This is a genomic window from Paenibacillus barengoltzii NBRC 101215 (assembly GCF_004000745.1).
Classification (GTDB): domain Bacteria; phylum Bacillota; class Bacilli; order Paenibacillales; family Paenibacillaceae; genus Fontibacillus; species Fontibacillus barengoltzii.
In genome coordinates this window covers 57,672-115,342 of sequence record NZ_BILV01000010.1, presented here as the reverse complement: position 1 = coordinate 115,342, position 57,671 = coordinate 57,672, and the positions used below count along the sequence as shown (strand labels likewise).

The 57,671-nt window shown below is 53.0% G+C and carries 47 protein-coding genes and 1 other annotated feature (2 of these 48 cut by a window edge); of the genes, 4 read left to right on the top strand and 43 right to left on the bottom strand.

Going from position 1 to position 57,671, the window contains the following annotated elements; all coding sequences use genetic code 11:
* The 3 genes in view from PBA01S_RS04365 to PBA01S_RS04355 are tightly spaced (each overlapping or abutting the next) and all read right to left on the bottom strand, a layout consistent with a single transcriptional unit that may run on beyond the window.
* Positions 1 to 1,772: the 5' portion of an ABC transporter permease gene (locus PBA01S_RS04365; RefSeq protein ID WP_127575423.1), read on the bottom strand. Its footprint begins 1,126 nt before the window's first position; only the first 1,772 of its 2,898 coding nucleotides appear in the window; its start codon is at positions 1,770 to 1,772; its stop codon lies off the left edge, out of view.
* The gene (locus PBA01S_RS04360; RefSeq protein WP_028539790.1) at positions 1,772 to 2,872 is read right to left on the bottom strand and encodes an efflux RND transporter periplasmic adaptor subunit; all 1,101 of its coding nucleotides are present in this window, start codon (positions 2,870 to 2,872) and stop codon (positions 1,772 to 1,774) included. Before PBA01S_RS04360 ends, PBA01S_RS04365 begins: the two co-directional genes overlap by 1 nt.
* Positions 2,835 to 3,683, bottom strand: a complete 849-nt coding sequence (locus PBA01S_RS04355; RefSeq protein ID WP_016311541.1) for an ABC transporter ATP-binding protein — start codon at positions 3,681 to 3,683, stop codon at positions 2,835 to 2,837. Before PBA01S_RS04355 ends, PBA01S_RS04360 begins: the two co-directional genes overlap by 38 nt.
* Before the next feature lie 255 nt (positions 3,684 to 3,938).
* Between PBA01S_RS04355 and PBA01S_RS04350 the strand changes: the two genes are divergently transcribed.
* Complete coding sequence (locus PBA01S_RS04350) at positions 3,939 to 5,534, top strand: S-layer homology domain-containing protein (protein WP_127575422.1); 1,596 nt, start codon at positions 3,939 to 3,941, stop codon at positions 5,532 to 5,534.
* A gap of 139 nt (positions 5,535 to 5,673) precedes the next feature.
* On the opposite strand, the gene pyrE is transcribed toward PBA01S_RS04350, so the two are convergent.
* From pyrE to lspA, 10 genes are all read right to left on the bottom strand, one after another.
* Positions 5,674 to 6,318, bottom strand: coding sequence for an orotate phosphoribosyltransferase (gene pyrE / locus PBA01S_RS04345; protein WP_028539787.1), 645 nt, complete (start codon positions 6,316 to 6,318; stop codon positions 5,674 to 5,676).
* A gap of 1 nt (position 6,319) precedes the next feature.
* Complete coding sequence (pyrF, locus tag PBA01S_RS04340; protein ID WP_127575421.1) at positions 6,320 to 7,087, bottom strand: orotidine-5'-phosphate decarboxylase; 768 nt, start codon at positions 7,085 to 7,087, stop codon at positions 6,320 to 6,322.
* Between the two features lie 225 nt (positions 7,088 to 7,312).
* A complete protein-coding gene (carB, locus tag PBA01S_RS04335; protein ID WP_127575420.1) occupies positions 7,313 to 10,525 on the bottom strand; it encodes a carbamoyl-phosphate synthase large subunit in 3,213 nt (1,070 codons plus the stop codon).
* 4 nt (positions 10,526 to 10,529) lie between these two features.
* Positions 10,530 to 11,666 (bottom strand): glutamine-hydrolyzing carbamoyl-phosphate synthase small subunit, encoded by a 1,137-nt coding sequence (carA, locus tag PBA01S_RS04330; RefSeq protein WP_016311536.1) that lies wholly within the window; start codon positions 11,664 to 11,666, stop codon positions 10,530 to 10,532.
* A 52-nt stretch (positions 11,667 to 11,718) separates the two neighbouring features.
* Positions 11,719 to 13,026, bottom strand: a complete 1,308-nt coding sequence (gene pyrC, locus PBA01S_RS04325; protein WP_127575419.1) for a dihydroorotase — start codon at positions 13,024 to 13,026, stop codon at positions 11,719 to 11,721.
* Positions 13,027 to 13,117: 91 nt separating this feature from the next.
* Positions 13,118 to 14,029, bottom strand: coding sequence for an aspartate carbamoyltransferase catalytic subunit (locus tag PBA01S_RS04320; RefSeq protein WP_127575418.1), 912 nt, complete (start codon positions 14,027 to 14,029; stop codon positions 13,118 to 13,120).
* A 1-nt stretch (position 14,030) separates the two neighbouring features.
* Positions 14,031 to 14,576 (bottom strand): bifunctional pyr operon transcriptional regulator/uracil phosphoribosyltransferase PyrR, encoded by a 546-nt coding sequence (pyrR, locus tag PBA01S_RS04315; RefSeq protein WP_016311533.1) that lies wholly within the window; start codon positions 14,574 to 14,576, stop codon positions 14,031 to 14,033.
* Positions 14,577 to 15,771: 1,195 nt separating this feature from the next.
* Entirely contained in the window at positions 15,772 to 17,025 is a 1,254-nt protein-coding gene (locus PBA01S_RS04310; RefSeq protein WP_028537955.1) for an LL-diaminopimelate aminotransferase, read from the bottom strand.
* A 190-nt stretch (positions 17,026 to 17,215) separates the two neighbouring features.
* Positions 17,216 to 18,163 (bottom strand): RluA family pseudouridine synthase, encoded by a 948-nt coding sequence (locus PBA01S_RS04305; RefSeq protein WP_085170563.1) that lies wholly within the window; start codon positions 18,161 to 18,163, stop codon positions 17,216 to 17,218.
* Positions 18,160 to 18,654, bottom strand: a complete 495-nt coding sequence (gene lspA / locus PBA01S_RS04300; protein WP_036624676.1) for a signal peptidase II — start codon at positions 18,652 to 18,654, stop codon at positions 18,160 to 18,162. Before lspA ends, PBA01S_RS04305 begins: the two co-directional genes overlap by 4 nt.
* Positions 18,655 to 18,864: 210 nt before the next feature.
* Between lspA and PBA01S_RS04295 the strand changes: the two genes are divergently transcribed.
* Positions 18,865 to 19,602 carry a TraR/DksA C4-type zinc finger protein gene (locus PBA01S_RS04295; RefSeq protein WP_028537953.1) on the top strand — a complete coding sequence of 246 codons (738 nt, stop codon included), beginning with the start codon at positions 18,865 to 18,867 and terminating at the stop codon, positions 19,600 to 19,602.
* Here PBA01S_RS04295 and PBA01S_RS04290 read toward each other — a convergent pair.
* Both PBA01S_RS04290 and ileS read right to left on the bottom strand, forming a co-directional pair.
* On the bottom strand, positions 19,589 to 19,960 hold the full coding sequence (locus tag PBA01S_RS04290) for a DUF5665 domain-containing protein (RefSeq protein ID WP_127575417.1): 372 nt from the start codon (positions 19,958 to 19,960) through the stop codon (positions 19,589 to 19,591). The two genes, PBA01S_RS04295 and PBA01S_RS04290, sit on opposite strands and share 14 nt — an antisense overlap.
* 133 nt (positions 19,961 to 20,093) lie before the next feature.
* Complete coding sequence (gene ileS, locus PBA01S_RS04285) at positions 20,094 to 23,189, bottom strand: isoleucine--tRNA ligase (RefSeq protein WP_127575416.1); 3,096 nt, start codon at positions 23,187 to 23,189, stop codon at positions 20,094 to 20,096.
* Positions 23,190 to 23,241: 52 nt separating this feature from the next.
* Positions 23,242 to 23,553 (bottom strand) — a binding site (T-box leader).
* Between the two features lie 220 nt (positions 23,554 to 23,773).
* Here ileS and PBA01S_RS04280 point away from each other — a divergent pair.
* Positions 23,774 to 26,794, top strand: coding sequence for a family 78 glycoside hydrolase catalytic domain (locus tag PBA01S_RS04280; protein WP_127575415.1), 3,021 nt, complete (start codon positions 23,774 to 23,776; stop codon positions 26,792 to 26,794).
* Between the two features lie 97 nt (positions 26,795 to 26,891).
* A complete protein-coding gene (locus PBA01S_RS04275; protein ID WP_127575414.1) occupies positions 26,892 to 27,806 on the top strand; it encodes an AraC family transcriptional regulator in 915 nt (304 codons plus the stop codon).
* A 52-nt stretch (positions 27,807 to 27,858) separates the two neighbouring features.
* On the opposite strand, the gene PBA01S_RS04270 is transcribed toward PBA01S_RS04275, so the two are convergent.
* The 28 genes from PBA01S_RS04270 to mraZ all read right to left on the bottom strand — a co-directional run.
* Positions 27,859 to 28,365, bottom strand: a complete 507-nt coding sequence (locus PBA01S_RS04270) for a DivIVA domain-containing protein (protein ID WP_016311524.1) — start codon at positions 28,363 to 28,365, stop codon at positions 27,859 to 27,861.
* Positions 28,366 to 28,546: 181 nt separating this feature from the next.
* Positions 28,547 to 29,329, bottom strand: coding sequence for a YlmH family RNA-binding protein (locus tag PBA01S_RS04265; RefSeq protein ID WP_174844457.1), 783 nt, complete (start codon positions 29,327 to 29,329; stop codon positions 28,547 to 28,549).
* A gap of 2 nt (positions 29,330 to 29,331) precedes the next feature.
* Positions 29,332 to 29,607: a YggT family protein gene (locus tag PBA01S_RS04260; protein ID WP_028537947.1), complete on the bottom strand. Its 276-nt coding sequence runs from the start codon at positions 29,605 to 29,607 to the stop codon at positions 29,332 to 29,334.
* A gap of 7 nt (positions 29,608 to 29,614) precedes the next feature.
* A complete protein-coding gene (locus PBA01S_RS04255; protein WP_028537946.1) occupies positions 29,615 to 30,064 on the bottom strand; it encodes a cell division protein SepF in 450 nt (149 codons plus the stop codon).
* A complete protein-coding gene (locus PBA01S_RS04250) occupies positions 30,064 to 30,756 on the bottom strand; it encodes a YggS family pyridoxal phosphate-dependent enzyme (protein ID WP_028537945.1) in 693 nt (230 codons plus the stop codon). Before PBA01S_RS04250 ends, PBA01S_RS04255 begins: the two co-directional genes overlap by 1 nt.
* An 8-nt stretch (positions 30,757 to 30,764) precedes the next feature.
* Positions 30,765 to 31,601, bottom strand: a complete 837-nt coding sequence (pgeF, locus tag PBA01S_RS04245; protein ID WP_028537944.1) for a peptidoglycan editing factor PgeF — start codon at positions 31,599 to 31,601, stop codon at positions 30,765 to 30,767.
* A 272-nt stretch (positions 31,602 to 31,873) separates the two neighbouring features.
* Entirely contained in the window at positions 31,874 to 32,209 is a 336-nt protein-coding gene (locus tag PBA01S_RS04240) for a YlmC/YmxH family sporulation protein (RefSeq protein WP_085279291.1), read from the bottom strand.
* Between the two features lie 189 nt (positions 32,210 to 32,398).
* Entirely contained in the window at positions 32,399 to 34,342 is a 1,944-nt protein-coding gene (locus PBA01S_RS04235) for an FAD-dependent oxidoreductase (protein ID WP_085169617.1), read from the bottom strand.
* Between the two features lie 108 nt (positions 34,343 to 34,450).
* Positions 34,451 to 35,269, bottom strand: a complete 819-nt coding sequence (locus tag PBA01S_RS04230; RefSeq protein WP_028537943.1) for a MerR family transcriptional regulator — start codon at positions 35,267 to 35,269, stop codon at positions 34,451 to 34,453.
* Between the two features lie 121 nt (positions 35,270 to 35,390).
* Positions 35,391 to 36,173, bottom strand: coding sequence for an RNA polymerase sporulation sigma factor SigG (gene sigG, locus PBA01S_RS04225; protein WP_016311515.1), 783 nt, complete (start codon positions 36,171 to 36,173; stop codon positions 35,391 to 35,393).
* 154 nt (positions 36,174 to 36,327) lie between these two features.
* A complete protein-coding gene (gene sigE / locus PBA01S_RS04220; protein ID WP_016311514.1) occupies positions 36,328 to 37,050 on the bottom strand; it encodes an RNA polymerase sporulation sigma factor SigE in 723 nt (240 codons plus the stop codon).
* Between the two features lie 19 nt (positions 37,051 to 37,069).
* The gene (spoIIGA, locus tag PBA01S_RS04215; protein WP_085169618.1) at positions 37,070 to 38,041 is read right to left on the bottom strand and encodes a sigma-E processing peptidase SpoIIGA; all 972 of its coding nucleotides are present in this window, start codon (positions 38,039 to 38,041) and stop codon (positions 37,070 to 37,072) included.
* 189 nt (positions 38,042 to 38,230) lie between these two features.
* Positions 38,231 to 39,346 carry a cell division protein FtsZ gene (ftsZ, locus tag PBA01S_RS04210; RefSeq protein ID WP_028537941.1) on the bottom strand — a complete coding sequence of 372 codons (1,116 nt, stop codon included), beginning with the start codon at positions 39,344 to 39,346 and terminating at the stop codon, positions 38,231 to 38,233.
* A 56-nt stretch (positions 39,347 to 39,402) separates the two neighbouring features.
* A complete protein-coding gene (gene ftsA, locus PBA01S_RS04205; RefSeq protein WP_028537940.1) occupies positions 39,403 to 40,653 on the bottom strand; it encodes a cell division protein FtsA in 1,251 nt (416 codons plus the stop codon).
* A gap of 242 nt (positions 40,654 to 40,895) precedes the next feature.
* On the bottom strand, positions 40,896 to 41,663 hold the full coding sequence (locus tag PBA01S_RS04200; RefSeq protein WP_127575412.1) for a cell division protein FtsQ/DivIB: 768 nt from the start codon (positions 41,661 to 41,663) through the stop codon (positions 40,896 to 40,898).
* A gap of 116 nt (positions 41,664 to 41,779) precedes the next feature.
* A complete protein-coding gene (gene murA / locus PBA01S_RS04195) occupies positions 41,780 to 43,060 on the bottom strand; it encodes a UDP-N-acetylglucosamine 1-carboxyvinyltransferase (RefSeq protein WP_127575411.1) in 1,281 nt (426 codons plus the stop codon).
* A gap of 16 nt (positions 43,061 to 43,076) precedes the next feature.
* Positions 43,077 to 43,982, bottom strand: a complete 906-nt coding sequence (murB, locus tag PBA01S_RS04190) for a UDP-N-acetylmuramate dehydrogenase (RefSeq protein WP_028537938.1) — start codon at positions 43,980 to 43,982, stop codon at positions 43,077 to 43,079.
* A 230-nt stretch (positions 43,983 to 44,212) separates the two neighbouring features.
* Positions 44,213 to 45,322, bottom strand: coding sequence for an undecaprenyldiphospho-muramoylpentapeptide beta-N-acetylglucosaminyltransferase (gene murG / locus PBA01S_RS04185; RefSeq protein WP_127575410.1), 1,110 nt, complete (start codon positions 45,320 to 45,322; stop codon positions 44,213 to 44,215).
* A 4-nt stretch (positions 45,323 to 45,326) separates the two neighbouring features.
* Positions 45,327 to 46,424, bottom strand: a complete 1,098-nt coding sequence (gene spoVE, locus PBA01S_RS04180; protein ID WP_016311506.1) for a stage V sporulation protein E — start codon at positions 46,422 to 46,424, stop codon at positions 45,327 to 45,329.
* Positions 46,425 to 46,473: 49 nt separating this feature from the next.
* Complete coding sequence (murD, locus tag PBA01S_RS04175; protein ID WP_127575409.1) at positions 46,474 to 47,898, bottom strand: UDP-N-acetylmuramoyl-L-alanine--D-glutamate ligase; 1,425 nt, start codon at positions 47,896 to 47,898, stop codon at positions 46,474 to 46,476.
* A 5-nt stretch (positions 47,899 to 47,903) separates the two neighbouring features.
* Positions 47,904 to 48,869 (bottom strand): phospho-N-acetylmuramoyl-pentapeptide-transferase, encoded by a 966-nt coding sequence (gene mraY / locus PBA01S_RS04170; protein ID WP_016311504.1) that lies wholly within the window; start codon positions 48,867 to 48,869, stop codon positions 47,904 to 47,906.
* Between the two features lie 23 nt (positions 48,870 to 48,892).
* Positions 48,893 to 50,293: a UDP-N-acetylmuramoyl-tripeptide--D-alanyl-D-alanine ligase gene (locus PBA01S_RS04165; RefSeq protein ID WP_255315287.1), complete on the bottom strand. Its 1,401-nt coding sequence runs from the start codon at positions 50,291 to 50,293 to the stop codon at positions 48,893 to 48,895.
* Positions 50,290 to 51,780, bottom strand: a complete 1,491-nt coding sequence (locus PBA01S_RS04160; protein ID WP_127575408.1) for a UDP-N-acetylmuramoyl-L-alanyl-D-glutamate--2,6-diaminopimelate ligase — start codon at positions 51,778 to 51,780, stop codon at positions 50,290 to 50,292. Before PBA01S_RS04160 ends, PBA01S_RS04165 begins: the two co-directional genes overlap by 4 nt.
* Positions 51,781 to 51,910: 130 nt before the next feature.
* Complete coding sequence (locus PBA01S_RS04155; RefSeq protein ID WP_016311501.1) at positions 51,911 to 53,875, bottom strand: stage V sporulation protein D; 1,965 nt, start codon at positions 53,873 to 53,875, stop codon at positions 51,911 to 51,913.
* Between the two features lie 83 nt (positions 53,876 to 53,958).
* Positions 53,959 to 56,205: a penicillin-binding transpeptidase domain-containing protein gene (locus PBA01S_RS04150; protein ID WP_127575407.1), complete on the bottom strand. Its 2,247-nt coding sequence runs from the start codon at positions 56,203 to 56,205 to the stop codon at positions 53,959 to 53,961.
* A gap of 19 nt (positions 56,206 to 56,224) precedes the next feature.
* Complete coding sequence (locus PBA01S_RS04145; RefSeq protein ID WP_016311499.1) at positions 56,225 to 56,623, bottom strand: hypothetical protein; 399 nt, start codon at positions 56,621 to 56,623, stop codon at positions 56,225 to 56,227.
* Positions 56,624 to 57,598 (bottom strand): 16S rRNA (cytosine(1402)-N(4))-methyltransferase RsmH, encoded by a 975-nt coding sequence (gene rsmH, locus PBA01S_RS04140; RefSeq protein WP_028537932.1) that lies wholly within the window; start codon positions 57,596 to 57,598, stop codon positions 56,624 to 56,626. It lies immediately after the preceding gene.
* 54 nt (positions 57,599 to 57,652) lie between these two features.
* A protein-coding gene (mraZ, locus tag PBA01S_RS04135; protein WP_009225592.1) for a division/cell wall cluster transcriptional repressor MraZ crosses the window boundary here: on the bottom strand, positions 57,653 to 57,671 show its 3' end. It continues 419 nt past the right edge of the window; 19 of the gene's 438 nt are visible here — the last part of the coding sequence; the start codon falls outside the window, past its right edge; the stop codon is at positions 57,653 to 57,655.

Genomic DNA, 57,671 nt, shown 5'->3' with positions numbered 1-57,671 from the left:
GTGATTTCCGGCGTGCCTTCCCATACCGTTCGCATGATCACATCTGCTCCATATTTATAGAGCGTCCGCTCCGTCGAATTCAGGTCGATTGTCCGTGCGGCTGAAGCGTTATATACCCCAAGACCCAGCGTCAGAACGAGCAGGATCATCAACGGATAATACGAAGAAGACGACCTGGACAGTTGCGTCAAACTTAGATAGTAAGGAACCGGCAGCCACTTTTTGCCGATCCAGCCGATCAGCTTAAGCAACCACGGGAACACCCGCAGGAAAAACAGTCCGATGGAGAAAATGGCAAGCGCGGGTACGAAGAACAGGAACGGTTGAACCTGCAGCTCATCCGTCGTCATCCCTGTCTGGAACGTCAGCATCTGCCGTTCATTAAACAGGTAATACCCATAACCCGAAATCGCCATCAAGACGATATCGATAAACCAACGTTGCCAAAATGGCGCACGATCGGAGCGCGCTTGCTTCTGCTTGGCCTTGACGATCGAGGAGCGGGCGAAGGAAATTGCCGGCAACAGCGTCGATAAGATCGCGATCACAACCGCTACCGCTCCCAATACCAAGGCATCGGCATTAAAGCCTACCGGAATGGACTTACGGTTCACAAACGTCAGGAAGCCGTCTGCCGAGCCGATGCTCTTCGACATAAACCAGCCGAGCAATGGACCTGCGATGAGTGCAACCGCGCCAAGAATCAGGCTTTCAAATAAATAGATGAAAATAATCTGCTTCGTAGAAGCTCCGCGGCTGCGCAAAACCGCGATATCGCTTTGCTGCTTGTCGAGCGCCTGGCGAGCGTTCATCACAATAAAATAGAACACCATGGCAATCATCGGTGCCGCCAGGGTAAACAACAGCGTCTGCATCTGCAGGCTCTGCTTGCGGAAGTCACTGAGCAGACTGCCAAAAGAGACATCCACCTTCGTATCTTTCAGCTTCTGATATAACTCTACGTTCAACCGCTCCAGTGTATCTGAGAGCGGTGACAGCTGACTCGTCTTGATCTCACCGAGATCAAAAGCGTAATACCAGCTGGAGCTATGCAGCGGAATCGATAATCGATTCAACAGGCCTTCATTAAAGGCTTGATCCGAGATGTAGAAAGTGTTCATCATCCCTTCAAAGCCTTGATACCAGTACGGGTCATTCTCGTTCTCCGGCTGGAAGGTGCCCACGATCTTCACCTTAAGCGTCACGTCCACACCGCTGTACACCGGATACTCCATCACGTCACCGACGTGCAGATCCTGCCGGTACATCGCTTCTTCCAGCATCAAAGCCTCAAGCGTATCGCCATCGCCTTGATCGGAATACATCCGGCCGCCGGAAATTGCCACATGGTCCTGTAAACCGCTCATGGATACGATGGACATCGTCCGCGTTCGGCTCGCGTCAACCTTAGTCGGGTCCTCCGGAAATACCTCCGTACTGCGGATGGATCTGATGTTCACGTAGGTGTCAAACGGGAAGCCAATTTGCCCCGGCACCTCGTCAACAATGTATTGATTGACGGCGGATAGTGTATTCAAATCCGTCTTGGTACCACCCGGCGCCTGATAGCTCATGATCAACGAACCGGCGGGCAGCCCTTCGCTCTCCGCCTGCAGGGTGGTTGCAACGACCCGCTTCAGCGAACCGTCGGAATACATCGGAATGCTGACCGTGAACGAGACCGCGACAATGAGGCCCAATAGCGTACTTAACGTCAGCCATTTCGTGTTCCACATTTTGCGGAACAATAAACGTAATAAAGGAAGTCCCATTAACGACCCACTACTTTCTGCCCCGGCGTGAGTCCTTTAACAATTTCCACGTCGGTCGAGGTCTGCAAACCTACCTCAACATCGGCTTCACGTTTCGAACCGTCTTCCTCTACCACCTGAACATAAGTGCGCGAGCCAATCGTCCGCAGGGCGGAAATCGGAATCAGCACCGCGTTCTCCTTGCGTTCCGTTACAATGGACACGCTGAGCGGCCGTCCACGTTCAAGTCCCTCCGGCCATTTGTCCAGTTCCACGATCAGGTACTTATCGATCGTATCTTTCTCTGGAGGTTTGCCGCCTCCGCCGCCGTTATTGTCGTCGGACGATCCGGAATCCACTGGCATGACCTTCACCTTCCCGTCGAATACGCCCATCGCATTAATATCAACCTTGGCTTTCATACCAACGGCAATCTTCTCTAAGTCCTCCTTGGCAAACTGAGCTGCCACGACCAACGAAGACGTGTCGGACAACACGGCTACCGTATCATATGCTTTGATCGCGGCTCCTTTCTGGACGGAGACGGAAATGATCGTTCCGGAGAACGGCGCACGGAGTGTGCCGTCAGCGATCGTCTTCTCCAAATCCTCCAGCTCTTGACGCTGTTCCTCAAAGACGATCGAGGCCTCCTCAAATTCGATCGGGTCCTTCTCGTCCTTCGTACGCAGCAGCTCCTTCATAGAGATTTCCTGCTTGCGGAACTCCAGCTTCTTCTTCCGTAATTCCTTCTGCAAATCTTCGACATCCAATTGAATGAGAGCATCGCCTTGCTTGACTTTGTCGCCTGCCTTAACGAGCACTTCCTTCACGTGAAGATTATCCTCTGTGAAAAATAACGGCTCCTCGCGCTGGCTCATGATCTTCCCAACCGCACTGACGCTAAGCTCGATCGTCTCCGTGCGCACCTCATACTCCGGCTTCTTCGAGATTGTCGGCGGCGTGATCACCGGCAGGTCCTCCTCCGCCTCTTCGTCCGGCAGCAGGGCGCAGCCTGTGGACGCAATTAACGTCAGGGACAGAGCGAATACCCCCAGCGTTCGAACAAGCCTTATCCCCCCTTTTTTATTCGATAAATTTGCCATCCACCATTTCGTAAACATGGTCCGCTACCTCCAGGATTGTAGGATCGTGAGTAGTCATACAGATCGTCACGCGTTCGGTCTGTATGATGTTCTTGAATACTGCCATGACTTGTGCTCCCATTTGCGAATCGAGGTTGGCCGTTGGTTCATCCGCCAACAACAGCTTGGGGCGATGGGCAATCGCTTTGGCGATGGCCACCCGTTGCTGTTCGCCCCCGGACAACTCGAACGGGCGGTGAAACATCCGTTTTCCGAGTCCAACAAGCTCCAGGCAATGCTTAACGCGCGGCTTCCATTCCTGAGGGGGAACTCCCGCCATACGCAGCGACAGTTCGACATTCTCCCAAGCGGAGAGCAACGGTAGCAAGGCGTAGGCCTGGAAAATAAAGCCGATCTGATTCCGACGCAGCAGGGTACGCTTATCGTCGTTCAGCTCATGAAGCGGCTGACCGCGGAACCAGATTTCACCGGAAGTCGGCTGATCCAATCCGCCAAGCATGTTGAGCAATGTCGTTTTGCCCGAGCCAGAACGGCCTTTAAGCATGACCAGCTGGCCTGAGAGCACTTCCATGTTGATTCCCTTCAATACCTGGATTTCTCCTCCGCCCACCGGAAATGATCGGCGAACGTCTTTGACCGACAAAATAGGTCCGGTCTCCTTCTCTTCCTCCTTCTGTACAACATGGGCTGCAATAACCTCGGCATCTGCTTCTGCTAATGCCGTCTTCTCCGCGGCAGCGGCGGTCTCCCCCTCCGCACTTTCCGGTACCGGAGAATCAGCTCCGGGCTGAACTTCGACTTTTTCTTTCTTGCGAAGCCATCGCATCATTGTGTATCGGTCTCCCATTTCCCTAAATTGTGCTTCTCCTCTTCTGCTTCCTCTTCTTGGACTTCTTGGTCTAATTGGCCTTGTCTAGCAATACATTCACGTCTTGCATTATAAACGAAATACGATGGCAAAAAGTTACAAGCTCATTAACGAAATCGTTAATTTTTTACCAGATTTTTCGCGCTGATGCATGGTTACAATTCTGTTAGAATTAAGGAGGATTCTACTAATTTCGGCAAGGAGAACTAATATTTCATGAAGAAAATGATCCCCATCCTGCTCACGGCGACGCTCTTATTCACCAATGTCGTGCTTCGGCAAGAGCCGGTCGCTGCCGATCTTCCTTTTAACGACATTTCAAACAGCTATGCTAAAGATGCCATCCTCCGTTTAAATGCGAACAATGTAATGAAAGGAACCTCAGGTTCTGAATTTTCTCCAACCCGCTCCATTACCCGAGCCGAGTTTATGACTACATTGACGCGCATCTTTAAGGTGGAACCGGCCAAATCCGCTATCCCCGCCTATCGCGATGTCCCCAAAACCGCCTGGTACTATGGCACAATCCAAGCCGCCACGGAACTTGGGCTTACCAACGGCTTGGGAGACGGGATCTTTAAGCCAAACCAGCCGTTAACCCGGCAGGAGGCCGCTTCATGGATCGTTCGTGCTTTAAAACAAAACGCCGCCGGCAATTCGTCTTCCAATTATCAGGATGCAGCGATGATCGCGGCATGGGCCAAGCCTTCGGTCAGCTCCATTACCGAGCTCGGGTTGATGCAGGGAAGCGACGGATTATTTCATCCAACACAGCCGATAACCCGCCAGGAGACCGCTGTCATCCTGGATCGCCTGCTGCAGGACACCCGATGGACCGATGCGCTCGCAGCCAGCACGAACCAGACCATCAAGCTAGGATGGCAATACGGCCTGTCAACCGAAGCCTACAAGAAAGCCGTGTTGCAATCGAATGTGAACGTGCTGGTGCCTCGGTGGTTTTTTCTCGAAAGTAATGGCAAATTTTCTGATTCCAGCGTTCCCTCGCTCGTAACCTGGGCGAAAAATAACGGCAAACAAGTTTGGGCCATGATCGGAAACCGATTTGATCAGGAAACGACGCACAAGCTTCTGGCTTCCAGTTCGCTTTCTTCCGAAGCGATTCAAACCTTGAAGTCCTACGTTCAAAAATATGGGCTGCATGGCATCAACGTCGATTTTGAAAATGTCGCAGCTTCCGATCGCAGCTTGTATACGGCCTTTATCGCCAAACTGGCACAGGAGCTTCATTCCGTCTCTGCCGTCTTGTCTGTGGATTTACCGCCGGACCTCGACACAGACTGGTCGGACGCCTATAATTACGCAGAACTGGCGAAGAGCGCCGATTACCTGGTCATTATGACCTACGACGAGCATTGGGGCGGGGCTGCTGCCGGTTCCATCGCATCGCTTGGCTGGGTGGACAATCACCTGCAAAAACTGCTCACCCAAGTCCCTTCCAACCAACTCATTATGGGGATGCCGCTGTATACGCGGGATTGGAGCCTAAGCAGCACCGGGGCTACGTTGTCTTCCGAGGACATCACCCTCGCCGCTCAAAATAACCGGATGAACCAATACGGCCTGAAGCCAAAATGGAACGACACATTAGGGCAGTACACCATGGAGTATCGCAAGAACGGGACGCACCACAAAATTTGGCTGGAGGATGCCCGCTCCCTCTCGGAGAAGCTGAGGTTAGGCATGAAGTTCGGAGTGGCCGGTTATGCTTACTGGCACATCGGCGGTGAATCGCCGGACATCTGGACGAGTCTTCAAAATGCGGAGAAATACGCAGGATATTCATTTAAGTAATCCGCCATCATTTCTAAATCATATGTAATAATAAAGACCACCTTATGAGACAAAGCGATGTTGCTTCTCAGGGGTGGTCTTTTGATATTTAGACAAAAAAACAGCCCTTCTCGGGGCTGTTTTAACCATATGGAAGTACTTAGGCATTTCCGAAGGAAGCCGGGTCTTGCCGCCAGGACTTGAGCAGTTCCAGGTCTTCCGGCTGAATATCCCCGCGCTGCACGGCGACATCCATCAATGCTGTATAGTTGGACAAGGTTTGCAGCGGGATGCCAGCTTCAGCAAACGCCTGCACCGCTTTATCGAGCTGATAGCTGAAGATCGCCAGCACGGCCAACGGTTCTGCCCCCGCATCGCGCACGGCCTGCGCTGCTTTGATCGAACTGCCGCCGGTCGAGATCAAATCCTCGATGACAACCACCTTCTGCCCTGGTTTAATCAGACCTTCAATTTGATTCTCCTTGCCATGGCCTTTGGCCTTATCGCGAATGTAGGCCATCGGCAGCCCCAGCTTCTGCGACGTAAACGCGGCATGCGGAATGCCGGCCGTAGCTGTTCCGGCGATAACTTCGGCCTCCGGATAGTCTTTACGGATCAGTGCAGCAAACGATTCAGCGATTAGATCGCGGATCTGCGGGTAGGACATCGTGAGGCGGTTGTCGCAATAGATCGGCGATTTAATCCCCGAAGTCCAAGTAAACGGCTGATGCGGACGAAGCGCAACGGCTCCGATCTCTAACAGGCTGCTGGCAATTTGCGCTTCGACGGATTGGGTATTGGTCATGCTACATCATCTCCTTAATGATCGTCTCCGCGGCTTCTCGCGGGTTAGGGGCAGCGATAATTGGACGGGCAACGACGATATAGTCCGTGCCTTGCGCCATCGCTTCGCCTGGGGTTAACGTACGCGTTTGATCACCTTTAGGGCTGTTCGCTGGACGAATCCCCGGCGTTACCGTCAGGAAGGCTTGTCCGCACTTCTCCTTAATTGCGGTAACTTCCAGCGGAGAAGCAACCACTCCTTCCAAACCGGCCGAACGGGCCAGGTCCGCATAATGTACGACGGAGGCTTCAACTTCGCCCGGGATGCCAATCTGTTCATTCATCACTTGCTTGCTGGTGCTCGTCAGCTGCGTAACCGCGATGATCTTTGGCATCGTCAACGTCGGGTCGGCTTCCACCGCCGCCAGTGCGCCTTCTTTTGCCGCCTTCATCATGTCCAGCCCGCCGGCCGCATGCACGTTAAACAGGTCTACACCCAGCTTGGTGACGCTGTTCGCACCACCTTTGACGGTGTTGGGAATATCATGCATTTTCACATCGAGAAAAACGGAGTACCCCCGCTGCTTTAATTCCCGGATCAGTTCCGGACCCGCCGCATAGAACAGTTGCAGCCCCACCTTCATGTAACAAGGGATGCCCTCCAGCTCCTTCAGCAGCTTCCGCGCTTGCTCCGCATCAGGGAAATCGAGACCCACGATCAGCTTCCCAGCCGCTTCTTCAAACGAACGCAAATCCGCTCTCCTCCATTCATGCTTGCGGCTCCGAAGCATCCTGCTTCCGAGCCGCCCTCTTCTTCGTCCTCTAACGGACCTGAAAGACCTTATTTAAGCATTTCCCTTCGATTTTCCGCTGTAACGGACTCCATGGACATTATTCAGTCCTCATGGGGCCACTCAGCTGCGATCTAAGCAAAATAAGGTCTCCTCGGTCCGTTAGAATGGTTATTTGCTTCACACCAGATCAATAACGTCTCTAGTGTTCGTTAGCGTCTGCGATTAAAGTGCGGGCATCGCTTGGGAAGAGAAGTTGATCGTCTCCAACATCTCCAGCAGCGCCCGAACGGTATCGAGCGAAGTCATGCAGACCACACCGTTCTCCACCGCTTCCCGGCGAATCCGGAAGCCATCGCGCTCCGGTTCTTTGCCCTTCGTCAACGTGTTGATGACGAAGTGAGCTTCGCCGTTCCGGATCAGATCGAGGATGTTCGGCACCCCTTCGGACAGCTTGTAAACCGTCGTCACATGAATACCCGCCTCGATCAGCGCAGAAGCCGTGCCATCCGTAGCGATGATCTTGTACCCCAGGCGGTAGAAGCCGCGAAGCAGCTCAACCGCTTCTTGTTTATCCTTGTCGGCTACCGTAGCGATAATCGCCCCGGTTGAAGGAATCTTCATTCCCGCGCCGATCAAGCCTTTATACAATGCTTTGGCGTATTGCGGATCGCGGCCCATGACCTCGCCGGTCGATTTCATTTCTGGACCAAGCGTTGGTTCTACCCGACGCAGCTTCGCGAAGGAGAATACCGGCACCTTCACCGCAACCTGATGGCTTTCCGGCCACAGGCCATTGGAGTAGCCCAGATCGCTTAGTTTCGCCCCCAGAATACACTGGGTTGCAACATTCGCCATCGGAATGTTTGTCACTTTGCTCAGGAACGGTACTGTACGCGAGGAGCGAGGGTTCACCTCGATCACATACACTTCGTTGTTGTAGATGACGAACTGGATGTTCACCAGACCTACCGTCTTCAGCTCGCGGGCGATCTTGACCGTGATTTCAACGATCTTCTCTTTCAACTCTGCCGACAGATGCTGCGGCGGATACACCGCAATCGAGTCGCCGGAGTGAACGCCAGCGCGTTCGATATGCTCCATAATCCCCGGGATCAGTACTGTTTCCCCGTCGCTGATGGCGTCGACCTCTACCTCTTTGCCAAGCATGTAGCGGTCGATCAGGACCGGATGCTGCGGATTGATGTTCACCGCTTCTTCCATGTAACGCAGCAGCTCCTGGTCGGAGTAGACGATTTCCATCGCCCGGCCGCCCAGTACATACGAAGGTCTTACCAGTACCGGATAACCCAGGGCTTGAGCAGTTCCAACCGCTTCTTCTACCGAGGTTACTGTGCTGCCCTTCGGCTGTGCGATGCCCAGCTTCGACAGGAGCGCTTCAAACTTCTTGCGATCCTCCGCCTCGTCGATGCTTTCCAGCGAGGTTCCGAGGATGCGAACGCCCGCCGCTTGCAGCGGTGCTGCCAAGTTGATCGCCGTTTGGCCGCCGAATTGGACGATGACGCCAACCGGCTTCTCCTCTTCGATAACATTCATGACATCCTCGAAGAACAGCGGTTCAAAGTAGAGGCGATCCGACGTGTTAAAGTCCGTGGATACCGTCTCTGGGTTGTTGTTGATGATTACTGCCTCATATCCGGCTTTTTGAATTGCCCAAACCGCGTGTACTGTCGAGTAGTCAAACTCGATGCCTTGCCCGATCCGAATCGGTCCGGAGCCCAGCACCACGATCTTCTCTTTGTCCGTTTGAACGACTTCGTTCTCCGTTTCATAGGTCGAGTAGTAGTAAGGCGTGGAGGCTTCAAATTCAGCCGCGCACGTATCTACCATTTTGTAAACCGGCTTCAGTCCATGCTCCTTGCGGAAGCTTCTCACTTCCGCCTCTGTCGTGTGCGTGCCTGTCGGCTGTCCGGCAGCGCGCAGCTCGGCGATCGCCCGGTCCGTAAACCCTAAGCGCTTCGCTTCGTACAGCGTTTCATAGGAAAAGAACTCTTCTTCCGCAATCCGTTTCTCGAAATCCACCAAACGCTCGATTTTATCAAGGAACCACCAGTCGATTCCGGTCAGATCATGAATGAGCTGCAGTTTGAAGCCGCGGCGGAACGCTTCGGCGATCAGGAACAGCCGCTCGTCATCCGCTTTGATCAAGCGAGTTTTCAGCGTTTCATCGTCGATGTTCTCCACGCCTTTCAGATAGAGGCGATGGGTGCCGATCTCCAGCGAACGGACCGCTTTATGAATCGACTCTTCGAAGGTCCGGCCAATCGCCATCACTTCGCCGGTCGCCTTCATCTGCGTGCCCAGCTTGCGGTTGGCATGAACGAATTTATCAAACGGCCAGCGCGGAATTTTGCTGACGATGTAGTCCAGCGTCGGCTCGAAGCAAGCGTAGGTCTGCCCTGTAACCGGATTGATGATTTCGTCCAGTGTGTAGCCCAGCGCAATTTTGGCAGCCATTTTCGCGATCGGATACCCCGTCGCTTTGGACGCAAGCGCCGACGAACGGCTGACCCGCGGATTAACTTCGATCACGTAGTATTGGAAGCTTTGCGGATCGAGCGCGAACTGGACGTTACAGCCGCCTTCGATGTTCAGCGCACGAATAATCTTCAGCGAAGCCGAACGGAGCATCTGATACTCGCGGTCAGACAGCGTTTGGCTTGGCGCCACGACGATACTGTCCCCGGTATGTACGCCAACCGGGTCGAAGTTTTCCATGTTGCAGACCACGATACAGTTGTCGTTCGCATCGCGCATCACTTCATATTCGATTTCCTTCATGCCGGCGATCGATTTCTCGATCAAGCATTGGCCAATCGGGCTGTAACGGATCCCCGACTTCACCGTCTCGCGCAGTTCCTCTTCTGTAGCGCAGATCCCGCCGCCGGTGCCGCCCAGCGTATATGCCGGACGAACGATCACCGGATAGCCGATTTCGCTTGCAAAATCCAGCGCCTCTTCCACCGAAGTGATGATTGTGCTCTCCGGCACCGGCTGCTCCAGCTCGCGCATCAGTTCGCGGAACAGGTCGCGGTCTTCTGCTTTCTCAATCGACGTCAGTTGAGTGCCAAGGAGCTTCACATTTTCGCGCTCCAGCACGCCTGCGCGGGCCAATTCCACCGCCATGTTCAGACCGGTCTGCCCGCCGAGCGTCGGCAGCAAGCCGTCCGGCCGCTCCTGACGAATGATTTGCGTGACGAATTCCAGCGTGATCGGTTCAATGTAAACCTTGTCGGCCATGTTGGTATCGGTCATGATCGTCGCCGGGTTGCTGTTGATCAGCACCACCTCGACGCCCTCTTCCTTCAGCGCTTGGCAAGCTTGCGTTCCGGCGTAATCGAACTCAGCCGCCTGACCGATAACGATCGGTCCGGAACCGATGACGAGAATTTTCTTAAGGTCTTTGTTGATCGGCATAGGTTTATAGTTCTCCTTTCGCAGCGGCCATCAGTTCGGCTTGGCGAGGCTTTTGCGGATTTTGCCGCTTGTGCTCGCGGATCATCTCGATGAATCGGTCGAACAGGTAGCTGTTATCGTACGGTCCCGGAGCCGCCTCTGGATGGTACTGCACAGAGAAGGCCGGGTATTTCTTATGCTTCAAGCCTTCGATGGTTTTATCATTGTTGTTAATATGGGTAACTTCCAGCTCCGTCCCAGCGATGGATGCTTCGTTTACGGTGTATCCATGATTTTGCGATGTGATATAGCAGCGGCCGGTAGCCAGCTCTTTCACCGGGTGGTTCCCGCCGCGATGGCCGAATTTCAGCTTTTCCGTATCAGCGCCGCAGGCGAGGGCAAACAGCTGGTGGCCCAGGCAAATGCCGAAGATCGGGTACTCACCAAGCAGTTCAGAAATCATTTTCACTGCATGCGGTACGTCTTTCGGGTCCCCCGGTCCGTTGGACAGCTGAATCCCGTCGGGATGCAGGCGGCGAATTTCATCCGCAGTCGTATCATGCGGGACGATCACGACGTCGCAATCGCGTTTGTTCAGCTCGCGCAGAATACCGCTTTTCGCACCGAAGTCAACCAACACGATGCGTTCCTTCGAACCCGGACTGCTGTACACATGCTTCGTCGAGGTTTGCGCCACTTGGTTGCGCAGCTCGGCGATGCTGGTTGCCAGCATCATTTCTTTTAATTCCTCCACCGATTTATTGGAGGTCGTTAAAATCCCTCTCATCGTTCCCTGATGGCGGATAAGTCGCGTCAGCATGCGCGTATCGATGTCGGCAATGCCGGGAATTCCGTATTCCTTCAGCAGGTCACCCAAATTGTACTGCGCCCTCCAGTTGCTTGGGGTTGGTTCATAGCGGCGAACCACAAACCCGTGGATCGACGGCGTAATCGATTCAAAGTCATCGCGCGAAATGCCGTAGTTCCCGATCAGCGGGTACGTCATCGTGACGATTTGCCCGCAATAAGATGGATCGGACAGCACCTCTTGGTACCCCGTAATTCCCGTATTAAAAACGACCTCGCCTGTTTTCTCTCCTTCCGCTCCGAATGAGGTTCCGGTAAACAGCGTGCCGTCCTCCAACAATAGTCTTGCCTGCATCCTGAAGCACTCCTTTATCCATAAGCTAAAACTACATTTTCTTATCCGCCCGTTAACGGGTCAGTTCTAGTTCATCATTCCATACCAGTCTTCCACGGGCGATTGTGGCGACCGGCCAGCCTTTTAGCTTCCAACCGGCAAACGGGGTGTTGCGTCCCTTCGAGGCGAAGGTCTCAGGATCCACCGTGCGTTCCGCGTCCAGATCAACGATCGTCAGATCCGCCGGAGCGCCTGGAACCAACCGTCCGGTTTCTAGACCAAACACACGAGCCGGGTCTGCTGTCATACGCTGCACCAGCATCTCCAGGCTCCAACGGCCAGTTGTCACAAACTTCGTATATAACAGCGGGAAGGCTGTCTCAAAACCAACGATTCCAAACGGTGCCAGCTGCATGCCTTTTGCTTTTTCCTCTTCACTGTGCGGAGCATGGTCGGTGACGATGATGTCGATCGTGCCGTCCTCCAGCGCTTCGATGCAGGCTTCCACATCTCGGCGGGAGCGCAGCGGCGGGTTCATTTTCCAATTGGCATCCAATCCGGGAATATCCGCCTCCGATAACACCAGATGGTGCGGACACACCTCTGCGGTCACGTTAATGCCGAGCTGCTTCGCTTGACGAATCAGCCGGATCGACTGCTCCGTGCTCACGTGGCACACATGGTAGTGAACCCCGGTCGCTTCCGCCAGCAAAATATCCCGCCCCACATGAATCGCCTCCGATTCGTTCGGGATCCCTTTCAGTCCGTGCTTGCGGGCGAATTCCCCTTCAGCCACCGGCGCGCCTTCCACCAGCGAATTGTCTTCGCAGTGGGCAATTACCGGCATCCCCAGCGCAGCCGCTTGACGCATCGCATCCTTCATCATTTGTGCGCTCTGTACGCCTACGCCGTCGTCGGTGAAACCAATCGCACCGGCTTCCTTCAAAGCAGCAAAGTCGGTCAGCTCGCGACCCAGCTCAGATTTAGTGATCGCCGCATAAGGCAGCACGTTCACCAGCCCAGCTTCCTCCGCCTTCTCCTTCACATAGCGAACCGTATCCGGATTGTCGGTCACCGGCCGCGTATTAGGCATGCAAGCGATGGTGGTGAATCCCCCTTTCGCTGCTGAACGCGAACCGGTTTCGATTGTTTCTTTATGTTCAAATCCCGGTTCTCGTAAATGGACGTGCATATCAATAAATCCCGGAGTGACCAATCTGCCTCCTGCATCGATCACCTGCGTCCCTTCCTCTGCGAACGGCTGCTCGATGGTTCCAGTGATTTCGATGTTCGAGATCACTCCGTTCTCGATGACGATTTGAGCGATTTCTTGTTCCCCTTGTTCGTTTAAGATCTTGGCATTGATTACGACAAGCCGCATTCTGATTTCTCCTCCCGCTGATTTTGAAGTACGATCCGAAAAATAACGTCCATTGCCCGTCGCCTAAGCTACAGGCGCTCCCCCTCATTTGCTAGAGCAATGCGCGTTCCAGAACCGCCATGCGGATCGGAACTCCGTTTTGCATCTGCTTGAAGATGCGGGATTGCGGGTGTTCCACCACCGCATCGTCGATCTCCACGCCCCGGTTCACTGGAGCCGGGTGCATGATCAGCGCGTGCGGTGCAAGACTCGCAGCCCGCTCCTCCGTTAAGCCGTAATGCAGTCGATATTCTTCGGCCGACTTAATCAGCCCGCCAACGTGGCGTTCTAACTGCACTCGCAGCATCATCACCACATCGGCGCAAAGCGCTTCGTCCATCGGAACGTAAGGCGCATACGCGCTGAGCTCCGGTGCTTGCATATTGTTCGGCGCGCACAGCTTCACTTCGGCGCCGAACTTTTGCAGCGCCCACAGATTCGAACGTGCCACCCGGCTATGCTTGATGTCTCCGATGATCGATACCTTCAGCCCGCCGAGTTCCCCGAAATGCTGTCTCATCGTATATAGATCCAGCAGCGCTTGCGTCGGGTGCTCATTGTTGCCGTCTCCGGCATTCACCAGCGGTACGGATACCCGCTTCGCCAGCTCCTCCAACACACCGATCGGCTTCAGCCGGATGACTCCAGCGTCAATGCCCATCGATTCCAACGTGCGAACCGTATCGTAAATCGACTCGCCTTTCTCTACGCTAGAGGCGGCTGCCGCGAAGTTCAGCACCTGAGCACCCAGCCGTTTCTCCGCCATCTCGAATGAGAAGCGGGTGCGCGTACTGTTTTCGAAAAACATATTCGCAACAAAGTGCTCCTTCAACACCGGAATCATCTTCTCTTCCTTGGCATCCCAGTAGGCAGCCCGGTCGAGAATCGAGGAAATTTCCGCTGCGCTTAACTCCTTCAGCCCGAGGAGGCTGCGTTCCTTCAGTGCGGTTGCCGTCAGCGCCATCTTAGTTCCCCTCCCGTGCATGCAGGATGCGAACCAGATCAGTGCCGTCATGCTCGGTCAAGAGCACCTCGATTTCTTCCGATCGCGATGTTGGTACATTCTTGCCAACGTAATCAGCTCGGATCGGCAGTTCCCGATGTCCCCGGTCAGCGAGTACCGCTAACTGGATCGACTCCGGACGACCGCAATCCATGATCGCGTCCATGGCTGCACGAATCGTACGGCCTGTGTAGAGAACATCGTCGAACAGGATCACTTTTTTGCCTTGAATCGAGACCGGGAACGTGGCTTTGGCCGCCCCTTGAGTAGCCTCCACTTTGTCATCGCGGTAGTTTGTTACGTCAAGCTCGCCCCATGGAATTGCGGTTCCTTCAATACTCTCCAAGCGCTCAGCCAGCCGTTTTGCGAGGTAAACTCCTCTGGTTTTGATGCCGGCCAATACACAGCCCTCGATGCCTTTGTTGCGTTCCAAAATTTCATGTGCAATTCTTGTCAGTGCCCTCCGAATCGCGGTTTCGTCCATAATGATATGACTTTCGTTGCTCACAGCTGCGACCTCCTTAGGGATAGGGTCACCTTGCATCGGTCCGTGATAGGCGCATAAAAAAACTCCCTGCCCGTATATCCAGGCAAGGAGTCTTCAGCCATAGTGTACCTATGACTATCATGTAGGATTTGGGTACAGAGAACCGACTTAAATAAGCGCAGTTCGCCCATTTCCCCACTCACGTTACCTTGCCAGCCTCACGGGACTGAATTAAAGGTGCTTATGGTTTACATGAATTATGACAGAATGAAAATAGCCTGTCAAGACACCCTGCCGAGTTTGTAACCTACCGATACTGAGGTTGATTCTTCCCCCGTGTGAAGCCTGCTGTGATGCGGTTGTTAATAATTATACATTCAATGTAATATTTATTCAACAGTTAGTTTCCCCGGCTTATCCTTGATCTGAAGCCGTTTAACCCGTGTGCTCTCCCCGCCAGATCCCTGCATAAATTTCCTAACATGTTGAATATTTAACCGGGATGTTTGGGGAATGGTGGGCAGCAAGATCACTAATAGTGCATGGTACTTGCTGTGTAACGCTGATCAGAAGCGCTATTTGGCGAAAAAGGGGCCCCATGGAAACGTAACGCTTAGAAGAGAGCTTATTTACGATTTTTGAGTGCAAATGGGGTGGGTTTAGCCTAAATAAGACTGCTGGTAAGCGTTAAAATGAAAATTTGGCGCTTTTCTCCGAAATAAGCATTCTGGCAGGCGTTAGAATAAAAGCGGACTCCGAACCTACACCCTTACCAGTATGTAATCGATTGGTACTAGCCAGCATCTGCAGCATCTCTTGTAGCAAGGCACCAAACCCATCGTCAGCACCAGCTCAGGCACAGTTAGTTCAGGGAAGTATGCTGTAACGCTTAACAGAAACGCTATTTGGGGAAAATTCGGGCATTCTGCGGCGTAACGCTTACAGGAGAGCTTATTTGCGATATTTCATCGTAAAAGAGGCTGTTTTTGCCTCAATAAGGCTGCTGGTAAGCGTTAAAAGTAAAACTTTGCGTTTTTCGCACAAATAAGCACTCTGGCAAGCGTTAGAGCACAATTGGACTCTGCCCCTTCATTCTAGCAAGCGTTAGAGCAAAAGTGGCACCAGCGGCAGCAATCGCCGCATAATCAAAAAAAGCCCCTTGGGATCAAACCCAAGAGGCATTATAAACGAATCATTATGGTCCATTTTATTCTTCTTAGAAAATAAACTTCAAATCGCCAAGGCGTCGTTTGATTTCAGAAATGACGCGGCGTTCTTCTTCTTCCCCGTCGGCGATAAACGTCACCGAGAAGCGCACGTAATGGCCGGCATCGTCCCACGGCACCGTCGAAATCAGCTTCTCGCGGATCAAGAACTGCGAGAAGTCTTCCGCCGTCTCAAACGTTGGTCCGCCTTCCACGCCTTTTGGCGCTTGCACATAGAGGAAGAACGAACCCTTCGGCTTCTTCGCCTTAAAGCCCAAGTCATTCAGAGCATTCACCAGCAGCTCATGGCGGCGCGAATATTTCTCGGCGATGCGCTCCGTGATTTCTGGATGAGCCAGCCCGTAAGCGGCCGCTTTCTGAATAGCGATAAATTGACCGGAATCGTTGTTGTCCTTCACGTCGCTGAACGCTTTAATGATCAGCGGGTTGCCGGCAACAAACCCGATTCTCCACCCGGTCATGTTGTACGACTTGGACAAGGAGTGCAGCTCGACACCTACGTCCTTTGCTCCCGGTACCGACAAGAAGCTCAGCGGCTTCAAACCGTCATACGTCAATGCAGCATACGGTGCATCGTGTACAATCACAACATGATATTTCTTCGCCCAGTCCACGACCTTGGCAAAAAACTCCTTCGTCGCGCTCGCGCCCGTCGGGTTGTTCGGGTAGTTCAAGTACATCAGCTTGGCCTTACGTGCGACCTCTTCTGGAATCGCGTCCAAATCCGGCAGGAAATCATTCTCCTCCGTCAACGGCACGGTATACACCTCGCCGCCCAAATACTTCGTATGGGTCCCGATAATCGGGTAGCCCGGCACGGTCATAATCGTGATATCTCCAGGATTGATGAAGCAAGAAGGGAGCATAGCGATCGCTGGCTTGGAGCCGATCGAGTGCACTACTTCCGTAACCGGATCGATATCTTCAACGCCAAAAACATCATGAAGATACTTCGCCGCCGCTTCCTTGAACTCGGCGATGCCGTTGTCGGCGTACCCGCGGTTCTCGCGTTTTGCCGCTTCCTCCGCCAGTTTGGCCACAATGCCGGCATCCGCCATATCATCAGGTTCGCCGACGCCCATGTCGATCAGTTCAACATCGGGAAAATCCTTCTTCGCTGCCGCTTTCGCCCGTTTGATTTTCTCGAATTTATAAATAGCGGTATCTTTGCCGTAGTTCGCCCCGCCAATGCGCTCTGCAAATTGTTGTTGAATATAAGTTTCCTGTCCATTCAGCGTACTCATCGTAAACGTCCATCTCCTTCGTATTCATAAAAAAATCCATCCTCAAATGATTCGAACTCGCACTTTAAATATGCAGGAATTCGGCCCATTTAGAGAATGGATTAATCACCTGATCGTTTGTACTTTTTGATCAAGCTGTCTCCTGGAGGTGAACATTCTATAGGTTAAATCACCAAATCTAAGCAATGGCTTAGCGATTTCTCAGCGATTGCAGCACATCTTCCATATCCGCCGGAATCGGTGCACTAAACTCCAAATACCGCCCGTCTTCCGGATGCTCAAAACCGAGCACAGCAGCGTGCAGCGCTTGTCCATCCATTTTGATCCCTTTACTGCGTCCATACAGCGGGTCTCCCACCAACGGATGGCCGATAAACTTCATATGCACACGGATTTGATGCGTACGTCCCGTTTCCAGCTTGAGCTCAAGCAGCGTATAATCACCAAATCGCTCCACCACATGAAAATGCGTAACCGCATGCTTGCTGTTCCGTTCAATTACTGTATACATCTTGCGATCATGGGGATCGCGGCCAATCGGCGCATCTACTGTGCCTTGGTCATGGCTAACGTTGCCGTGAACCAAAGCATAATATTTCCGCGTCACCGTATGCGCCTTCAGTTGAGCGGCCAACGAGGCATGGGCCTTATCGTTCTTCGCTGCCATAATGAGACCTGAGGTGTCCTTATCGATCCGATGCACGATCCCAGGCCGAAGCTCGCCATTGATTCCCGACAGATCCTTGCAGTGGAACATCAAGGCGTTCACCAGCGTGCCGGAAGTATGTCCCGGTGCCGGGTGCACGACCATGCCGCGCGGCTTGTTAACGACGATCACATCACTGTCTTCATAATAAATGTCCAGCGGTATGTCTTCCGGTACAATTTCCGTAGGCTCTGCCTCCGGAATCACCAGTACGATGCGGTCGCCTTCGGCCAGCTTGTAATTGGCTTTCACCGACGCCCCATTTACAACCAAGTTCCCCGCTTCAATCCACAGCTGAATCTGGCTGCGGGAGAACTCTTCGCCCAGCTGCGTTTTTGCAAATTTATCGATTCGCTCTTTCGCGTCAGCCGGTCCGGCCACCCACTCAAGCTTCTCTTCTTCAAAATCCTCTAGCGTTTGATCCAAACTCATACGTTTTCCTCATGCTCCTGTGGTGTTGCGGCTTGCTTCTCCCGGCGAAGCTCCAGCAGTGAATCCAAAATGATCAGCGCCACGCCAATAACGATGCAAGAATCCGCAACGTTAAAAATCGGGAACGTGTACGAACCGAAATTAAACATCAGAAAATCAACGACTTCCCCACTGACGGCACGATCGAGAAAATTGCCGATGGCTCCGCCAAGTACCAGAGACAACGCTACCGGCAGCATTTTGTTGGGTTGATTTTTTATTTTAAGCAAATACCAGATGATCCCAAGCACCACAACCGTAGTCACCACAATAAAAAACCAGCGTTGATCCTGCAAAATGCCAAACGCCGCGCCGCGGTTCCGATGGGAGGTAATCAAGAAAAAGTTGCCGATCACCGGGATTTGTTCCCCGATCGTCATTCCGGTTGCAATCCAATATTTCGTGCCTTGATCCACCAGAAAAACGATTAATGCAATCAAAAAGTATACCACGCGGTCCGTCACCTCGTTTTTCATTTCCCGCTCGCACCAAGCGGCAGGATATTCCTCTTCTAAGCCTTGTATATTGTAGCACAGCCGGAAATGGCCCGTCCATGCGCGAAAGGATTTTCCTTAGGTATTTCGTCATGGTTCTGCACAAAATACCGCTAGGAGAGACGTTACAAATCACCGCTCTAGATGCAGGAAGGAAGGAGCAACCACATGCCGCATTTAACGAAAGCCCAGCTCGCGGAGCTTACCGCGAAACTGCAGGAAACCAAGTCTGCTTTAACCGAGCAATTATCTGACAATGATCATTATGGAATGAATGAATCGATGCGCGATAATACCAATGAGCTGAGCCAGATCGATAATCACCCCGGGGATCTCGGATCCGAAGTCTTTGAACGGGGCAAAGATTTGGCCCTGACCGAGCATCATGAAATGCATCTGGCCCGGGTTGAGGATGCACTTGAACGAATCGAGGATGGCAGCTACGGCTACTGCGCAACGTGCGGCAAGCCGATCAGCTATGAACGGCTCCGCGCCATCCCGGAAACAGCGTATTGTAAAGATCACAGTCCGCAATCGTTCGTATCCGCCAAACGGCCGATCGAGGAAATCTTCTTATCTCCGCCGTTTGGCCGCACGAGCTTGGATGAACGCGAGGATCAGAATGGCTTTGACGGGGAGGATGCTTGGCAAATCGTTGAGAGCTATGGAACCTCGAATTCACCGGCGATGGCCGAGGATCGGGAAATCGATGATTATAATGATATGGAAATCGAAGCCTCCGATGAGCTCGATGGATTTGTGGAGCCTTACGAATCCTTTGTTGCCACAGATATCTATGGCAAGAATGTTTGCTTTTACCGCAACGGCGTTTACCGGAAACATATGAGTGCCACGGAGCATTTGGACAGCGAGGATTCGCTCGGAACCGGACCTAATACGTATTAAGCTCCATCTGTCTTTGCACAATCCGCACGATGTCCGCGATATAATCGCCGATGATCGGTAAGTTCAGTGCCCCCAAGAGCTGCAGGACGTAGATGATCGTTGCCGCAAAAAAAGTAAACCCAATCGCGATTCCCACCCCGCGGGCAATTCCGGACAACAGGCTTAGCCAAACCATGCGCCACGGGCGGTTCAGCAGTTGGATGTACTCGGTGATCCGCGATTTCTCTAACTGCCGGGTCCACTTCAAGGTCAGACGGTATACGGCGTTCATCTGCTCCTCCGGCGTATTCGGCAAAGGTTCTGCAGCCTCAGGCGCCGCAGGTGTCTCTGGTTCAGGCCTCGGTTTTCGACGAATCATGAACAACCCATCCTTTGCTCCCCAGTGTATCCCAAAACACAAACGAGCCCGTTCCCCTTTTACAGGAGAGCGCAGGCTCGTTTGCTTCAATTGCTATTATTATGACCTTCCTGGAAAAGCTCCATTCAGGTACTTACGCATCAATTGAAATCGCGATGGTTTTGCTGCCGAGATCTACCGTTTCAGCCTGGCCTTGCGGCTTGCCGAAGGCGACGTCCGTGATCAAGACGTTCTCACGCAGCACATGTTCAAATGCGGTGATGGCTGCTTTTAATTCATCGTCAACATCCAAGGTGAGGTGTACCCGTTTCTCGATCGGCAGATCCAGCTTCTTCCGGGTATCCTGCACCGCGCGGACGACTTCACGCACCCAGCCTTCTTGTTCCAGCTCCGGCGTGATGTCCGTGTTCAGCGCAACGGTTAAGCCGTAACCGGAAGCGGAGGCGTAACCCGGCTTCGCTTGTTTCTCAACGAGCAATTCGTCCGCAGTGACCGTCAGCTCTTCGCCTTCCGGCGAAGTCACGGAAAATTGACCTTGCTCCACGATGGCGCGGGTTTGCTCCGGCGCGAGATTTTTCAGGTAGCCTTGCAGGAAGCCGACGTTTTTACCGTATTTCTTCCCGGCCACCTTCAGGTTCAACTTCAATGTGAAATCAACAAAACCGCTGTCGCTCGTTTCGATGTCGATCGCTTTGACGTTGATCTCTTCCTTGATGATGTCTTCATATTCGCTCACCGCAAACTCCCGGTCCATGGAGACGATCAGGCTGGACAACGGCTGACGCGTTTTGATGCCGCTCTCGTTACGGACGTTGCGGGCCAGCTCAACGATTTGCCGTGCGCTCTCCATGTCTTGCTCCAGTGCAAGATCGATCAGCGATTCATCCGCTTGCGGATAATCGGCCAGGTGGACGCTTTCCCCGCCGCCCAAGTTGGTGAAAATGTCCTCAGCGATCAACGGCGCAAACGGCGCGATCACTTTGGATAGGGTGAGCAATACGTGAGTCAGCGTTTGGTAAGCGGACAATTTGTCATCGTTCAGGCCGCTGCCCCAGAACCGGTCGCGGGAACGGCGGATATACCAGTTACTGAGCTCATCGATAAATCCTTCGATCGCTTGCGAGGAGTTCACGAAGTCGTTCACCGCCAGGCCTTTGTCGACCACTTGAATTAAGCTGTTCAGACGGGACAGAATCCAGCGGTCCAGCTTATTCTCGGAAGGACGGTAAGCATGCTCTTCCGGTTTATAGCCGTCGATCCCGGCATACAGCGTCAGGAACGCATGGGTGTTCACCAGCGTATCTACGACTTTCGATTTGGCTTCAGCTACGATGCCTTTGGAGAACCGTTTGCTGTTCCAAGGCGCGCTGTCGGACAAGAGTGCCCAGCGGAACGCGTCCGTGCCAAACTCGTTGATAATTTCCCAAGGATCGATGACATTGCCTTTGGATTTGGACATTTTCTGCCCGTTTTCGTCCAGCACGTGGCCGGTGGCAATCACGGCTTTGTAAGGCGCTTTGCCAGTGAACAGCGTGGACACGGCCAACAAGCTGTAGAACCAGCCGCGCGTTTGGTCGATCCCTTCGCAGATCATATCTGCCGGGAATTGCTCCGCGAACGTCTCTTGGTTCTCAAACGGATAATGATGCTGCGCAAACGGCATCGAACCGCTGTCGAACCAAACGTCGATGACTTCGCTCGTCCGTTCCATCACGCCGCCTTCGCAATGCGGGCAATGAACCTTCACTTCGTCAACGTACGGTTTATGCAGCTCCAAATCCTCGCTGACATGGCCTACCGCATGCTCCCGCAGCTCGGCGATGCTGTGCGGAGCGAATTGTCCGCCGCAATCCGGGCAAACCCACACGTTCAGCGGCGTCCCCCAATAGCGGTTCCGGCTGATATTCCAATCGACCAGCTCTTCGAGGAACTTCCCGAAGCGGCCTTCACGAACATGCCCTGGATACCAGTCCACGGAATTGTTGTTGGCAATCAGCTGATCCTTAATGGCTGTTGTTTCGATAAACCAGCTCTCCATCGCATAGTAGAGCAGCGGCGATTTACAACGCCAGCAGTGCGGGTAGCTGTGCTCGTATTTCTCTTTGCTGTACAGCGTTCCTTGCTCGGAAAGCATCTTAACGATGTCAAGGTCGCAGTCCTTGACGAAACGGCCTGCGAAATCGGTTACCACGTCCGTATAGCGGCCTTGACCGTTCACAACGCTGACAAAGGTGATGCCGTTCTCGCGGCAAGTGCGGTAGTCGTCCTCCCCGTGAGCCGGTGCCATGTGAACGATCCCTGTACCGCTGGCATCCGTAACGAACGAAGCACCAACGATCACGTTAATGTTATCCGCTTTGATGTAGGTAAACGGCGGCGTATAGGTTTTGCCAACGAATTCCGAACCTTTGTGCGTCGACAATACCGTGTAATCGCCTTTCATGACTTTCTCAACCAGGTTCTTCGCAACGATATATACACCGTCTTCCTGCTGTACACGGGCGTATTCCATGTCTGGATTCACAGCCAATGCCACGTGAGACGGAAGTGTCCAAGGCGTGGTCGTCCAAGCCAGTACATATTCGCCGGTGTCGGTCAGCTTGAACTTCGCTGTGGCACTGAGATCCTTCACATCCTCATACCCTTGCGCCACTTCGTGGGAACTGAGCGACGTTTGGCAGCATGGGCAATACGGGCTGACGCGATGGCCGCGGTACAGCAGGCCTTTGTCGTGGATCGTCGCCAGGATGTTCCACACGCTTTCGATGTAGCTGTTGTTCAGGGTGATGTACGGATCGTCGAGATCCACCCAGTACGCAATCGCTTCGGTAAATTCCCGCCATTGCTTTTCGTAGCCAAACACGCTGTCTTTACATTTTTTCACGAATTCCTCGATACCGTACTTCTCGATCTCCTGCTTGCCCGAGATGCCAAGCTCCTTCTCTACGCCCAGCTCGACCGGCAATCCGTGCGTATCCCAGCCCGCTTTGCGGACAACGCGATAGCCTTTCATCGTTTGGTAGCGGCCAACGAAGTCCTTGATGACGCGGCCTAACACGTGACCGATATGCGGCAAGCCGTTAGCGGTAGGCGGTCCTTCAAAAAAAACGTAATTCGGCCGGCCCGCCCGATTTTCGATACTCTTTTTAAACGTATTTTCGCGGCTCCATTTGTCCAGAATCCGCAGGTCGCGAGCCCGCGCATTTTCTTTGACGTCAACCTTCTTCATACTTCTCTTCCTTTCTTTAATCAACCTGTAAAAATAACAAAGCCCCGTCCCTAGAAGGGACGAGGCATTAGCTCGCGTTACCACCCTTGTTTCATGCTTGTTATACACAGCTGTCCGAAGGACGAGCCGCATCTTAGGCATGACACCTTGATCCCATACGCTTCATATGGGGTCGGTATAACGGCCGACAACCGGCAAAGCTTACTAAGCAGAGATTCAAAATGTTGGCATTTGAATCACATTTAAGTTCAGCCTTGCTTCTCCGGGAGGATATTCCGTCCGCGCATTGAACGTTGGCTTTCAGCAGGATGCCAACTCTCTGGGGAACAACAACACGGCGTACTGGTCCCATCATCGAATGATTCTTTATGCAAGTACAATATGTAAATAGTTATATCTTATTGCCTCCCTCATGTCAACATCCTGCCCTCAACCTGTTTTTTTGCCTAGAAGACAATTCATCATTGCCCTGGAAATGTCCGGAATCCCCCTCTTTCGTACGTTTTCCCCCTCCCCTGTTCCTCAGGTGCCTCTTTTATAATGAAAGGGATTACATTTTCGTGTGAGAAGGAGCGAGCATACCGATGGAGACCCTCTGGCAAGGAAAATGGATTTGGCATTCCGGTGAATCCAGCCCGCGTAACGAGTGGCGTTGCTTCCGCAAAACGTTTGCGTGGACGGCAGCCAACAGCGGGCGAGTAGTGATCAAGCTTACGGCGGACTCCAGATACGTCCTGTACGTAAACGGACAACGGATTGGTCAAGGCCCTCCGCGCTCCTGGCCGTTTCGGCTGGCTTATGATGAATACGACATCGGCCATTTGCTGAGACCAGGACAAACGAACGTCATCGCCGTCATGGTGATGCATTTTGGAATCAGCAACTTCTATTATTTGCGGGGACGCGGGGGCTTGCTGGCCCAATTGGAGCTTGGTAGCAGCCCACAAATCCTAGCAGCAACAGACGATACGTGGTTCACTGTGGTGCATTCAGGCCATGACAGCCGTTCCCCGCGAATGTCCTGTCAGCATGCTTTCGCCGAGAAGATCGACGCGCGATTGTGGGACGACAACTGGATTCAACCGGACTACCAACCTGGCCCGGAATGGCAACCAGCCGCGGTCATCGGCCCGGCAGGCTGCGAGCCTTGGGGAATGCCGGTTCCCCGGGACATTCCCTATTTGACGGAAGAAACCGTATATCCTCGGCGCATCGAACGCTTGAGCAAGGTTAAGCCCGTTCAATATACGGCGGCTATTGACCTGCGCAATCAATTTTTCGAAGAGAGTACCGACACGGCGAACCCAGCCGAATTTCTCGGATTGCTCGCTACCGTGGTGCGTTGTCCGTTGAAATGTACGGCTACGCTGGGGCTGATCGATGTGGGCGGGACATTTCGGGGCTGCAGTCTGGACGGGGTTTGGTACGATGAGAAGTCATTAATAGGTGAAGCTCCCGAACGCTTTCTCCGCCTTGAGCTTGATCCGGGAGATCATCTCCTGCTGATCGACGTCAGCGGAGGGACGCACGGAAGCGGGCATCATTTTGCGGTGGATGCCGAGAAGCCGCTGGAGTTCTTATCGCCTCTAACGTTCATACAAGCACACTCAAACGCTCAAGCAGACGATTCGTCCGTCTTTGTTACCCTTGGTCCCTTTGACGGCGGAATCCGTTACGACCATAAACCAAATCCTCCGATGAATCCGGCGCACCCCGACTATTTGCGGGCCCGAGAGATCGCAGATGCGGCAGGACTTGTACCGTTTGCGAACTGGCTCCGTCCGGTTCCCGAGGCGCTGGTCAGCCAGGAAGATGTCTTTATCCTTTCCGTGTGGAAAAGGGATGAAGTCCCTTTAGCGATTCCAAACACGCTGCAACAAGCGGTGATTCCCAGCTTCGAGCTGGCGGAGGTCCCTTGGTATCCCGATGGAGATACCGAATTTGTGATCGATTTTGGCAGAGAGCTGTCAGGTTATTTAGAGTTCGAAGTTGAAGCGCCGGAGGGGGCGATCCTTGATTTTTACGGATTCGAGTTTATGCATGAAGGTCGACGCCAGGATACTTACGGATTGGACCATACGCTTCGCTACATCTGCGCCGGGGGACGCCAGCGGTACACGTCTCCAGTGCGGCGTGGACTGCGATACTGCCAGGTCACCGTACGAAACGCAACGGTTCCTGTGCGCATCTGCTATATTCGCATGCTGCAAAGCAATTATCCGATCGCTGAGGTTGGGCAGTTCCAGTCATCGGATCCGCGCCTAAATGACATTTGGCAGATCAGCCAACATACGACCCGGCTATGTATGGAGGATACTTTTGTTGATTGTCCGATGTACGAGCAGACCTTCTGGGTCGGCGATGCCCGGAATGAAGCGCTGATCAACTATTATTTATTTGGGGCTGACCGGATCGTCGAACGCTGCCTGCGATTGGTTCCCGGCTCCAAGTTCCAGACCCCGTTTTACGCCGACCAAGTGCCGAGCGGATGGAACAGCGTCATTCCGAACTGGACATTCTTCTGGATTATCGCCTGCTTGGAGCTGTATCGCTATAATGGGGACAAATCCTTTGCCGCGGATATTTTCCCCCATATCGAGTATACGCTCAAGCATTATTTAGAGCGGCTGGATGATCGGGGATTACTATGGATCCGCAGCTGGAACCTGCTCGATTGGGCTCCGCTGGACCAGCCGAACGACGGGATCGTATCACACCAGAACATGTTCCTGGTCAAAGCATTGATGTCCACCGCTGCTATTGCTTCGGCTCTCGGCAATCGTGAAGCGGAGGCGTTCTACACGGAGCAGGCGAACCGCTTGGCAGCCGCCATCAACAAGCATTTATGGTCGGAAGAACAACAAGCCTATCTCGATTGCATCCATACGGATGGGCGGCGCTCTGACATCTTCAGCATTCAGACGCAAGTTGTGGCGCTGTTGTGCGGCATTCCCGAACAGGTTAAGGACGAGAGCTCCAACTCTGCAACCGCTCAAACGGCAGACGCAACGCTCGCGAAGCGCAGACTTGCTTCCGTTGAACGACTGATTCTGCATCCGCCCAGCTCCTTCGTGCAAATTGGCAGTCCGTTTATGTCCTTCTTCTACTACGAAGCGCTGGCGAAACTGGGCAAATGGGATATCATGATCGAAGATATGCGTCAGGGCTATGGGCAAATGATCGATTGGGGAGCGACAACCTGCTGGGAGATGTATCCTAACTTCACGGAAAACCGAGCCAAAGCCGACCTGCTGACTCGGAGCCATTGCCATGCCTGGTCTGCGGGACCCGCCTATTTCCTAGGTGCCTACGTCCTCGGCGTTCGCAGCCTGGAGCCCGGATGGAGTCGAGTGCTCGTGGCACCGCAGCCATGCGGCGGATTGACCTGGGCGCGCGGCACCGTTCCCGTTCCAGGCGGCGGCAGAATCGACGTTTCCTGGCGTCTGAAATCCCCTGCAGCCGTTGCAGCAGAGGAAAATCAAGCGCAACCCAGCCTGCCCCGGATGCACTTGCGGATCGTTTCTCCAGAAGCCATCGAGATCGAGGTTCAGTCCCCGAGCGAGGTTGACGTTGTGATTGAGCATATTCGTGTCGCTTCAGCATAGGCATGTTGTATTTGTCATGGGCTTAGCCGATTTCAAATTGACCCTTGCCGGAGCTGACACTATAATAGGGGCAACCGCAGCGTAGGAGGGATCACCGTTGTCTTTATACCGAGGGGAGAAGGTACTGGACGGGGCTGATTTTTTTACGGACTCCTTACCTTTTTACTTTAACCGGGTCGAAGAGACCTTTGATTTGCAGATGCATAGCCATCGTTTCGTGGAAATTGTGCTCGTGGATGAAGGTGAAGGGTTTCATTTCATCGATGAGGAGGTTGTGCGCGTCACCAAAAACGATGTATTTCTGCTCCCCGCCGGAACGAGACATGTGTTTCGCCCCGGACATGCGGGATCTCGTCATCCGCTAATCGTTTACAACTGTTTATTTGAGCCGAGCAAGCTGCTCGCATGCCTGGAACACCTGCCCGGCTTTCACGAGTTAAGCCGCTCCAGACCGTATTTGTTCGAGGGAACTAGGGCCTCCTCTCCGGGGTGGCTGCACTTGAGGGAGGGAGGCAGTCCGTGGAGTATTTGGTTTCGCGCTGCCTACCGTGAGTTTACCGAACGAAAGCCGGGGTATCTCCTTCAACTGTACAGCCGATTTATTGAGCTGGCCGTCATGCTGGAACGTCATCTGGAGCGCCTCCAGTCCAACTCTGCCGCAGAGCCGGAAAATCGGTTCATGGAAGAAGTCCTGCGCCGGATCGATAAAGACTATGCAATGCAATTATCCGCGCAGAGTTTTGCTGCTGCAACTCATCTGAGCGAACGTCACTTCCGTCGCTTGTTCCAGCAGTATGCCGGCTGTACCTTTCACGAATACGTCCGGAACAAAAGAATGGAGAGAAGCCGCGAGCTGCTGGCCTCCACCCGCCTTTCGGTGATAGAGATTATGCGGAGTGTGGGTTACGCAGATAAGAAGCATTTTCTGTCCCTCTTTAAGCAATCGACCGGTGTCTCCCCTACCGAATACCGACGGCAAGCCAGCCTGGATCGACCGCTTGAACACAAATAAAAAAACGCCATTTGGCACTCCCTCGTAGAAGCCAAATGGCGTTTGCTTTTGATTAATACAGTTCCTGCACTTCTTGACCTTTCTCAGGGGCACGTTCGCGGCTCTCCAGCGAATCCCAGGTTTCACTGCTAAGTAGATCCAACTGGGCTTCCACCAGCGTACGGAAGCGAGCGCGGTAAATGGAAGCCTGCTTCTTGAGCTCTTCCACTTCCATCGCGATTTTGCGCGATTTGGCCAGCGATTCGTTGACGATCCGATCGGCGTTCTTCTCCGCCTCTTTCACGATCAACTGAGCTTCCTTCTTCGCATTGTTCTTCACTTCATCGGCCGCTTCCTGTGCAACGATAATGGTCTTGCTAAGAGTTTCCTCAATATTTGCGAAATGATCCAGTTTCTCTTGCAGAGCCAACAGTTGGTTATGAAGCTCCTTGTTCTCCCGGATCACGATCTCATAGTCTTTAATGACTTGGTCGAGAAACTCATTCACTTCATCTTCGTCATAACCGCGCAATCGTCTGGAAAACTCTTTGTTATGTATATCCAGCGGCGTCAATGGCATGATCCTCACCTCCTAGAAATTTCGAAACTCCCCGTGAAGCGATAGTTCCATCAGGTGAATTGTCCCGTTGTTGAACTCGCACCCCAGCGGGAAGATGGGTTCAATTCAATCACGAGATACATTCAAGAACCAGTTCGAACTATCATATTCGACAAGAATCCACCATCTCCTGCAAAACGCCTTATACAAATTTACCGATTTTGACACGATGTCTGCCTTTCTTAGTCAAACCGCCTGCTTCCAGCACCTTAAATCGCCCAAAGCCCTGCAGTGCTACGACATCGCCAACCTTCAACGGTGTGGAGGGGTCCTCCTCCGTTCTCCAATTTACTCGGCAACGGCCGGCTTTGATTGGAATCAGCACTTTGTTACGGCTTAAGCGAAATACATCGCTAACAATCCCATCCAAGCGCAATGAAGCCACTGTCAGCTCCATCGGTTCCAGTTCTTTCTCCATCGTCCTCAGCTCGCCTAGGTTCAGTACATCGGTCATGACATTCACGCGATGCACTTGATGGAGGTTCATTTGCAGAAACGGTACAATCTCTTCCGCAACAATGACGTGACATCCGTCCTCACGAACATGAATGTCGCCGATTATATCGCGTTTGAGTCCGAGCCCCAATATCGCCCCTAAATAATCGCCATGCTGAAGGGCGAGAAATTTCTGGTCTCCTGAGGTGATTTCGAGCACTTTCAGTCCCATCGGCTCTTGGCTGAGATCCCGGTAATCCGGAGCAATCAGTGCCCGCCGTCGTTCCGCGCCTTCATAACCGCCGTCCAGCCGAATTTGCACATCGGGATGGCGATTCGCCAGGGTCTCCAGAATGTAACATTGCCGCGGATCCAGGAAGTCGCTAAGCTTGACCTCATGATAATCCCCGGCATTCACGACCCATTCCCAGGCACGGTCGACAAACGGCCGTTCCTCCGGTTTAAAATGCTCATAAATATCGGCTTTCATCATTAGTACCCAAAGATATAGTGGAGAACACTAATTAATCCGAAGACAGCCAATCGGAGCACAAACAAGGCAATAATCGGCGAGATGTCGATCATCCCCATGATCGGTGGAATAAACCGCCGGAAGGGAGCCAAATAGGGCTCAACGAGCTTGCCCAGCAGTTCGCCAATAAAGCTGTCGCGGGCGTTAGGTACCCATGACATCAGAATGTAAACCAGGATCATATAAAAATAAATATTGTATAGCAGCCATACAATGGAATCGATATAACCTACCAAGCTGTCATCACCTCATTCTGTTATAATCGGAATCCTCCGTTAAAATCTCTGTAATCGATCCCTGAATTTCAACGGTATCCGGTGTGCAAAGAAAAATATTCGATCCAATTTTGGAGATGCTTCCGCTAAGCGCATAAATCGTTCCGCTTAAGAAATCAATAATGCGCATGGCTTGATCATTGCGGACCCGCTGCAAATTAACGACGACCGATCGATGGGAACGAAGATGGTCAGCGATTTCCTGCGCTTCTTCATAGGAGCGAGGTTCATAGAGGATGACCTTGACATTCTTCTGGGAGTGAATACTGACCACGTTGCTTCCTCTCTGATTTCTACGGGATTCAAAGCTTGGGGTTTCAATTTCTGCGTCTTCTTGACCAGAAAACCGTTCGCGCTCCACAATCTCTTCTTCTTCCTGTAAGCCCAGAAAGTTCATGAACCGGTTCATTACTCCCATTACGACAATTCCCCTTTCCCCACTAACAGCGTTCCGAGGCGAACCCATGTCGCCCCTTCCTCAATCGCCACTTCAAAATCTCCCGACATGCCCATCGACAATTCTGTCAACGGCTCCGCCGTTACAGCTTGAGCGTTCAGTTGATCGCGCAGCTCCCGCAGTTTGCGGAAAACCGGTCTTGTCCGCTCGGCATCTTCCTCGATGGGAGCCATCGTCATGAGCCCCACCACGCGAACATGCTTCAAATCTGCGATTTCCTTCAAAAAATCAGCAGCTTGCTCAGGCTCAATCCCTTGCTTGGACGCCTCGCCGGAGACGTTCACCTGCAAAAATGCAGTAACGCTCGTTCCCATCGCTGAGGCTCGTTTCTCCAGTTCACGGGCCAGCGACAGCCGGTCCAACGAATGAATATATTGAAATTTCCCAATGACGTCCTTGACCTTATTGCTCTGCAGATGGCCGATAAAATGCCAGGTCCCTTGCCCTTCGAGCGCTTCCCATTTCGGAACGGCGATTTGCGGGCGATTCTCACCGATATGCACGATTCCTGCGTCCAGCACTTCGCGCGTAGCTTCAACCGATACATATTTAGTTACGGCGACGACATGGACCTCCTCGCGCTTTCTGCCGCTTCGCTCGCAGGCTGCCTTAATCCGCTCTTCCACGTGCTGTATCCGTTCCTTCAGCGACACGGGAAGGATCACCTCTCTTTTATGCCAATCCAGCTTGCCATTCTCCCTGTAACGCCATTCTGCGCCCGGTAGGAGTAAAAATACTCCGGATGACAGCTTGTACACCACGTTGTACATTCGATATGAGTCGGCAATATTCCTGCTTTAATCATAATGATTCGATTCATTTCTTTCAAGTTCAGCATTGTTTTTCCTGCACGGGGAGATGCGGAAGCAAAATGCGGCTCTTCACCCGGCAGCGCCTCACGAACCTTCTCCATCACCACTTCGTCCACCTCATAGCAGCATTCCCCAATGCTGGGGCCAATCGCCGTGCGGATCTCGCTCCGCTGGCTGCCGAACTCGCGTTCCATCGTGTGAATCATTTCTGCAGCGATCAGACGGACGCTGCCTTTCCACCCAGCGTGGGCCAAGCCTACGACACCTCTCACCGGGTCAGCAAAATAAAGAGGAACACAATCGGCATAAAACGAGGTGAGCAGCACCCCCGATACGTTGGTCACCAGTCCGTCCGTCTCCTGAAAAGCGCCGCTGCGGTCCAGGAACCCTTTGCCGCGATCCTCGGCACGGACCACGGCGACGGCGTTGCCGTGAACCTGCTCCCCGCAAGTCCATGCATCGGAGGCAAACCCCAACGCTTTCGCTAACCGGCGTCGGTTCTCAAGCACGTGCTGAGGGTCGTCGCCTACGTGAAGAGCCAGATTCAAGCTATCATACGGCGGTTCGCTGACTCCGCCAGACCGTCCGGTAAATCCGGCGCTGATTCCCGGAATAACATTGGCCCAAGGAGCCAGCTCGAACCGTTCCGGTTGTTGGTTCTTAGCATTCCTTACAAACGGTTCCATCATCCATCTCCTTAAGGTAATTAAATTTAACGGACCTAAACGACCTTATTTGCCAGAAAAAGCGTCAAACAAAGATCTAACGGACTGGGAAACCTCTATCAGCTTGATCTTGCAGCAATTTGTGCCCCGTTTAGTCGAATAAGGTCTGTGAGGTCCGTCTCATCTAGTTTCTCAGCCGTATTCACCAGAATAACGTCTTTGAGGTCCGTTAAAGTTCAATATTGGAATTACTTCAAGTCTACCATAAATCGCCACAATACCGCTTGCGGAATCTAGCTCCGTCGTTCCGCCCGTCCGTCTCGGTCGATATACACCGTCGTATCGTAGTTTGTCTGGGTTCTTGTTTCTCGAAGCTCCTCCATTTTCACCAATACAACGTCAGATCCAATCTTCACGATATTTTTCCATGGGATAATGAGATCGCTCCCGCCGCCAAACAACCCCATAAATTTCGCCCCGACAGGCACGACAATCGCTTCAATGACACCCTGTCTTAAATCCAGCTCCAGGTCGCTGATATGGCCAAGCCGCTTCCCGTCCACAACATTGATAACGTCCTTCGTCTGAAAATCGGATATTTTCATACTCGCCCTTACCACATTATCCATACTTCTACCGCCCCCGTCCCGTCGAATTACTCCGTCCCTTTACTATATGAGCTTGGGATTCGGTGCATGCCCTTGGCCACAGGAAAAGAGATGCCCGACCAAGCCCACACAGAAAAGGACAGCCCTTCCGAAAATCTGTAAGATTCCAGAAGAAGCCGTCCTTTCAGTTATCCGTTCGCTTTTATGCTATTATTTCCCCAGCGCCCCGGCAGCTGCACTTTCGCCGCCCAGTCGTCCGGAAGTAAAGGAATAGCCAATGCCTACCCCGTTCCCGACGTAAGTGTCGTTAAACAGCACACCTTCAGATTCAAGCCCAACGGCGTAAAGTCCTTTGATCGGTACACGTTGGTCGTTCAACACTTGGAATTTAGGGTTTACGAGCAAGCCGCCAACCGAACCCAGGTTGTTAATCTCGGCAATGATCGCATAATAAGGACCCTCACCCATCGACAGCAAGTATTCTTTGGATTTGCCAAACTCTGTATCTACGCCAGTTTTGGTCGCTTGCGTATATTTGTTAAACGCGTCCTTAAACACCTCGACGTCCATGCCAGCGTTTTTGGCTAATTCCTCAATCGTATTGCCTTTATACCCATCCCCGTTCTTCACCATCGATTCAAAGACGGCGGTCACGTTCTTCCATGGAGTATCCAGCTTAAACTGATCGGTGAAATCCGCGTAAAATTCCGGTGGAAGCCCTGGCAGCTTCGGCGCTTTGATGCCGTTCATGCCCTTCGCTTCCAAGGCCTTCAACTGCGATTGCGATACGATCACCAGATGGTAAGGCCCGTTAAACGCACTCGTATTCGCTGCCGCTACTGCCGTCAACGTCGCCGTCTCATCTCTGAAACGAGCTCCCGATGGGCCTACGTTCATCAAGTTCGGCAGATAGCTGAGCATGAGTGGATAGCTGGCTTCGAAGGAGGAATATTGCTTCTTCAGATTGCTGGTTCCTCGGGCCAGTGTTTGGTGCAGCATTTGTCCGCCAAAGTTGTCCGGTACCTTCGCTCCAACTTCCCAGGACATTTTCAGACCTTCGCCAATATTTTGGGCGAGTCCGCCATTCACGCCCTCAAAACCAAATGCCTCTTTCACCATTTCCTTGTTTCCTGCGTAGCCGCCCGTTGCGATTACGACGCTTTTTGCACTGATTTCCAGCGTGGTGCCGTCCGTTTTTTCCGCGATAACGCCAGTCACCGCTCCTTTAGCGTTCGTGATCAATTTCTTCCCGGTGGTTTCTGTAATTACCTTGCCGCCGTTCTTCTCAACCGAAGCCGTCAGCATCTTACGGAGCGTCTGCTCGCGAGTATTATAAGCCGGCAGCACATGCAGCTGCTCTCCACCGAAGTTCAGGAACGTCGTAACATACCCTTTGTTCTTCAGCCAATCGTACGTATCCCCGGATTTCGTCACATATTGGCGCACAGCCGCTGCATCCACTCTCCAGTGGTTGTTGACGATCCAATCGGCGATCTCCTTCTCCGCGTCCACCTTGACACCGCTCTCAAGTGCGGCGGAGGAGTTATAGAATTTGCCCGCCCAAGACAGATTGCTGGCACCGCCAATGATACTGGTCTTTTCGATAATGATCACTTTTGCGCCTTTGTCCGCCGCCGCTACCGCAGCCGACACCCCGGAAGCACCGGCCCCAACGACGACGACGTCGGCTTGGAGCTTTTCCGTTTTGCCTGTGCCAGGCTTCTTGACGCTAACCGATTTCAAGGCATTCACATCGCCGCCTGCTTTTTTAACCGCATCCTCTACCGCTTTCAGCATGGCGTCGCTGGATACAGTTGCGCCGCTTACCGCATCAATCTTCAGCGATTGGTTCGTCAAGATTTGATCCTTGATTTTGCTCAGCGCGCTGTCACCAAGCCCCTCAGTTTCGGTTTGGCTGACGATCTTGATGTCCTTGATCCGATCCGCTTGCTCCATCGTCACGAGCACTTTGATGACGCCGTCTTTGCCCTCGGCCTCCCCGGTATACGTCCCCGCCTTAAATGCTGAGGCCGCGACCGCTGTCGAGGAGCTGTTTAGCAGCTTCTCAGATGGCCAACCCCAACCGAACATCGACGCAACCAATACGATGCAGATCGTAACCAAGAGCACCTTGTTCACTCGTTTGTTGCGCATTCCCTCTTCTCCCCTTACTGCATAGTCTGCCTTGTTATTGTGAATGTTTTCACTTATGTTCACAAACAAGGCTACACTAGAAGCATAAACCTTGGTGTTGCACCAAGGTCAATAGGAATTCTCGATAGGAATATGGATCTCTAGGAACGAACGTTTCGTGCCCTCGTGGTTCTCGGTCAACATCAATCGTCCGGTTACCGCACCGGAAATTGCATAGTGCTGCTCATTTATGTAATTCAGCATAAAACGAAGCGATTCTTTGGTAAAATCTTCGCTCTGCGGGGACAATATCACCGATGTCACACAACGAGACGGCGGAATATACTCTAAATGCTCATCCAACGTGATGCCCAGTTGGTGCACCTCGTTTTCCGAAATCGACAGGCCCCAGCTGTATTCCAAGCCCTCCGCCTCGGATTCGATGGAATCCGGGTCGATGCGGAAGCAATAAAATGAGTAAGGAAGCACCTCCATTAACGCATTAATGGTGCCCTCTAAACCTTTCGTGTTAAGCAGGTGATTTTTATCCGTTTGCTTTAATCGGTAGAGTCCTGGTCGGTCCCCCAGCGTGCAACGATAAAGTCTCCCCTCTAGATTCTGGACCTCCCGGCTCAGTTCATCTAACTTATGCAGCAACATCGTGCTTTTGCGGATCTCTTCCTCCAGCTCCCGCTTGCTCTGTTCCATCTTGTTGAGAATGTCGTCCAACGAGGCATTTTGAATCAAGCTGGCCACATCCTGCAGTGGAATCTGCAAACTGCGATACCACCGGCTCATCAACAAATCCCGGGCGTCCAAATCGTTGAAATAGCGGTAGCTGTTATGACGGTCCTTGACCGGCCTCACGATGTCATGCTTCTCATACAGCCTCAGTGTGTCCCGGGTGATGCCAAGCAGTGAAGAAAATTCCCCAATGCAATACTTCATCTACCTTCCCTCCCGCACATCTCAAGTCACAAGCCTTTTGTCCCACTTCTATGATATTGAAGCAGGGGGGATTGAAGATATGGAAATGTTCACACGAAAAAAGGCCCCCGCAGGGACCGAATTACGACTTCACATGTTTCTGCATTTGTAAAATAGCGGATTTCTCGAGTCTGGACACTTGGGCTTGGGAGATCCCGATCTCCTCGGCGACCTCCATTTGCGTTTTGCCTTCAAAGAAACGCATGGACAAAATCATCTTCTCGCGGTTGCCTAACCGCTGCATCGCTTCACGTAAGGCGATTTCCTCGATCCAGGAGACGTCCTTGTTCTTGTCATCGCTGATTTGATCCATCACGTAGATGGGATCCCCGCCGTCATGGTAGATCGGCTCGAACAAGGAAACCGGGTCCTGGATGGCGTCGAGGGCAAAGACGACGTCCTCCTTCGGTAAGCCCAAAGCCTCAGAGATCTCAAAAATCGTAGGTTCACGGGAATTCTGATTGGTCAGGTTGTCCCGCATTTGAAGTGCCTTGTAGGCGATGTCTCGCAAGCTTCGGGAGACGCGGATCGGGTTGTTGTCCCGCAGGTAACGCCGAATTTCCCCGATGATCATCGGTACAGCGTACGTGGAGAATTTGACGTTCTGCGATAGGTCGAAATTATCGATGGCTTTCATGAGTCCGATGCAGCCAACCTGGAATAGGTCGTCCACATACTCCCCCCGATTGTTGAACCGCTGGATGACGCTCAGCACGAGTCTCAGATTGCCATTTACTAACTTTTCTCTGGCTGATCTTACGTGGTCCTGCTGCAACGAGTGGAACAATTCACGCATTTCCGCATTGGTTAGAACGGGCAATTTTGCGGTATCTACACCGCAAATTTCGACTTTGTTTCGGGTCATCGTGTCTTACCTCCCAAGGAGAAACTAATGAACAGTATCTCCCGGGACTGCATTTTTATTCCGCCGTCATCTTCCTCGTCGAGCGAAAACACTCAAGTCGACCTCTGTCGAAATAATTGGAATTTCGATAAACGCATATCTATCATGCCATTCACTAAACCATCTTGTTAAATTCCTTGCGCAGCCGTTTAATAATTCGTTTCTCCAGACGCGAGATGTACGATTGCGAGATGCCCAGCAGGTCAGCTACATCCTTCTGCGTCTTCTCATCGCCGTCAACCAGCCCGAAGCGAAGCTCCATAATCATCCGCTCGCGCTCGGTTAATTTATCCAGCGCCTTGTGCAGCAGCTTCCGGTCAACTTGCTCTTCGATATTACGGTAGATCGTATCGTTCTCCGTACCCAGCACGTCGGAGAGCAGCAACTCGTTGCCGTCCCAATCGATGTTCAGCGGCTCATCAAAGCTGACCTCGGTGCGGATTTTGCTGTTCCGGCGCAGGTACATCAGAATTTCGTTTTCAATGCAACGAGATGCATAGGTCGCCAGCTTGATCTTTTTCTCCGGGTCAAACGTGTTAACTGCTTTAATTAAGCCAATGGCGCCGATGGATACCAGGTCCTCGATATTGATTCCCGTATTCTCGAACTTTCTGGCGATATATACGACCAGCCGCAGGTTACGTTCGATCAGCATGGCCCGGATGGCGGAATCGCCGCTGGGCAGCCGCTGCAGCAAATATTCCTCCTCTTCACGGGTTAATGGCGGAGGAAGCGCTTCGCTGCCGCCGATATAATAGATTTCTTCACTCTTTAGTCCAAAAAGAAACAGCAGCCGGTAATACTGCAGCTGCAGCATCATTTTCCACTTTACACGCATCACTTTGTATCCTCCTAAGTTACGTTCCCGTTTTACTGATGGTGTCCATACTCTCCTTCGCCTCTGTCGACTCAACCAGTGCGGGATGAACAATCGCTTGGTAGGTTCCTTCCGTCGATAACCGCCCCCCGTCCAAACCAATCAGCACCCGGGACGAACGATATTCCTTGCCGTCTAGACGGACCGTAACCTCGTCAGGCTTCAGCGCCAGCATAAACTGGGTGCCTTTGTTGATCCCGCGGTAAGGAACCAACCGCAGCCGCTCCGGCCATGGAAAATCTCCTGCCTCTGTCAGCTGCAAGATGAGGTTGTCCGCACGTTCGTCAGCCAGCTTCCCCCGATACGACGGGGGCAAAACCTGCTCCCAAAGCACAGCTTCCATTACGGTCACCGGAAGCCGGCTGAGGGGATCGGATAACTGGTTGCCCGTATCGATCAATCCCGTGCACGTAATCGCTGTATCGCCTACGCGTACTTCCAAATCAGCTAAGAAGGAGCGAATCCGCTCCTGCCGTTGACGTGCATCGATCACCCGCTTAAACCCATACAATACGGCGAAGAAGCAAACCAGAATAAACAACACTCCAATTTTCAAGGAAAACGAAAGCCCGCCGGAAGCCGAATACCATATCCCGCTCCAGATTTCTCCGGAATCTTGCAGCAAATAATGTACACCTAGAATTCCGCCGGCCGCTGCAAAATTGACGATATAAAAAGCTCCCATATTCCGTAAGTAGTTTTGTAAACTTCCAAATCCGAACGCAACCCACAGCATCACGACAGAGAATAGAAATTTCACCAGAAACGTGTACAGAAATGAGAGCTCCGGCAAAAACATCATGACGACATACATCGCCCCAACCACCGCCGACAAGGCCAGCCGCCAGAGAACGACTTTTTGCTTTCGCATCCAAGCCGTGACTAGAAGCAAGCTTGCATCGATCAATAGGTTCATCAAAAATATGAGATCGATATAGACAACCAACGGCATTCACCTGCCTGGGTAGATGGTTATCAGTATAAAGAGAACGCGCGATAAAGTCTGTCTAAAATTGAAAGTAGAATGCCACTATTTTTGTCGACTTCGCGGGAGAGATTTGCAGAAGGGAAGGATAGAAAAAAAAAGACCTTGGCCCATCTCGGGTCAAGGTCTAGGGGAAGACGTTTAATAGCTCCTAACCTATTCGTTGTTGTTCCGCGAACGGTTACGAAGAAACGTCGGAATATCCAGTTGGTCGCCGCTAGGCTGGTTACCGAACGGTCTCAGGGTGGAGGTCGAACGGTTCTCCTGCGGCTCCGGAGCACCAGGGGCAGCTGCTGCCGGCTTGCGGCTAGGCAACGGCTTGTTCTCGAATCCCGTGGCGATCACGGTAACTTTGATCTCTTCTTTCATATTCTCATCGATGATTGCACCAAAAATCATATTCACTTCTGGGTCCGAAGCGGCAATAACGATCTCTGCTGCTTCATTGACTTCATACAACGACAGGTTCGCCCCGCCGGTAATGTTCATAATGACGCCGCGCGCCCCTTCGATCGAAGTCTCCAAGAGCGGACTCATGATGGCTTTGCGTGCAGCTTCGGCAGCACGGTTCTCGCCGGTTGCAAGACCGATACCCATCAGGGCGGATCCGCGCTCGGTCATGATCGTCTTCACGTCGGCGAAGTCGAGGTTGATCAGACCCGGCACGGCAATCAAGTCAGAAATGCCTTGCACGGCTTGACGCAGGACGTTATCCGCTTCGCGGAACGCTTCCAGCATCGGCGTCTTCTTATCTACAATCTCAAGCAAGCGATCGTTAGGAATGACGATCAGCGTGTCTACCTTTTCCTTCAACGCTTCAATCCCCATCTCCGCTTGCGTGGAGCGTTTGCGGCCTTCAAACGTAAACGGACGGGTTACGACGCCAACCGTTAGTGCGCCGCACTCTCTGGCGATCTCGGCAATGACCGGCGCTGCCCCAGTTCCTGTACCGCCGCCCATACCGGCAGTAACAAACACCATGTCGGCGCCTTTCAACGTATTGGCGATCAAATCGCGGGATTCCTCAGCCGCTTTCTTGCCCACTTCCGGATTAGCTCCGGCGCCGAGACCACGGGTCAGCTTGTCCCCGATTTGCAATTTATGTTCGGACTTGGCCAAATGCAGCGCTTGAGCGTCTGTATTGACCGTAATAAATTCCACGCCCTGCACGCCGTTCTCGATCATTCGGTTAACCGCGTTGCTTCCGCCGCCGCCAACCCCGATCACCTTGATTTGTGCCAAGCTCTCCATTTCGAAATCAAATTCCAACATACTCTTCCATCTCCCCCTCAATATGCATGGATCGACCATGCATCATTCCTGAACCACTATATAAATTCGCTAAACAAGTTCTTGAGTCGTTCCATCAAACCGTTCTTCCGAACGGGTTCCTGCGGTGCCGGAGCCTTGCTCCGGTTCGCATTCTTCTTCGGGCTGGAAGCGCTGCGGATCCGCAAATTCTTAACCACTTTATGCAGAATTCCCACCCCGCCGGTGTATGAAGGATCACGAACGCCGATGAAATCAGGCACAGCAATCCGTACCGAAGCTTCCAGCTCCTGCTGGGCAATCTTGAGCAATCCCGGCATAGATACCGTTCCGCCGATCAGGATATATCCCCCCGGCTGCTCGCTGTAGCCAAGACGCTTGACTTCCTGGCGAATCAGCTGGAAAATCTCCTGTACGCGCGGCTCCGCAATCGCGGCCAAATCCTCCTGCGTAAACTCCTTGTCCACATTACTTCCGATCCGTGTCACCTTAAAAGTAACATCCGACGCCGCGTCCTCAATGGAAGCACAGCCGTATTTCAGCTTCGCCTTCTCCGCATGGTCCGTTAACGTCCGAAGACCGTAAGCAATGTCGTTCGTTATAAATTCTCCCCCAATCGGAAGCGTGGATGTCGCAACGATCGTGCCGCTTTCAAATACAGCGATCGTCGTGGAACCCGCACCGATGTCCACCAGGACGGATCCCATCGTTTTTTCGTCTTTGGACAACGCCAATTGACCGGCAGCAAGCGACAGCAATACCAGATCCCGAACTTTAAGGCCAGCCTTCTCCACACAGCGAAGCAAATTGTGAATCGCCGTCTTGGAGCCGGTGACGATCGTCGCTTCCACTTCCAGTCTGACGCCAATCATCCCGCGTGGATCCGAAATTCCTTCCAGTCCATCCACGATATACTGCTTGGCCACCACGTCGATAATTTCGCGTTCTGGCGGCAGGGCGATCACCTCGGCCGCCTTCAGGACCCGCTCGATGTCTTCTTCACCAATTTCCCGGTCTTCATTTTGTACGGCTACAACCCCGTGGCTCGTTTGGAGTCCGATGTGATTTCCCGAAATGCCGACATACACTTCAGATATTTGAATATCTACCATTCGTTCTGCATGATCCACAGCGCTGCGGATCGATTGCACCGTTTGGTCAATATCTACAATCGCGCCTTTTCGAATTCCTTCCGAGTCGGCAGATCCAACCCCAATAATATTAAAGGTTCCATTATTAATTTCCCCAATAATAGCACGAACTTTGGATGTACCGATGTCCAAACTAACAATGATGTCATTGTTGCTCAAGCCCCTGGCACCTCCTATTTCCCCATCAAAATATACTTGCCGTGTTAGATGCACTATCTACTAATTCAACGCCACTTAACCTTTCCCTCTTTTTTCTACAAATTTTTTGACTTCCAACTTTTAACACCATATAGACAGGAAGTATCCTGACTGTGACAGAGAACCTGCCCCTATTTGAAAAATTAGAAGAAAAAAGAGGGAGAACGCCAACTAGCCCATAAAATGTATTTTATCATTGTTTTTCAATCATGAGTAGTATCATTTTGTCCATCGTCTCCGTCCTCCGTCGTGGAGTATGGAACATATGAATCCGCGTCCAGCATCGTCAGCTTTCCAGGGTCCTGGGTTTGCAAAATTTCGTTCATGTATTCCGCCTTTTGGGCTAGGAGGGAAGTGGCTGAAATGATTTCGAACTTGGACCGGGTATACAGCTTAATTCGGTCCGGATAAGACAACGTAGGTGAAGGTACGATCTCCGAAATGTCTGCGGTCAGCTCGTCCGGAATTTGCGACAACGTTTGGCAAAGTTTGACCAGTCCTTCATCGTCGTCCTTCCAACCGGTTAATATGGGCTTGTCCACCGGCATCGACCCGTCCTTCAGGTCGATGCGCGTCCCGTTGGCGAGCAAGCCATGCAGCTTCCCGTCCTCTGCCAGCACATACGCTGCAATCGGATACTCCTCAATATGGATCGTAACGCTGCCGGGGAACGTCTTATCTACCTCTGCTTGCTTCACCGAAGGAATTTCTTCCAGCCTGCGGGCGATATGATCGGCACTGACCGCAAAAAACGGCGAACCCACCTGAAGCCCTGTGGCGCCCAGCAGCTCTGTCTCCGTTGTATACTCATTGCCGTCGAACGTAATAACAGATATTTTGCTAAGAGATGAACGGAAAAATAGAACGCATAATAATGCGAGGAACAACAAAATAAGTATGGTTTTGATTTTTCGTCCGCTTTTCTTCTTGGGCGCAGGTTCTTTTAGGACGGGTACATTCGCTTTTGGCATGTCATTTCTCCGCAACTTTCTGAATAAGTATTACAAAGCTTATATCCCCTCCAGGGGAGGGGACAAAAGTTTAGGGCTATACTACGAAGGTTTCGCGAATCAGCATCACGATAGCCTTAAGCCAGATCCAGCTGACGCAAGGCTGGCGATTCACGGCGTACCGAGCCTCCAAGCCGTTGGAACATCGTTTCGATTCGATCATAACCGCGGTCGATATGATGAACCTGCTCCACCACGGTTTGACCCTGGGCCGCCAAACCGGCGATCACCAGCGCCGCCCCTGCACGCAGGTCGGTTGCTTCCACGGTCGCGCCGTAAAGCCGGGGCACCCCGCGAATAAACGCGGAATTCAAGTCCACCGTAATGTCGGCGCCCATGCGAACCAGTTCGCCGACATGCTTGAACCGGCCTTCGAACACGGTTTCTTTCATCACGCTCATTCCGTCCGCCAAGGATAATAGAACCATCACTTGGGACTGCAAATCGGTAGGAAACGAAGGATACGGCGAGGTCACAATTCGTTCCACCGCTTTCGGACGGCCTGCACTGCTCAACGTTATTATATCATCGCTCACTCCGATTTGAACACCGGCCCGCTTGAGCACGGTAAGCAACGATACCAGGTGTGAAGGGTTGCTGTGGGTCAACGTAACACTGCCGCGGGTGGCAGCCACAGCAATCAATGCAGTTCCCGCCACGATACGGTCTGGGATAATCTCGTAATCGCAAGGGGTGAGACGCTTCACTCCTCGGATCGTAATCGTGTCGGTTCCCGCGCCGATGATGCTGGCGCCCATGGCATTCAAGAAGTTTTGCAGATCCTGAATCTCCGGCTCCCGCGCTGCGTTCGTAATCATCGTTGTGCCTTCAGCGAGCGCTGCAGCCATCATGATGTTCTCCGTTGCACCCACGCTGGGGAAATCCAGATGGATGTCGGTACCAACCAGCCTGCTGGCTCTGCACCATATTTGCTGATCGTGTTCTTCAATCTTCGCTCCTAAAGCTTCAAGTCCCTTCAAATGCAGATCGATCTTCCGTTCCCCGATCGCACAGCCTCCCGGCTGATAGATGCATACTTCCCTAAAACGGGCAAGCAGCGGCCCCATCAAAAAGATGGAGGAGCGCATCTGTTTCATCAAGTCCTCAGGAACATGGCTGGAATCTGCCCCCGAGGTATCCACAGTCACCGTATCTCCCAAATGGACGGCTTTACAGCCCAGTCGACTGAGAATGCCTAACATGACATCAATATCGAGCAGGCGGGGGACATTTCGAAGTTGCACCTTACCTTCCGCCAGCAGCGATGCGGCCAGAATCGGCAATGCGGCATTTTTCGCTCCATGGATACGAATGGTTCCTGATAGGGGTTTCCCGCCTTCGATCACCAATTTGTCCAATGTATCACCTCCGAGTTTACCGTTCACCCACGAAGAAGACCTCCGGCACCAGCGCCACCCCAAATTGATCTTGGACGGCTGCCTTGACTTGCTCCATGAGCGCAAGAACGTCCTCTGCTGTCGCTTGCCCGGTATTGACGATGAAATTGGCATGCAGCGTGGACACTTCAGCCCCGCCGACCTTCATCCCTTTGAGACCCGCCGCTTCAATCAGCCGAGCGGCATGATCGCCGGGCGGATTGCGAAATACGCTGCCTGCACAAGGCTGCGAGAGCGGCTGCGTTTTGCGACGGCGGTCCTTGTACGCCGCCATGGCCGCCGCGATCTCCAGCCGATCACCCACGGCAAGCGAAAAACGTGCCTGAGCCACGATCCCTCGCTGTTCATGCAGGACGGAATGCCGGTAGGCAAACTTCATATCCTCCGCTGTGTATGTGACCAATTCACCCGTCTCCAGAACAATGTCAGCGGATTTAAATATACGTGACACATCGGACCCGTGGGCACCGGCATTCATGTAGACGGCGCCGCCGACTGTACCCGGAATTCCCCCCGCAAACTCCAGCCCGGTTAGTCCCTGTTTGCCAGCCATGATGCTGAGCCGGACGGTGGATGCGCCGCCTCCGGCGCTGACTTGCGTACCGTCGAATACAATCTGCTCGAACTCACCACCCAGCCGGATGACGCAGCCTCGGATGCCTTTGTCGGAAACCAGCAGATTGGAGCCTTTTCCGATCATCATCCACGGGATTCCTTCTGCGTGGAGCAAGCGCATCAGCTCCGCAAGCTGCCGGGTCGTTTGTGGAACGGCCATCGCATCCGCCGGACCGCCGATTTTCCAAGTCGTGTATTTCGACATTGGTTCATTCGGCAACACCTCCAAGGCTTCCAGCCTGGTCAATTGTGATATCCACTGCTGCATCGTATAACCCTCCTTGACTTGAATGGCGGATCCCTTCGACGGTACTTCGCCGGGTGCCGCTGTTACATATCGGCAGTCGATGGCTGCCGGAGCCCGGGTCCTGCAGGGCTGAAGATCTTGCCCCGCTTGGTTGTCACGATTTATAGAGTATCTTATGCCTCCCTAACGGAGAGTGTGACAATCGCCCAGACTTCCCGGCACAAGCCCTTGCATCGCCTCTGAACAGCGCCTTATTGGTGCTTAACGAGCCTTTGCATCTCTTCCACGATGAGATGGGCGGAATCCGGTTTGCCCCAGGCACGGGAAGCGGTCGACATCGCGCTGTGCCGACGCAAATCGCTCATCACGCGCTCAATGGATGCATACAAGCTCTGTCCCGTCAGCTCCGGCTCCAAAATCACTTCGGCCGCACCGGCGCTCTCCAGCGCGCGGGCATTTTTCTCTTGATGATTGTTCGTTACGTTAGGAGATGGAATCAGAATCGCCGGAATCCCCAGTGCTGTAATTTCCGCCAAAAAAGAAGCCCCGGCACGGTTCACGATCAGCGAGGTGCAGGCCAGAACCTCCGGCATGTTATGCACATAAGGAAGCACCTGCAGATTGGCAGGAAGTTCGCCCAATTTCGCTGAAATCGCCTCCACCGTCGAGGCATAGTAGCGGTCTCCGGTGACGTATACAAATTTCAAGTGTTCGGACTGCTTAAGTAGCGGAGCCATTTCAACCATCGCTTGATTGATGGCACGGGCCCCTTGACTGCCGCCGACCACAAGGACAACCGAGCTGCTAGATGGCAACCCCAGCGATTCAAAGCCCCTTTGCTTATCGGCTGCGTATACGGTTGTCGCCCGCGGATTCCCGGTGTAAATCACGTTGCGAGCTGCGGGGAACGCCTTCTCCGATCCCTCGAAGCTGACGGCAACCGTCGATGCGTATTTGCTCAGAAAGCGGTTCGTTAAGCCCGGAATGGCGTTCTGTTCATGAATAATGCTAGGAATGCCCAGCTTGGCCGCAGCGTAGACCACCGGACCGCAGACATATCCGCCGGTTCCGATGACGACGTCAGGCTTAAATTCTTTGAGCAGTTTCTTGGAAGTTTGCACTCCCTTGAGAAAACGCATGACCGTTTTCACATTATCGAAGGACAGCTTCCGACGGAAGCCGGTAATCTCAATCGCTTCAAATGGAATTCCTTGCTGCGGTACAATCGAGCTTTCAAGCCCGCGCTTGCCCCCGATGTACAGAAACTCAGAGCCGGGAAATTCCTTGGCGCATTGGCTGGCGACGGCCAGAGCCGGGTAAATATGCCCCCCGGTTCCACCGCCGCTAAGTACGACGCGCATATTCTCACCTCGCGTAACGGGATAAATTCAGTAGAATGCCTAGCGCGGTCAGCATCAGCGTCAGCGAAGATCCGCCGTAACTGATCAACGGTAGCGTAATGCCGGTGACTGGCATCAGACCGATGACAACGCCGATGTTGATGACAACCTGCACGCCTACCATACCTACGATTCCGACAGCAAGCAAGCTGCCAAACAGATCATCGATGGTCATGGCCACGCGCATTCCGCGCCATACTAATATCAAAAACAATAACAAAACTAAGAGTCCGCCGATAAAACCTAATTCCTCAGCTAGAATCGAGAAGATGAAATCGGTTTGCGGCTCCGGCACATAGCTGTATTTTTGCCGGCTCATCCCCAGACCCAAGCCTGCCAATCCACCGGGCCCAATCGCATAGAGCGACTGGATGATCTGATAACCCGCCCCCAAAGGATCCGACCATGGATCCAGGAAGGCGGTAATCCGTTTCAGCCGATAAGGTGCCGCCAGGATCAAACCAACGAAGCCTATCGCACCTACAGCCGCCAATCCAGCTAAATGGCGAATGCGTGCACCTGCGGTAAACACGATCAACAGGGAAGCGCCCAGCATAACCGTTCCTGTCCCCAAATCAGGCTGCAGCATGATTAATCCAAAGGCAAGTCCGATAATCCCAAGCGGCGGCAGCAAGCCTTTCGTAAAATTCGTGATCTTGTAATCTTCTTTACTTAGCCAATAGGATAGAAACAAGATCATCCCCAGCTTCATAAACTCGGAGGGTTGAATCCCAAACGAGCTGATGCCCAGCCAGCTGCGCGCCCCGCCGCGCACGACCCCGATCCCGGGAATCAGTACGATGACGAGCAGGATAAAGCAGAGAACCAGCCCGACTTTCGCGTATTTTCGCAGCAGACGGTAATCTACATTCATCATCAAGAACATCGCAATTAACCCAAGTACAGCAAAGAGCAGCTGCCTCTTAACGAAATAGAAAGAATCGCCGTAATCATGGAAAGCGAGTACGGAACCCGCGCTGTATACCATTACGATTCCGATCGCCAGCAATCCGAGAATGCTGGCCGCCAGCCAAAAATCCGGCGCCGTACGGCTCTTGCCCATCGTGGATGCCACCTCTTAACCGAAAGTAGGGGCTTTTCCACCCCCCTACTTAAAGGGTATGCACCGCCTCTTTAAAAATGCGTCCACGCTCTTCATAGGAAGGGAACATATCCCAGCTTGCACAGGCCGGCGAGAGCAGAACGATATCTCCCGGATCCGCCAGGCTTGAAGCCTCCTTCAGCGCAGCGCGCAGCGTATCTGCGGCGCTGTCCACAGTATCGACCAGCACGATGTGCGATAGACCCGCCAGCTCAGCAACTCTAGCAATTTTTTCTTTCGTTTGCCCCATCGCCACGACGGCCTTTACCTTCTCTTTGAAAACCGGCAGCAGCTCCATATAATCCGAGCCGCGGTCCAATCCGCCGGCGATCAACACGATAGGTGCCTGCAGTGCTTCAAGGGCCAGAACCGTTGCCTTGGAGTTGGTCGCTTTGGAGTTGTTATAGTAAACGACGCCTTGCTTCTCGTCGACATACTCCAAGCGATGCTCCACGCCGCGGAACGTTCGTAGCGGCTCCGCCAGCGCATCTGGTGCAGCTCCCGCAGCAATCGCCGCCGCAACCGCCGCCAGCGCATTCTCGACGTTAAAGCGGCCCGGCAAAGCGATGTCAGCGATGTCGACAATTGCCCGCGCCACGCCATCAGCCCCCCGGTACATGATGTGACGGGTTAATCCGTCTTCGACATCCGGAATGTACGCCGGTGCGACATAAACCCCCTCCGACTGCAATTCTTCAGTCATCGAGAAAGGGATCAGCTTCGCTTTTATGTAGGGCACAAGCTCCCGGCACACGGGGTCGTCCCAATTGAGTACGGCGCGGTCCGTTTCTCGTTGATTCGCAAACAGCTTGGCTTTCGACGAGATGTAATCATCCATCGTCCCGTGATAATCCAGGTGCGTCTCCGTCACGTTCAGCAGGCAGGCCACCTCCGGGCGGAACGCCCGGGTCCCCTTCAACTGAAAGCTGCTGAGCTCGGCGACCAACCAGTTGCGTACATCCGCCTCCTCAGCAGCCTCGCACAGCGGGATGCCAATATTACCGGCGACAATCGGTCTCATGCCGGCAGCCTCCAGCATGTTGCCAACCCACGTCGTTGTGGTCGTTTTGCCATTGGAGCCAGTAATCCCGAGAATGGGAGCCGGGCTGATCAAATAAGCGATCTCCACCTCCGTCACAACCTCGATGCCAAGCTCCATCGCCTTGGCCACAGGAGGCGCGGTATAGGGGATCCCCGGGTTTTTAACGACCAACGAAACGCCCTCATGAATGAGATCGTCCGGGTGACCTCCGCATACAACAGAAATTCCCAAAGCCTCCAATTCGGATGCTTCGGGACACTGTTCTCGTTCTTTTCGATCATTGACCGTGATGACGGCGCCATAATGATGCAGGGTTTTGGCGACCTGAGCGCCGCTTCTCGCCAAACCGAGAACGACAACCTGACGTCCCCGGTATTCTTCTGGATGATTCATCTTCATTACAACCCCTTGTTCAAGTAAAGTCCTATGACCGCCAGCACCAGTCCAACCGCCCAGAAGGTGACGTCAACGCGCCATTCCGACCAACCGGACAACTCGAAATGATGGTGAATCGGGCTCATCTTAAATACCCGCTTGCCGCGTGTCTTAAACGAAACGACCTGGATGACGACAGACAACATTTCGATGACAAATATTCCGCCGATGACCAGGAACAACAGCTCGGTTTTGGTGACGATCGCAATCGCGCCAATCGCCCCGCCGATGCCCAGCGAACCGGTATCGCCCATGAACACCTTGGCCGGATGCGCGTTAAAGACGAGAAAGCCCAGCACGGCACCGATCATGGCTGCGGCACATACCGCAGATGGAAGCGAAGTCACCTGCATGGCGATCACCGCGAATGCCCCCAGCGCAATTGCGCTGACGCCCGACAGCAAGCCGTCTACGCCATCGGTAAAATTCACGGCGTTCGTCACCGCCATCATCATGATCACGATAAACGGATAGTAGAACCACGGGCCCCAGTCAAACGAAATGTCCGTCCCCGGGATAGCAATCGCTGTGCTATGACCCTCCGAAATGAGCAAGGCACACATGATTCCGGCGAACAGCAGCTGTCCAATTAATTTCTGTCTGGGTGTGAGACCCAAAGACCGTTTAAATACGATTTTGATATAGTCGTCGAGAAATCCGACCAGTCCAAACCCCAGCGTGGCAACGAGTAGCACGTAGAAGTCGGTATTCACAACGGAAAATTTTAAGTAAGCCAACGTAAACGCTAGTAGGATAATAATGCCGCCCATCGTTGGCGTGCCCGCCTTTTTCAAATGGCTTTGCGGCCCTTCGCCGCGAATTTGCTGGCCGAATTTGAGTCTTCTCAGCAGCGGTATGATCAGCGGAGCCGAGATGACCGCCAGAATAAAAGATACGCCGATCGTTAACAAGATAAGTCCAAAATCCATGGGATCCCCCCCTTTCGCCGGTATTAGTGTGTTAGCTCGCTAGTTTTGATCGCTTCAACGACTTCTTCGAGTTTCATGCCCCGGGAAGCCTTAACCAAGACAATGTCCTGAGGATGCAGCAACGAAACCAGCTTGCGGATCAGTTCAGACTTATCAGTATATGCATGAATACAATTGGGGTCCAACTGTTTCTTCGCCCCCTCGGCAATGTGGCGCGACAGCGGACCGCAGGTGAACAGCAGATCCACCTTACCTGGCGTCAACATCTCCCCGATTTCGCGATGATAATCTGCTTCGGAATCGCCCAGTTCGAGCATATCCCCCAGCACGGCGATCTTCTTCCGATGCCCTTTCATATGCTCCAAAACGCCAAGGGCCGCCTTCATCGAAGTCGGGCTGGCGTTATACGCGTCGTTCAGGATCGTAATGCCGCTCTGTCCAGTAATGACTTCAATCCGCATTCCGGTCAGCTCCACATTGCTGAAGCCCTCACGGATCGCTGCGTCGCTCACCCCGTATTGACGGGCAACCGTGATCGCCGCAAGCGCATTGGATACATTATGTTCACCCAGAAGCGGCAGTTCCAGCGGTTCGCCTTCGCTGCCATGCGGCGTAAACAACGTATGATGGTCCGTAAACAGGATTCCTGTGGGATACAAGTCATTCTCCGGACGCAGCCCAAATGTTGCTGTTCGCAGACCTTCCGGCTTCACCGTAGACGGCTCGGCCAGCACTTGAGGGATAAGAGGTTCGTCCCCATTGTAGATGAACAGTCCTCCTGGCTTCATCCCCGCCAGAATTTCCAGTTTGGCTCTTGTGATCTCCTCCCGCGAACCCAGCTGCAGCAAGTGAGATTCGCCGATGTTGGTGACGACCGCCGTTTCCGGTTCACCAATCTTCGAGAGCAGTTCGATCTCCCCGCGCCCACTCATGCCCATCTCCAGCACGGCGATTTCCGTATCTTCCGGCATGGCCAAGATCGTTAAAGGAAGTCCGATATGGTTGTTGAAGTTCCCTTTGGTTTTATGCACTTGATATGTCGTCGACAAAAGAGCGTAAACCAGATCTTTGGTCGTCGTTTTCCCGTTGCTTCCGGTGATCCCGACTACTGTTGCTCCGGTTGCAGTCAAGTAGGATTTGGCCAGCGCCTGCAGCGCGATTAGCGTATCGTCCACGAGTACGGCCGGGCCTGGCGGCGTTCCCTTTGAGCGCGCCCATAGGCAAGCGCCAGCTCCAGCCTCAAGGCAGTCTGACGCGAAATCATGGCCATCGAACCGTTCCCCCGCCAGCGGCACAAACAGGCAGCCTTTCGTTATTTGCCGGGAATCCGTCACAACCCCCTGCACTACGATGCCAGCATCGCCCGCATCCCGAATCTGTCCGCCGCACATCGCGGCAATTTCCGCTAAGTTTCTTTTAATCACTTTGCCAGACCCCTTATCGCTTCTTTTGCAACGATTCGATCGTCAAAATCCAGCACCTTCGTACCTATCAGTTGATAGGTCTCATGGCCTTTGCCCGCAATCAATACTACATCCTCATGGCTTGCCATTTCAATAGCCTTGCCAATCGCCTCGCGGCGGTCGACGATCATCTCATAACGCGCCTGATCCACGCCGTCCTCGATGAGTCCCTGTTCGATGTCCCGTAAGATCGCTTGCGGGTCTTCCGTACGCGGATTATCCGAGGTCACCAGCACGTAATCCGCATACTTCGCGGCGATTTGACCCATAATCGGGCGTTTCTTCCGATCCCGATCCCCGCCGCAGCCGAAGACGCAAATCACGCGGCCTTTCGCAAATTCATTTACCGTCCGCAGCACATTTTCCAACCCGTCCGGGGTATGGGCGTAATCCACAATGACGGCGAAATCCTGACCTTCGTCCACCGCTTCCACTCGACCCTCAACGCCTTTCACCGATTCCAGGCTGGCCTTGATCTGCGTAAGCGGGATACCTTCCAATAGTGCCGCGGAGATGGCGGCCAGCGCGTTGTATACATTAAACTTCCCTACCATCCGCAAGGAGATATCTGCGCTGCCGCGGAACGTATCCACGTGAAAGGATGTCCCCCGTGCGGTAATCGAGATGTTGGAGGCTCTAACGTCGGCATCCTGCTCCACGCCGTACGTAATCACTTCAGCCGCCGTCTGTTTGGCAAAATAAGCGCTCGCCGGGTCATCAACATTCAGCACGGCATAGCTGCGTTCCTCTGGATTTTCCGCATACGTATTCCCCAATCGGGAGAAAAATAATCCTTTGGCCCAGCGGTATTCGTCCATGGTCTTATGATAATCCAGATGATCCTGGGTTAAGTTCGTAAATACGGCCGTCCGGAAGCGGGTTCCTTTCACACGTCCTTGCGCCAGCGCATGGGAGGACACTTCCATAACACAATACTCACCGCCGCCTTCAGCCATGTCATGTAAATATTTCTGCAGCTCCAGCGACTCCGGTGTTGTCCCGGACATCGGATACGTCTGCCCGGCGAACCGGCGTTGGATGGTGCCAATCAATCCCGTTTCCTTGCCTTGATCCTGCATAATCCGCTCGATCAGATAAGTAGTGGTCGTCTTGCCATTCGTACCAGTCACGCCGATGACTTTCAGCCGCGAACTAGGCGCCCCGTAGAATACGCCTCCGAGTACAGCCATCGCCTGTCGACAGTCCTTGACTTTCAGCTGCGGCAGGGCAACCTCGTCCAGCCACCGTTCTACCACCAGTGCTGCAGCCCCTTGTTCTGCAGCCTGCCGGGCATAATCGTGACCATCCACCGTATGGCCGGGAAGGCAAATAAATAGATCCCCCGGTTGTACCTTGCGCGAATCGATCGCGATCCCCGTACAGGACGTTTCTTCATCTCCTCGTATCTGCGATGTCATAAAATACGTTGCTAGTTTCTTAAGCAGCATAGGTTACCCCTCCGTCTTTCAACTGCGTGCCCTATACGAAATTCAAAAATCGGGTTTCCATACGCAATTTTTGAATTACCGATACACACTCATACTATATTATCACCAAATTTAACTAAGTTCAGGATTATTATTCACTTGTGATCGAGTTATGATCATGCTGTTGCTCTGCTTCCGCTTCTGTCCCCATGTAGATGCGGATCGTCGATCCCTTCTCTACGCGTGCCCCCGCTTTCGGGGCTTGGTTGATCACCACATTGCCGGCGCCGGATCTGGCCAGATTGAAATTCATATTCAAGTCCTCGTAGATTTCCTGCGTCGTGTGGCCGATCAAATCAGGTACCGTGACGATTGGCGTCTCGCCGTATTTATATTTCTTGTTGACCTGTTGCTCACGAGGAGGAACCTTCATATACTCCAGCGCATCCTCCATGATGTTGCGAACGATCGGAGCAGCTACCACGCCGCCGAATTGAATGCCTTGCGGGTTATCCACCGCCGTGTAAACCACGATCTGCGGGTCGTCCGCCGGGGCGAAGCCGATAAAGGAAACGATATGTTCATTTTGCGAGTACCGTCCGTTCACGACCTTTTGCGCTGTCCCGGTTTTCCCGCCAACCCGATACCCGTCGATAAACGCGTTCCCGCCAGTTCCGTTGGCGACGACGCTTTCCAGCGCCATACGAATTTGCTTCGAGGTCTCCTCCGAAATGACCTGCCGCACCATCTGCGGCTTGTTCTCGGAAACAACCTCGCCTGTCTCCGGATTCGTCCACGCTTTGGCGACAAAAGGCTTATACAGCTTCCCGCCGTTAATCGCCGCAGAAACCGCCGTAATCTGCTGGATCGGAGTCACCGATACGCCTTGACCAAACGAGGTGGTTGCCAATTCCACCGGCCCTACTTGCGAGAGCTTAAACAAAATCCCGTTCTCTTCTCCATTCAGATCGATGCCGGTTTTGCTGCCGAAGCCGAAATTTTTGATGTAATCGAACAACGTCTCTTTACCCAGCCGTTGGCCTAACGCTACAAACCCCGGGTTGCAGGAGTTTTCAACAACCTGAAGGAACGTTTGGCTGCCATGGCCGCCCTTCTTCCAGCAGCGCAGCGTAGCCCCTCCTACCTTAACATAACCTGGGTCAAAAAAACGCTCATTCAGCAAATCCACCTTTTTCTCTTCTAATGCCGCTGCCAGCGTAATGATCTTGAAGGTGGAACCTGGCTCGTACGTCATCCAAATCGGCAAGTTCCGGTTATATACTTCGGTATCATATTCTTGGTAAGCTCCAGGCTCGTACCCCGGCCGGGCTGCCATGCCAAGGATTTCTCCTGTCTTCGGGTTCATCGCGATCGTCAGTGCCGAATCAGCCTGCAGCCGATCCATCGCTTGATCCAACTCCCGTTCGATGATGCTTTGGATCGTCTTGTCGATCGTTAGCGTCAGATTTAGACCGTCCTTCGGCTCTACGTACTTCTCCGACGAACCTGGCATCAAGCGCCCGCCGGCATCAGATAGATAAGATACGCTCCCGTTCATGCCGCTGAGTAAATTATCGTATTTGCTTTCCACGCCGGTAAGGCCTTGGTTGTACCCGCCGGTAAAGCCCAGGATATGTGCCGCCAATCCTCCGAAGGGATAGTAGCGCTTATTGTCTTCGGCAACAACAATACCCGGAAGAGCTAAATCACGAATTTGCTGCGCTTTTTCCATCGTAATTTTGCGTCCGCCGGGTTGCAGCCTGACTATGGATTGTCTCTTGGTGATCGTCTTCAGCACCGATTCCTCGGTCATCCCAAGCAGCGGCGCCAGCTTCTTGGCCGTCAGCTCCGGATCCTTGATCTGCACCGGAATGGCCATCACCGTTGGCGTCGTAATATTATAAGCTAGCACCGTGCCGTTGCGGTCGCTGATTTCGCCGCGCTTCGCCGAATACGGGATATTCCGGCGCCAGGAATCCTCCGCTTTGGCGGACAATTCAGCCCCTTTCCCGATTTGAACGTAGGCAAGACGCACGGCCAGCGCCGCAAACAGCAAACATAACACCATTAACAGCCAGAATAATCTTCGTCTGACGGTAAATCTGGATACTTTCACAGGTTGCCCCCCTTACCCATCCTGACATCAACATGATTGTACTCATCACATGACTATTCAGGACAACCAGGGGTTAGAACAAGCTATGGCGAGTCCGAGGTCTTCTTCTCTCCTGCATCGTCCCCTTGATCGCCGCCGTTTGTGGCATCCTCCGCCTGCTCCTCGTCGGACGAAGTTTCCTCCTTGTCCGGCGGTTCCAAGGTAAGGATCACGCGTCTGCCGCCGTTTTCGTTCACGATCTCCTGCGAAACGACGTAACCTTCCCCTTGTGTCGTAACCGGGATCTGCAGGATGGACAGCAGCTCCACCGCATCGCGCAACGATTCGCCCTGCAGGTTCGGAACATTGATGTCCGAGCCTTTCTCTGTAACCAAGTAAACGAATTGCCCAGACTTGAGCGTCGTGCCCGCCTTCGGGAATTGGGAGATAATCGTGTCCCCTTTCCCATAGGTTGCATAGGAGATATGGCTTGCTGACAGTTTGTCCTTGGCTTGTTGCACCGACAACCCGCCGACATCCGGAACTTTAGGTCCCGAGGCAACGGATTTCGAGGAGTTACCGGAAGTGCTGCCTTTGTATTTTTTCGGAACGCCCATATACTGCAGCGTTTGATTAACGATCTGCTTAAATACCGGAGCGGCGGCAGCCCCCCCGCCCAGTTCCGAGTCCTTCGGTTCGTCGATTAAGACGATGACCGCAATCTTTGGATCATCCACCGGCGCATAGCCAATAAATGAAACGACCTGCTTCGTGTAATCATATTGGCCGTTAACTACCTTTACCGCAGTCCCCGTCTTACCAGCTACACGATAACCATCGATGTAGGCATGGCGCCCGGTACCGATCTTTTGGTCCGAAACGACTTGCTCTAAGTAGGTTCCGACTTCCTTCGCTTTGTCAGGAGAGATCACCTGTTGAAGTACCTTCGGTTGGGTTTCCACCGTCTCCCCGGTCTGCGGATCGGTGATGGACTTGACGATATGGGGCTCCATCAGCTTGCCGCCGTTGGCGATGGCCGATACCGCGACAATTTGTTGCAATGGCGTCACAAGCAGCTTCCCGTGGCCGTATGACATCGCCGCAAAGTCAGCCTGCTGCACCGGATCCACGATTCCTTTGGATTCGCCCGGCAGCTCAATGCCTGTTTTTCTACCGAAACCAAATTGGTCGACGTACGTCTTCAAACGTTCCGGTCCCAGCATCTCGTAGCCCAGCTTGACGAAAGCGACGTTACTCGAGCGTTTCACACCTTCCAGATACGTAATCTCGCCCCAGCCGGACCGCTTCAAGTCGTGAATCGTTTGCCCCGGCACCCGGATGCTCCCGGATTTGTATGTAGCATTGGGATTAAATAAGCCTTCCTGTACCGCCCCGGCCAAGGTTACAATTTTAAAGGTGGACCCTGGTTCGTAAACGGATTTGATCGCGTGGTTATAGAAATTTTTCTGGTCAACGTCCGCCCAATATTCATTGGGATTATAGGTTGGCATATTCGCCATGCCAAGGATCTCCATCGTCTTCGGATCGGCCGCAATCACCGTCATACTGATCGGCTGCAGCTGATCGTACGCTTCCTTCATCGCCTGCTCGATGTAGTACTGGATCGTGTAGTCGATCGTCAGCTTCAAGTTGTCTCCGTTCTTCGGCGGGTTATAAATTTCGCTCGCTTTCGGAATCTCAATTCCTCGGCCGTCCCGCTTGTATTCGAGCGAACCGTTCACGCCCTTGAGCTGTTCATCGAAGTAGGCTTCAATTCCAGATACGGCTTTGCCCTCTCGATCGATATATCCCAAAACGTGGGAAGCCAAGCTTTGATTCGGATAATATCGCTTCTGATCCTTGATCAAGTAAATACCGACGTCCTGCAGGTTGTTATGCTCTTCCTTCAGCTCGTCGATCAATGCCTGCACCTGATTCTTCAGGTCTTGATCAATTTTCCAGCCCTCGTTCCGCACCTCACGTTGCGTATAGAACTCGCCGGACTCTTTTTTCGCATTGACGATCTTCCGGAGTTCACTTTCGTCTTTCCCGAGGACCTTGCCAAGCCCTTCAACGACCTCGTCCTGAATGCCGTATTTGTTAATAAGTTCGGGATTAACCGCCACCGTATAAGCCGGAGCATCCACCGCCAGGACATCGCCGTTCCGATCCGTGATCGTCCCCCTCGTTGCGGGCAGCAACTTTTTGGTTGACCACAGCTCCTCTGCATGCGCCTGCCAAAAGTCCGCTTGTACAACCTGCAGCCAAAACGCTCTACCGATCAATACAGCAAAAAAGAGGGTAATACATCCCCCTATCAGCAGTGTTCGAAGCTTTATTCGCTTGATCATGGCAAAACCTCTTTAGACATTATTTCTTGGCCGTTTCAACGCCATCTGCCGGCACATTCACATGAAAACCTTCTACCTCCGGCTGAACATAACCGAGCTCCTGCGCCTTCTCCGGAATTTGTTCCTCCAGCTTTTCTTTTTGGATACTAAGTTCCTTCACTTCCGCGTTGATCGCTTGAATGTCCGTATTCAAATTAAACATTTGGCGCTTAATGTTGTAAAGTGACACATTTTGCCATAACAACCCGCCCATTACGGCCACGCAAAAAATAACCGTCATCATATACAGCAACTTCTCACGGACCGGCAAAGGCGAACGGCGGGTGACCACCTTCGTCGTTTCCCGATAACGCTGCGGTTGATAGCTGCGTTCTGATTGCTTCTCCTTGACTGCCAGATTCCCACGCGTATAAGCCATTTACGATACCTCCACACCGGTTTGCAATTTCTCCGCCACGCGCAATTTCGCGGAACGGGCTCGCGGATTCTCAGCCAACTCCTGCTCCGACGGAACGATTGGTTTCCGGTTGATTAATTTAAGTGATCCTTTGCCGCCGCACACGCACATCGGAAAATCGGGCGGGCAAGTACATTTCTCCACATAGCTGGCAAAGATTTGCTTACAGATTCGGTCCTCCAACGAGTGGAAGGTGATGACCGAAACCCGTCCTTCCGTCGCCAAACAACGGATAGCGGCATGCAGCCCTTCTTCGAATGCGCCCAGCTCATCGTTGACCGCGATACGCAAGGCCTGAAAGCTGCGCTTGGCGGGGTGCCCCCCCGTACGCCTAGCGGCCGCCGGAATGCCCTCCTTAATCAGCTCGACGAGCTGACCCGTCGTTTCAATCGGCTCCTGCGCTCGCCGGTCTGCAATGACCTTGGCGATCCGCCTGGAAAATTTCTCCTCGCCGTATTGGAACAAGATCCGAGCAATTTCGCGTTCTGGCCACGTATTTACAATTTCCCGAGCCGTCAACGAGGCCGATTGATCCATCCGCATATCGAGCGGTGCGTCCGCATTATAGCTAAATCCCCGCTCTCCTTCATCAAATTGGGGAGAGGAAACGCCGAGGTCGAACAATACGCCGTCCACCTGAGGAACTCCGTTTAGTTGCGGCACCCCTTCGATCTCCCGCAATTTTTGCTCAATGTAGCGGAAATTGCTTTTTACCAAAGTTAATTTGTCCGCATAGGCTGCTAGCCGCTCCTTGGCATTATCCAATGCCCAGTCGTCCTGGTCGAAAGCAATCAGCCTTCCCCCGGGACCTAGCTTGGATAAGATAACGGAGCTGTGGCCTCCGCCTCCCAACGTACAATCCACATAAATGCCGTCCGGCTTGATGCGCAGCCCTTCTGTTGCTTCTTCTTTGAGTACCGTGATGTGATGGAACAAGACTTACGCCCCCAAACCTGAATTCATTTGACTTAGCTTAATGAATAACCCCTTCTAAAGATCGAAGTTGAAA

Coding starts and splice junctions, on each gene's coding strand:
- pyrF (WP_127575421.1), bottom strand. CDS start 7,087: ATGCTTCGGAGCCGCAAGCATGAATGGAGGAGAGCGGATTTGCGTTCG.
- PBA01S_RS04295 (WP_028537953.1), top strand. CDS start 18,865: ATGCCGCATTTAACGAAAGCCCAGCTCGCGGAGCTTACCGCGAAACTG.
- PBA01S_RS04280 (WP_127575415.1), top strand. CDS start 23,774: ATGGAGACCCTCTGGCAAGGAAAATGGATTTGGCATTCCGGTGAATCC.
- mraY (WP_016311504.1), bottom strand. CDS start 48,869: ATGGATTTTGGACTTATCTTGTTAACGATCGGCGTATCTTTTATTCTG.
- PBA01S_RS04355 (WP_016311541.1), bottom strand. CDS start 3,683: ATGATGCGATGGCTTCGCAAGAAAGAAAAAGTCGAAGTTCAGCCCGGA.
- ftsZ (WP_028537941.1), bottom strand. CDS start 39,346: ATGTTGGAATTTGATTTCGAAATGGAGAGCTTGGCACAAATCAAGGTG.
- ileS (WP_127575416.1), bottom strand. CDS start 23,189: ATGAAGAAGGTTGACGTCAAAGAAAATGCGCGGGCTCGCGACCTGCGG.
- murB (WP_028537938.1), bottom strand. CDS start 43,982: ATGCAGCAGTGGATATCACAATTGACCAGGCTGGAAGCCTTGGAGGTG.
- spoIIGA (WP_085169618.1), bottom strand. CDS start 38,041: ATGCCGTTGGTTGTCTATATCGATCTCATATTTTTGATGAACCTATTG.
- carA (WP_016311536.1), bottom strand. CDS start 11,666: ATGCAGGCAAGACTATTGTTGGAGGACGGCACGCTGTTTACCGGAACC.
- pgeF (WP_028537944.1), bottom strand. CDS start 31,601: ATGGAACCGTTTGTAAGGAATGCTAAGAACCAACAACCGGAACGGTTC.
- PBA01S_RS04270 (WP_016311524.1), bottom strand. CDS start 28,365: ATGCCATTGACGCCGCTGGATATACATAACAAAGAGTTTTCCAGACGA.
- murG (WP_127575410.1), bottom strand. CDS start 45,322: ATGCGCGTCGTACTTAGCGGCGGTGGAACCGGGGGGCATATTTACCCG.
- pyrE (WP_028539787.1), bottom strand. CDS start 6,318: ATGACCAATACCCAATCCGTCGAAGCGCAAATTGCCAGCAGCCTGTTA.
- PBA01S_RS04305 (WP_085170563.1), bottom strand. CDS start 18,163: ATGAGTTTGGATCAAACGCTAGAGGATTTTGAAGAAGAGAAGCTTGAG.
- PBA01S_RS04320 (WP_127575418.1), bottom strand. CDS start 14,029: ATGGCGCTGACGGCAACCGCACTGAAGGAACGCAGCCTCCTCGGGCTG.
- PBA01S_RS04160 (WP_127575408.1), bottom strand. CDS start 51,780: ATGCTGCTTAAGAAACTAGCAACGTATTTTATGACATCGCAGATACGA.
- PBA01S_RS04150 (WP_127575407.1), bottom strand. CDS start 56,205: ATGATCAAGCGAATAAAGCTTCGAACACTGCTGATAGGGGGATGTATT.
- carB (WP_127575420.1), bottom strand. CDS start 10,525: ATGCCGATCAACAAAGACCTTAAGAAAATTCTCGTCATCGGTTCCGGA.
- sigE (WP_016311514.1), bottom strand. CDS start 37,050: ATGCGTGTAAAGTGGAAAATGATGCTGCAGCTGCAGTATTACCGGCTG.
- sigG (WP_016311515.1), bottom strand. CDS start 36,173: ATGACCCGAAACAAAGTCGAAATTTGCGGTGTAGATACCGCAAAATTG.
- PBA01S_RS04290 (WP_127575417.1), bottom strand. CDS start 19,960: ATGATTCGTCGAAAACCGAGGCCTGAACCAGAGACACCTGCGGCGCCT.
- PBA01S_RS04145 (WP_016311499.1), bottom strand. CDS start 56,623: ATGGCTTATACGCGTGGGAATCTGGCAGTCAAGGAGAAGCAATCAGAA.
- spoVE (WP_016311506.1), bottom strand. CDS start 46,424: ATGGGCAAGAGCCGTACGGCGCCGGATTTTTGGCTGGCGGCCAGCATT.
- PBA01S_RS04235 (WP_085169617.1), bottom strand. CDS start 34,342: ATGCGCAACAAACGAGTGAACAAGGTGCTCTTGGTTACGATCTGCATC.
- pyrC (WP_127575419.1), bottom strand. CDS start 13,026: ATGCGGCTTGTCGTAATCAATGCCAAGATCTTAAACGAACAAGGGGAA.
- murD (WP_127575409.1), bottom strand. CDS start 47,898: ATGAATCATCCAGAAGAATACCGGGGACGTCAGGTTGTCGTTCTCGGT.
- PBA01S_RS04265 (WP_174844457.1), bottom strand. CDS start 29,329: ATGAAAGCCGATATTTATGAGCATTTTAAACCGGAGGAACGGCCGTTT.
- PBA01S_RS04360 (WP_028539790.1), bottom strand. CDS start 2,872: ATGTTTACGAAATGGTGGATGGCAAATTTATCGAATAAAAAAGGGGGG.
- PBA01S_RS04200 (WP_127575412.1), bottom strand. CDS start 41,663: ATGCCAAAAGCGAATGTACCCGTCCTAAAAGAACCTGCGCCCAAGAAG.
- PBA01S_RS04230 (WP_028537943.1), bottom strand. CDS start 35,269: ATGAAGTATTGCATTGGGGAATTTTCTTCACTGCTTGGCATCACCCGG.
- PBA01S_RS04310 (WP_028537955.1), bottom strand. CDS start 17,025: ATGAGTACGCTGAATGGACAGGAAACTTATATTCAACAACAATTTGCA.
- PBA01S_RS04255 (WP_028537946.1), bottom strand. CDS start 30,064: ATGGGAGTAATGAACCGGTTCATGAACTTTCTGGGCTTACAGGAAGAA.
- PBA01S_RS04240 (WP_085279291.1), bottom strand. CDS start 32,209: ATGGATAATGTGGTAAGGGCGAGTATGAAAATATCCGATTTTCAGACG.
- PBA01S_RS04350 (WP_127575422.1), top strand. CDS start 3,939: ATGAAGAAAATGATCCCCATCCTGCTCACGGCGACGCTCTTATTCACC.